We start from the raw sequence: 57,671 nt of genomic DNA on the forward strand, positions 1-57,671 counted from the left end.
TCTCCCGCTACTCCCGCTACTCCCCCTACTCCCGCTACTCCCCCTACTCCCGCTACTCCCCCTACTCCCGCTACTCCCCCTACTCCCCCTGCTCTTCTTGCCATTTTTTCAGCAAATCGGGACGACGGGAAGCAGTGCGCTGAATTTGTTGTTGAAAACGCCAACGAGCTATTGCTGCATGATTACCACTTAGTAGCACATCTGGGACTTTCCAACCACGAAAATTAGCAGGACGAGTATACTGGGGAAAATCTAACAAACCCGCTTCAAAACTTTCATTTTTGAGAGATTCCTCCTTACCCACAGTTCCCGGTAGCAACCGCGTCACACCATTAATCAAAGCCATAGAAGGAATTTCTCCCCCAGTGAGGATAAAATCGCCCAAAGATATCTCACGAGTCACCAAATTTAGCACCCTGTCATCTACCCCTTCATAATGACCACAAATAACAATCAATTGGTCATAATTCGCGGCTAATTCCCGCAGCAAGGGCTGGTTCATCGGTTGTCCTTGGGGACTCATCAAAATCACATCACGACGGGGTAGAATCGGCAAAGACTCCACAGCCGCGAAAATCGGTTCTGGCTTCATCAGCATTCCCACACCACCACCATAGGTTTCATCATCCACCTTGTGGTGTTTGTCCGTGGTAAAGTCTCTGGGATTAACTAGATGCACTTGAGCAATCTGTTTAGCTAAGGCCTTAGCCAGCAAACCAGAATTGAGAATTGACGTGAAACAGTCAGGGAAAAGTGTAACTATATCAAAACGCACAGTAATTCGTATTCGATAGAACTAATATTAAGGGTAGATACCTAGCCAATAGAATAACTGATAACGTAGCACATGAGTCAGGAGTCAGGAGTTCAGGAGTCAGGAGTCAGGAGTCAGGAGTCAGGAGTCAGGAGTCAGGAGTCAGGAGTCAGGAGTTCAGGAGTCAGGAGTCAGGAGTCAGGAGTCAGGAGTCAGGAGTCAGGAGTCAGGAGTTCAGGAGTCAGGAGTCAGGAGAAAGAGAAGAAAGAATAAAGAAGGAAGTTCTCTCCTGTTTCCTGTTCCCTGTTCCCTATTCCCTGTTCCCTGTTCCCTGTTCCCTGTTCCCTGTTTCCTGTTTCCTGTTTCCTGTTTCCTGTTTCCAAGTGAGATCAAAAGTTTTTCTAGTTACTTGATTTATGTTTAAATATTGTCACTACTAAATTTAAATTAATAATCCCACCAAAGTTAACAACTTCCGGGATGCATCTAGCCAAGCTCAGAAGTAAGAGTGTCAAGGCCGACTAAAACCTAAATCCAGAAGGGAATTATAGTTAATTTAGCACTATAATTCCCGGCTGGAAAAGTAGATAGGTAAAAAACAAGATGCTGGCCATGAGAATGACGGACATGAGAAAATTGAGGCATCGTGTGCGTCAAGCAGTGTCCTCTCATTAAAGCAAAAGGCGAAAATTAACAAGTAGCAACCCTTGTTGAATTAACCTGAAGTTGTTGACTCCCTCAAGCAGAAACACAATGCCGCAGTTAGAAGTTAAATCGCTGGAAATGAGGACACCCCAAGCTACTAAAACCGCCGTACTAGTTATCGGAGGCGCAGAAGATAAAGTTCATGGACGAGAAATTCTGAGAACTTTTTTTGTTCGTGCTGGTGGTAACAAGGCGTATATTACAATAATTCCATCAGCCTCCCGTGAGCCTGCCATTATTGCTGGTAGGTACGTTCGCATTTTTGAAGAAATGGGTGCGGAGAAGGTTGAAATTTTAGACATTCGGGAACGGGAACAATGCGAAAATCCGGAGATTAAAGCATCCCTCGAAGCCTGTAGTGGTGTCTTCTTGACAGGAGGAGACCAACTGCGTCTTTGTGGAGTCCTCTCCGACACACCAGCAATGGAAATTATCCGCCAGCGGGTGAGAGCCGGACAACTGACTTTAGCAGGAACAAGTGCTGGAGCAGCCGTCATGGGACATCACATGATCGCAGGTGGTGGCAGTGGTGAAACCCCCAATCGTTCTCTAGTGGATATGGCAACAGGCTTAGGATTCATTCCTGAAGTTGTCGTTGACCAACATTTCCATAACCGGAATCGCATGGGGAGATTAGTTAGTGCGATCGCTGCTCACCCTGATAGACTGGGCATTGGTATTGACGAAGACACCTGTGCTGTGTTTGAACGAGATGGTTGGTTACAAGTTATGGGCAAAGGGAGTGTCACCATTGTTGATCCTACAGAACTTACCCACACCAATGAACCCAATGTTAGTGCTAACGAACCCTTAACTTTACATAATTTAAGACTACATATCCTCAGTTACGGAGATCGCTTCCATCTTTACCAACGTACTGTTTTACCTGCTGTGCATCGCATCTCTAGCTGACGGTATAGAGTATCTCAGATGACAATGATTTGACCGCGCTCTGATTTCTTCCTGTTTTCAGATTTTAGATAAATAATATCTAATCATAAAAAACTGTTTGACATGAACAGTTTAGCGGTCAATTCCAGTAAGAAACTAGAATTTTGGTTCCGAATCTCCATCTACCTATTCCCATGAGAATCCTCAAGATCCAGACCTTACGCGGCCCAAATTACTGGAGCATTCGACGGCACAAGCTGATCGTCATGCGCCTAGATTTAGAAAATCTTGCCGAAACGCCCTCTAATGAAATCCCTGGCTTTTATGAAGGATTAGTAGAGGCTCTCCCCAGCCTAGAGGGTCACTACTGCTCCCCTGGCTGTCGGGGTGGTTTTCTGATGCGGGTGCGAGAAGGCACCATGATGGGTCATATAGTGGAACACGTAGCCTTGGAACTCCAGGAATTAGCGGGAATGCACGTAGGTTTCGGTCGCACCCGTGAAACTGTCACACCTGGAATTTATCAGGTAGTGATTGAGTACCTAAATGAAGAGGCGGGTCGCTATGCAGCACGGGCAGCAGTCAGGCTATGTCAAAGTATTATTGACCGGGGACGTTATCCCAAAGCCGAACTAGAGCAAGATGTTCAAGACCTGAAAGACTTTTGGCGTGATGCTTCGCTAGGACCTTCAACAGAAGCTATTATCAAAGAAGCGGAGAAAAAAGGTATTCCTTGGATGCCTTTACCAGCTAGATTCTTAATTCAATTGGGCTATGGTATCCATCAAAAACGGATTCAGGCCACAATGACCAATAACACAGGCATTCTTGGTGTCGAACTAGCTGGTGATAAAGAAGCTACTAAACGGATTCTCGATGCCAACGGTGTTCCAGTTCCTAGAGGGACAGTTATCAATTTCTTTGATGATTTAGAGGAAGCCGTTGAATATGTTGGTGGTTATCCCATCGTGATTAAACCTTCAGATGGTAATCATGGCCGGGGTATTACCATTGATATCCGTAATTGGGAAGACGCAGAAGCCGCTTATGAAATGGCTAGACAGGTTTCTCGTTCAGTGATTGTGGAAAGATATTATGTAGGACGAGATCATCGGGTATTGGTAGTTAATGGCAAGGTAGTTGCTGTAGCGGAGAGAATCCCCGCCCATGTCGTGGGTAATGGCAAATCTACGATTACAGAGCTAATTGAAGAAACAAACCAAGATCCCAATCGCGGTGAAGGTCATGATAATGTCTTAACTAAGATTGAACTAGACCGTACCAGCTATCAACTCCTAGATAGACAAGGCTACACCATCAATAGTGTGCCACCCCAGGGAGCAATGTGTTATCTGCGGGCTACAGCCAACTTGAGTACAGGTGGTAGTGCTGTAGATCGCACAGACGAAATTCACCCGGAAAATATATGGTTAGCACAACGGGTAGTGAGAATCATCGGTTTAGATGTAGCTGGGATAGATATTGTCACTTCCGATATTAGCCGTCCGCTCCGAGAAGTAGATGCGGTAATTGTCGAAGTCAATGCCGCCCCTGGTTTCCGAATGCACGTCGCCCCCAGCATTGGTATCCCCCGCAATGTCGCTGGTGCGGTCATGGATATGCTGTTCCCCAATGAACAATCTGGACGGATTCCTCTGCTCTCTGTCACAGGCACAAATGGTAAAACCACCACTACCCGCCTGTTAGCACATATCTATAAGCAAACTGGTAAAGTAGTAGGCTACACAACTACAGACGGTACTTATATCGGTGATTTCTTAGTAGAATCAGGAGATAATACAGGTCCTCAAAGCGCCCATGTTATCCTTCAAGATCCAACCGTAGAAGTAGCGGTATTGGAATCGGCTCGCGGTGGGATTCTCCGCTCTGGGTTGGGTTTTGAAAATGCTAATGTAGGTGTGGTATTAAATGTGTCTGCTGACCATCTGGGCATCGGCGATATAGATACTATTGAACAATTAGCCCATCTCAAAAGTGTAGTTGCTGAGGCTGTTTTTCCTGATGGTTATGCGGTACTCAATGCCGATGATCACCGGGTTGCAGCGATGGCAGAAAAGACTAAGGCAAATATTGCCTACTTTACCATGAATCCAGACTCGGATCTGGTACGGAAACATATTCAACAGGGTGGAGTGGCCGCAGTCTATGAACATGGTTATCTGTCTATTGTCAAAGGTGATTGGACGCACCGCATCGAAAGAGCAGAAAATATTCCTTTGACAATGGGTGCAAGAGCGCCATTTATGATTGCTAATGCTTTAGCTGCTAGTTTGGCGGCTTTTGTTCAAGATGTCACCATTGAGCAAATTCGGGCTGGTTTAAGAGGCTTCCGTGCTTCTGTGAGTCAGACCCCAGGACGGATGAATTTGTTTAATTTGGGTAAACACCATGCTTTGGTAGATTATGCCCACAATGCGGCTAGTTATGAGGCTTTGGGGTCATTTGTTCGGAATTGGACAACGGGACAGCGCATTGGTGTGATTGGTGGTCCGGGCGATCGCCGTGATGAAGATTTTGTGACTCTAGGTAAGTTATCAGCAGATATCTTTGACTACATTATTATTAAAGAAGATGATGATACTAGAGGTAGACCTCGTGGTTCAGCTTCAGATTTGATTATTCAAGGCATTACCCAAGTTAAGCCTAATTACCGCTTTGAATCAATTTTGGATGAAACCACAGCTATTAACAAAGCCTTGGACATGGCTCCTGATGGTAGTCTGGTGGTAGTTTTGCCAGAAAGTGTGAACCGGGCTATTAAGTTAATTAAGATGCGAGGTGTACAGGAAGAAACCCAGCCACAGCAATCAACTAACAATGATTCGCAAAATGGTGTAGCTTCTTCTTCGGCGATTAATACACTGATTTAGGAGCATCTCTTGTTGGTAAATTGCCCTCAGACTGATGAATAATTTAAGTCTGGGGGTTAATTAATGGTGGGTAAGTGACAGATTCCGCTACACTGAGATTTGGATTATTTTATTGTAACTAGATCATGGACATCGGACAGAAAGTTAAGGTGATTCGTTTGCGCGATCGCGTATCCTCTACTATCGCTCAAAAACTGGGAAAAGTTGGCACGATCTCTGGCTACAAAGTCACTGACGGGGCGGGAATCGGTGTGGTAGTTAAGTTTGATGACAACTTCTCCACCTGGTTTTTTGAAGATGAAATCAAACCAGCCTAGTCAAAACAACTTACAGTAGAGGCTAAGAAGATTGGTTAAGTGCTAAGTTGTTATTGAAAAGATCGGCAAAATTGGAAATTGAGTAATGGCCTTGATACTGACATTTTTGGGCAAAAACGGCATCGCTCGCAGTAAGATAGCGATCGCCGCAGCCATTAGTTTGGCAACACAAGGCAAAAGGGTACTTCTAGCAGGACTAGCAGATCCAACATTGCCAATTCTACTCAATACTACTCTGACTCCTGACCCCCAGGAAATCTCTCCTAATCTACAAGCAGTACAGTTTCAAGCATCTGTACTGCTAGAACGCAACTGGGACGAAGTGAAAAAATTGGAGGCTCAATACCTCCGCACACCGATTTTGAAAGAGGTTTATGGGCAGGAACTGGTGGTATTACCAGGTATGGACAACGCCCTTGCTCTCAATGCGATTCGTGAATATGATGCCAGTGGCAAATATGACGCGATTATCTATGATGGCACAGGCGATGCTGCCAGCTTGCGAATGTTGGGAATGCCAGAATCTTTAAGTTGGTATATGAGACGATTTAGGCAATTGTTCGTAAATTCCGATTTAGGGAAAACAATTACCGAATCTCCCCTAATTCAACCTTTAATTAGCAGTCTTTTTAATATTAATTGGACTGCTGATAATTTTTCTCAACCCACTAACCAAGTTAATAATTTTCTCGAACAAGGTAAAGCTGCTTTAGCTAATCCCCAGCGAGTTGCCGCTTTTTTGGTGACAACATCAGAACCCATTGATGTGGCAAATTCCCGCTATCTGTGGGGAAGCGCCCAACAAATTGGTTTAACTGTTGGTGGAGCAATCTTAGTTGCTGATGGAGAAAATACTAACTTATCCCAGGAATTTGCACCTCTACCTGTGAGCATAGTTCCTGATGTCTCCCAGGGGGAATGGCAACCTCTGATAGATGCTTTACCCAACTTTGTTGAGCAAGCATTACAAGCTAACCAACCAATTGAAATTGACGTACATAATCGCCAAGTCCGCTTATTTTTACCTGGTTTCGACAAAAAACAGGTAAAACTTACTCAACAGGGACCAGAAGTCACAGTAGAAGCCGGAGATCAAAGACGTAATATCTTCCTCCCCCCGGCTTTAAGTGGTAAACCTGTAACTGGTGCAAAGTTTCAAAATAGTTATTTGATAATTTCTTTTTAGGGATTGGGGACTGGGGATTGGTGACTGGGCAATAATTACCAATTACCCATTACCTATTACCAATCACCTATTACCAATTACCATTACCCCTTATGTCTGAATCAACTCCCATTGACCCAAATTCTCAGCCGAATGAGGCTATAGAATCAACAAATCCAGAAGTCACAATTGCAGAAGACCGTAATGCGAAAACTCGGCAATTGCTGGGAATGAAAGGTGCAAGTGCTGGGGAAACTTCCATTTGGAAAATTCGCTTGCAATTGATGAAACCGATTACCTGGATTCCCCTAATTTGGGGTGTGGTCTGCGGTGCGGCTTCTTCTGGTAACTACACTTGGACTTTAGAAAATGTTTTGAAGTCTGCCCTTTGTATGTTGCTTTCTGGTCCTTTGTTGACAGGTTATACCCAAACCATCAATGATTATTATGACCGAGAAATTGACGCGATTAATGAGCCTTACCGTCCCATACCTTCGGGGAGAATTTCTGAAAAGCAAGTAATTAGCCAATTCGTGCTTTTACTATTATTAGGATGTGGGGTGGCTTATACCTTAGATTTATGGGCAGGTCATCAATTTCCTACTGTTTTAATGTTGTCCGTTTTTGGGACTTTTATCGCCTATATCTATTCTGCACCACCATTGAAATTAAAACAAAATGGTTGGTTAGGAAATTATGCTTTGGGTGCAAGTTACATTGCTTTACCTTGGTGGGCTGGTCATGCTTTATTTGGAGAATTGAATTGGAAAATTGTGATTCTGACTCTATTCTACAGTTTGGCTGGTTTGGGTATTGCCATTGTCAATGATTTTAAGAGTGTGGAAGGCGATCGCCAATTAGGACTACAATCATTACCAGTTATGTTTGGCATCCAAACTGCGGCTTTGATTTGTGTAGTCATGATTGATTTATTTCAAGGTTTGGTGGCAGGTTATTTGGTGAGTATTCACGAGAATTTATATGCAGCAATTCTCGTCTTATTAATCATTCCCCAAATCACTTTCCAAGATATGTATTTTCTCCGTGATCCCATAGCCAATGATGTCAAATATCAAGCCAGTGCCCAACCGTTTTTGGTTTTGGGAATGTTGGTAACAGGTATTGCATTAGGTCACGCTGGCGTTTAATTGAATATATCTTCAGCTAGACGTGAGCAATGAGGAGTTAGGAGTTATATTAATTTCTAACTCCTCACTTATTTTATAAATTGCCATGTTGAATTTTATATCTTTTCTAATTCAGGGAATAAAAGCATTCTTGATTCCGATTTGCTTTATCACATCTTGGACTGTGATGGTTTTGGTATTTTTGAATTTATGGACAGCAACAAAAGAGACTGTTAAAATTGCTCAAGAAATGCACAAAATCCCCTGTCCTAATTGCCAATTTTTTACTAATAATTATCGTCTTAAATGTACAGTAAATCCATACATTGCGAATACAGAAGAAGCAATTGGTTGTCAAGATTATCAATCAAATTAATTGTTATCTCTGGGCTTTCTATTTGTTGTGGATTATTTGTAGGGGTTTAGCAATGCTTACTTGTGTCAACTTAGGCTACAGATACTTCGACCCTTCGACAGGCTCAGGGCATCGCAAGCTCAGTACAAGTGGCTTATTTGTTTGGGTTCCACACCCACCAGGGAATAAATTCCCTGTCTAATAGATCAAGTCCGTTAAAACGGACTAATACATTTTCCTAGTATTCAGTCATCTAAAGATGACTTGCGCTATTAGACTGGGAATATGGCTTACGCCACGCTGCGCTATCATTCCCAGTCGGGCTATGGGTTTTACGTTAAGTTGACACCAATGAGCATTGCTAAACCCTTTCAGCCGATTAATCCAGCTATTTGAAAATGAGTAAAATTCAAGACAACTCATTTTTGGTCAGTTTCTTAGATACCCAACTAATAATGCCACTAAATAGCGCACCACCCATCAATATACCAATAGCAGGATTAAATACTGGCATCCAGAGTTTGTGCCACAAATCTAAACCTAAATTGATTCCCGAAGCATCACCAATCACGGCTATAACAAGCCACGCAAAACCTAAAATCACTAAAAAAACATCAGCGACTAAGATTAAGTTGAGCCAGTTTAATAATTTGTCTTTCATTTTGATTGGTCAGTTGTCAGTTGTCAGTAGGGGCGAAGCATTTGGAAGATAAATTATCGGTCATTGCCAAAAATAGTTCTCCAAATGCTTCGCCCGTACAGTTGTTAGTTGTCAGTAGGGGCGAAGCATTTGGAAGATAAATTATCGGTCATTGCCAAAAATAGTTCTCCAAATGCTTCGCCCGTACAGTTGTTAGTTGTCAGTAGGGGCGAAGCATTTGGAAGATAAATTATCGGTCATTGCCAAAAATAGTTCTCCAAATGCTTCGCCCGTACAGTTGTTAGTTGTTAATTGGAAGTATCTTCTCCCTGTTCCCTGTTCCCTATTTTTCAAATAACCATTTTTTGACTTTGGCTAAGTTTTTCCAATCAGGTTTTCTGGTTAAACCATCTTCAATGCTATTTTTAACTTCTTCCTGCCATTCTTCATTGACAAATATCAATTGTTGTGCAAAATCAATGTGTTCCCGTAAACCTTTTTGACCTGTTTCTAACATAGCTAAAGCCAGATTAATTCTTCCTTGCGGATCTTGGGGATTGAGTTTCACAGCTTTATTAGCAGCGTTGAAAGCCAATTTACCTTTATTATCAAGAAGATATAACCAAGCGAGACAAACCCAGGCTGAACTGGCTTTAGGAGAGCGATCGCATACCTCTTTAAATACAGGAATCAGTGACTCTACAGATTCTCCAGCCTTGTAGCGTTCTAAACCTTTATCAAATAGGGAATCAACGGAATCAATTGTATTAGTCATTTGTTCTTAGTCAGTGGTCAGTTGTCAGTTGTTCTTAGTCAGTGGTCAGTTGTCAGTTGTTAATTGACTTCTGACTTCTGACTCCTAACTTATCAAAAAATATGCTGAAAACCTCGGAATTGATACCTGAAAATTCCAAAAAATTTTAGGTGTCAATGTCTTTAGACCGGGGAGTGTCAAACGCCGAAAGACTTACCGCAACCACAAGTTTGGGCAGCATTGGGGTTAGTAAATTGGAAACCACCACCAATCATGGCATCACTATAATCGAGCATTAAGCCGTAAAGATAAAGTAGACTTTTGCGATCGCTGATAATTTTGAAGCCATCATAATCAAAAACCTCATCATCAGGGTTAATCTTGCTGACATCCTCAAAATCCATCATATAAGACATTCCCGAACAACCACCTTGTCTAACTCCCACCCGTAAGCATAGATCTTGCCCTTGCTTATCTTGAAGAGACTTAACCTGACGCAATGCAGATTCAGATAATAGAATTCCCCGTTGTTGAGTTTGAGTTGCTTGTGTCATAAATTCTTAACTCCTGAACTAGTTTTATCAATACCCCATCAGGCATTCTCGTACCTCTGGGCTGCTATGAATGTTTTTGTATTCATTTTAGCGACATTCCGACGGCAAAAAAGCATAAGAAGATGGGAAGATGGAAAGATAGGAGAAAATTTTAGAATAATCCCTGTTTGTGTCAACTGTTGCTGTGTTTATTAGCAACCTCAGATTTTTATTCTAGAATTGAGGGGTTCGGTGTGTTGAAAGATTAACCATTCCCAAAACTCTAATTTTCAATCGCTTTGTTTTGATTCACTTACTCTATGACAAGTTTTAATCGCTCTACCAGTCGTCGGTTGCAGAAATTACCCCAGATTCCTTCTGTATGGGAGGGCGATCGCCGTCCATTGTCATCACCACACACCCCCTTTACAGACCCAGATGCCAAAGGAGATTGTATTCTTTGGGTAGATGCCTCAGAAGGCATTGTGAGAAGCATGGACATGGTAGATCCCGCCCTGGGACCAGAAGCCATTGTGCGTACCCTCATGCAGGCAATAGAACATCCCCAAAGTCCAGCCAAACCCGGTAGACCGCAAAGAATAGTTGTCCGCGACCGGGAAATTCAATTTTACCTGCGCGGAGTCTTGCAAGACTTAGATATTGCCATTGACTACGTACCAGAATTACCCATAATTGACGAACTATTTCGTTCTTTTGCCGAAGTCATTGATAGCCAAATTCCCGATTTACCACCCAAATACGCCCAACTCCTCCATGATAAAGCCTTAGAAGTTTGGCAATCTGCCCCTTGGAGATTTTTAGAAGAACAGCAAATTTTATCCATAGAGATTAATCAATGGGATGTAGAGAAACTCTATGCCTCAGTCATGGGAATGCTAGGAATTGAATATGGAATTTTGTTTTATCGTTCGGAAGATTCCCTCAAGCGGTTTCGGGCTGCTGTTTTAGCTGATGAAGATGAACTTCAGCAAGATTTAGAAGAAGCCTTCCTCAAACAAGATTGTTTATTTCTCACCTTTGATTCCTTGCACGAAAACGAAGATGATGATCTAGGAAATTTGGCACAAATGCCACTTTCAGAAATTGAACCTACCTTCGGAAATATTCATCCCCTAGAAGGATTACGTTCCGTTTTGTATGAAGAAGAAGCACTACTAACTTTTGTTGCTGTAGAAAGTTTATTGCGGTTTCTGCATGACCACCATCGGCAATTATACGACGAAGATTTTCTTACCCTGAGTCAACGTTATCGAATTTCCCTACCAGAAACCGACAAAAGGCGTAAATCTTTAACTGTCACCGTTTCTACTATGCCAGAATTGACAGCAGAATTAGAAGAAATGGCTGGTTTTGATTTAGATGACGAAGATGATGAAGATGAAGATGATTCCATCTTTGAAGCCCTCAGAGACGACTTAATCCCTGAAGATGCTTTCATGAGTTTGGGAGTATTACCCTGGGAAACATTAAATTACCTGCGTCAAGCGCCTAATTACCAAGCAGCAGGGGAATTTGAACTAAAAGGGGACGGTTTACCTGTAATTGTCATTCAAACCTCTCGCCCTAAAGCTAAAGGAATTATTGAAAATATTCAAGCTGCTGGAGGATTAAACGCCATCTGTTTTCATACGGTAACCGATCCTGTGGATGATGATCTCTATGACTTAGGTTTATTGCAAACACATAATAATGAATTATTTTTGTTTGGGCAATTTTTAGATGATGATCCAGTTCACATAGAAGCTAAGAAAAAATGGCATCAGCGGTGTAAAAATACCAAAGGCCATTGCGGTTTAATTATTGCCAAAGGATTGACCGGGACTGCTCGTGGTAATCCTCAATTACGAGATATGATGGCTCTATTAGAAGCTAATGTACTTTCCTCGGAAGAATTAAACTTAGAAACACTTGACTAAAAAAATAGATATACCTAAAATTTATGAATTAAATTACAGGATATCTAATACCAACTTGATGAGAGGCTGCACAGAATCATAAAATCCATGAATTCATCCGTCTTTATCCGCGGTCAATAATTCTAGAAATCTGATTCAATACAGCTTCATCTTAAATTGGTATAAAATACACTCATGGTGCAAATCTCCAGAAATTTCCCGTATTCAAGCAAAATCATCGCAAAAAAAATTTTGGTAGGTAGTTGACAAACTGAAAATTTTAAATAAGATTAGTGTTTTTGTTACCTTGTTAATTCCGACTAACTTTCATAGTATCATTTTTGTTTTGAGTGACCGAACTTTCTAAATCAAGTTAATATACAGCAAAGTGCATGATAATGACAAATAAAAAATGGGCAGTTAAACGCATAACAGTTAATCTCGCAACACAAGAAGCAGAGAAACTAGAAAAATATTGTCAACAGACAGGTAGACCAGCAACAGATGTAATTCGGGAACTGATTAGAAGTTTACCCCAGGGGGAAGAAGTGGCCGGAGGGTGATAGAGGGCAGGGAAGCAGGGGGCAGGGGGCAGGGGAAGTAGGGGAGTCGGGGGAGCAGGGGAAGTAGGGGAGTAGGGGAAGTAGGGGAGTAGGGGGAGCAGGGGAGGCAGGGGAGGCAGGGGAGGCAGGGGAGAGAAATATTCTTTTGCAACTGACAACTGGCAACTGTACGGGCGAAGCATTTGGAGAACTATTTTTGGCAATGACCGATAATTTATCTTCCAAATGCTTCGCCCCTACTGACAACTAACCAGCCACCAATTCAGTTACAATTTGTAAAGAAACTGAACAAGGAACGAGGGAATGCGCGTTGCAATTGTGGGTGCGGGATTAGCTGGGTTAGCAACTGCTGTAGATTTAGTAGATGCGGGCTGTGAGGTAGAAATTTTCGAGTCTCGTCCGTTTGTGGGTGGTAAAGTCAGCAGTTGGGTAGATGGTGACGGCAATCATATTGAAATGGGGCTGCACGTCTTTTTCGGCTGCTACTACAATCTGTTTGCATTGATGGAGAAAGTGGGGGCTGGGGATAATTTACGCCTCAAAGAACATAGTCATACTTTTATCAATAAAGGTGGACAAACTGGGGCGTTAGATTTTCGCTTTTTTACTGGTGCGCCTTTTAACGGATTAAAGGCGTTTTTTACTACTTCCCAACTTTCATTACGGGATAAATTCCAAAATGCGATCGCTCTGGGTACTAGCCCCATAGTTCAAGGTTTGGTAGACTTTGATGGGGCAATGAAAACTATTCGCAAATTAGATAAAATCAGTTTTTCTGACTGGTTCTATAGTCACGGTGGTAGTAAAGGTAGCATTAAACGTCTCTGGAATCCTATTGCTTACGCCCTGGGATTTATAGATTGTGATCATATTTCCGCCCGGTGTATGTTGACAATTTTCCAGTTTTTTGCAGTCAGAACAGAAGCTTCAATTCTGCGAATGCTGGAAGGTTCACCTCACGAATATTTACACAAACCTATTGTTAAATACTTGGAAGAAAGAGGCACAAAAATATACACCCGTCGTCAAGTCCGAGAAATTCAGTTTGCTGAGTCTGGCGACGAAACTCACGTTACTGGTATATTAGTTGCCCAAGGTGACACAGAAGCAGTAATTACCGCTGACGCTTATCTTTGTGCTTGTGATGTTCCAGGGATTCAGCGAGTTTTACCCCAACCTTGGCGGAAATGGCCAGAATTTGATAACATTTATAAGTTAGATGCTGTTCCAGTCGCTACAGTGCAGCTACGCTTTGATGGTTGGGTGACAGAACTGGGAGATGAGGAAAAACGCAAACAGCTAAATCATGCGACTGGGATAGATAATTTGTTGTATACCGCTGATGCTGATTTTTCCTGTTTTGCGGATTTGGCTTTAACTAGTCCCGCAGATTATTATCGTCCTGGGGAGGGTTCATTGTTGCAACTGGTATTGACACCGGGTGATCCTTTTATTAAGCAAAATAATGAAGAAATTGCTCACCACGTCCTTAAACAAGTGCATGAACTGTTCCCTTCGTCAAGAGATTTAAACATGACTTGGTACAGTGTGGTTAAATTGGCTCAATCTTTGTATAGAGAAGCACCAGGAATGGATGCGTACCGTCCCGATCAAAAAACACCTATTCCTAACTTTTTCCTAGCTGGGAGTTATACTCAACAAGATTATATTGACAGCATGGAAGGGGCAACGGTTTCTGGAAAACGTGCGGCTAAGGTAATTCTCGAAAGTTTGAAGAAGTAGGGACTGGGGACTGGGGACTGGGGACTGGGGACAGGTGACAGGTGACAGGTGACAGGTGACAGGTGACAGGTGACAGGTGACAGGTGACAGGTGACAGGTGACAGGTGACAGGTGACAGGTGACAGGTGACAGGTGACAGGTGACAGTTAAGAGGGAATAAGTAAAAGTTTACCAATTACCAATTACCAATTACCAATCACCCATTACCAATTACCAATTACCAATTACCAATCACCCATTACCAATTACCAATTACCAATCTAAAATCTAAAATCTAAAATCCTATGAGTGAATGGTTAGAACATAGTGTCCAGGTAGAAGTTGAAGTTCCCATAGAATTAGCATGGGGATTGTGGTCTGATTTAGAGCAAATGCCTAAATGGATGAAATGGATTGATTCAGTCAAAATTACTGAAGATAACCCGGAAATTTCTCTATGGAAACTGAGTACAGGAGGGTTAGATTTTACGTGGAAATCTCGAATTACCAAAATAATTCCTTATCAAATTATTCAATGGGAATCGGTTGATGGTTTACCAAATCAAGGAGCAATTCGCTTTTATGATCGTCATGATCTTAGTATTGTGAAAATGACGGTTTCCTATGCTATTCCTGGCTTGATTGGTAAACTTATGGATAATTTGTTTTTAGGAAAGGTGGTGGAGTCCACAATTCAAGCAGATTTAGAACGGTTTAAATTATACGCTTTGAATGTGCAGGATATGAGCTTACCTTAATGTAACCAAGGACGAGTGATTTTCTCTAATTCAGCAATTTCATCTTGAGTCATTTTCCACCCTAAAGCCCCTGCATTTTGTTTAACTTGTTCAGCGGTTTTGACTCCAGCAATGGGAATGACATTACCTTGGGCTATTAACCAATTTAAGGATACTTGGGCAGGAGTGCGATCGTATTTTTCACCAATTTCTCGTAATAGAGATAAAACAGGGGCGATTTGATTTAAACCATCTTGACTAAATCGCGGATCTATGCTTCTTGCACCTTGAGGCTTATAAGAGGGCGTATACTTACCTGTGAGCAACCCTTGGGCTAGGGGACTATAAGCTAAAATAGTTACACCTAAATCACGGGCTGTTTGGGAAATACCTTTACCTTCTATTTGGCGCGTTAGTAGAGAATAACGCACTTGATTTACAGCCAAAGGTATGCCCCTATCGGCTAATATCTGGTGTGCTTCTCGCATTTGGGCTGCTGAATAGTTACTCACACCTACTGCGCCGATTCTCCCCCGTTTCACTTCATCTGCGAGGGTATTCATGAGAGTTTCTTGAGTCAAAAAGAAAGCAAAAGGCCAATGAACTTGGTATAATTCAATTTTCTCAACTTGGAGACGTTGGAGACTAGCCGTTAAAGCGTCAGATACAGATTTACCATCCAAACGCCAAGGTAAAGGGCCAAACTTCGTGGCAATTTGTACCTTTTGGGAGCTTTGTTTCATGAACTTTCCTAAAAACTGTTCCGAAAGTCCTAAACTGTAAACTTCTGCTGTATCAAAGAAGGTGATACCAGCATCTAAAGCTGCATTAAAAGCCGCTTGTAACTGTTCTTCACCATAGCCGTTGCCATAATTCCAAAATACTTTATCACCCCAAGCCCATGTACCGATACAAAGAGGGGGAACAGCTAGACCATTTTTTCCTAATGTGATGGTTTCCATTTTGGTAAAATTGATTATATTTACAAAAAAAAGGGAAGAGGGAACAGAAAAATCAGTTGTATAATTAATTCTGTCCCATTACTGATTTTGACCATGTTTCGGCTAAGATCATTGCCAATTGGATTGAGTATTATGTCTATTTTGATTCTGGGGCTACTCAACTCAAGTCATAATGTGTGTATAGTTTCAGTTCAAGTTCAGCAAGGAAATTATAGATAGTGACTTCCTCTATTCACATAAACAACACATTAGTATTAATTGTAGATGATGACTTAGTTATACAAATGCAATTACGTTATGCGATGGAAAAAGAGGGATATCAAGTGATCGTAGCAGGTAATGGCAAAATTGCCCTAAATATTGTCATGACTTTACAGCCAGATATCGTGCTTCTAGATGCAATAATGCCAGTAATGGATGGTTTTACTTGCTGCGATCAGCTACACACATTTGATCCTAACATTCCTGTATTAATGATTACAGGACTAAATGACCAAGATTCCGTAGATAAAGCATTTTCTGTTGGTGCTGCTGACTATATTACTAAACCGATTCACTGGGCAGTTTTAAGACAAAGAGTCCGCCGCTTGCTCCAAATGCACTGGACTATGAAAGAATTACAGTATAAGATTGAACAAGAGCAGCTAATCGCTAAAATTACCCAAAAAATCCGCACATCTTTAAACTTAGAACTAATTCTGAGTACAACTGCTATCGAAGTCCGTAAATTATTAAAAACTGATCGTGTCATTGTCTATCGGTTTCATCCAGATGGGAGTGGATATGTCATAGTTGAATCTGTAGCCGCTGAATGGGATTCTATGTTAGGAAGAGTATTTCAAGATACTTACTTTTCTGATCAATGTGGTTACGACTATCGGCAAAGTAATATTTATGTGATCGAAGATATTGATAATGCTGGGCTTTCCCAATGTCATATTGATTTACTGAGTCAATTACAAGCGAAAGCCAATTTAGTTGTCCCCATTCAACAGGAAAACAGTATTTGGGGATTATTGGTAGTTTATGAATGTTCTCAACCACGCAGATGGGCTAAATCGGATATTGATTTGCTAACACAACTAACAAATCCATTAGTCATGGCTATTCAGCAAGCAGAACTATATCAACAATTAGAAGCAGCTAACCAGAAATTACAACAACTAGCAAGTATAGATGGTTTGACTCAAATTCCTAATCGTCGCTCCTTTGATGAAGTTTTAGAGCGAGAATGGAAACGCTTAGAAAGAGAAAAAGTGCCTTTATCTTTGATTCTTTGTGATATAGACTTTTTCAAGAATTATAATGATACTTATGGACATCAATCTGGAGATGAATGTTTAAAAGAAGTTGCTCAAATTCTCTATCAAGTAGCCCAACGTCCCGGAGATTTAGCCGCTCGTTATGGTGGTGAAGAATTTGCTTTAGTTTTACCGCATACAGATATAGCTGGGGCAATTTGTATTGCAGAAATAATTCTCTCATCTATCCGCAGTAAGGGTTTGATTCATAAAAGTTCTCAAATTAGTTCATACCTGACCCTGAGTCTGGGGATTGCGACTATTATTCCTCAAGCCAGCGGTTCTGCAAAATTTCTCATTGCTAAGGCAGATGAAGCTCTTTATCGGGCAAAAGAAACAGGACGCAATCGCTACGTTATTTATCATTCAGAGGGAACAGAAAAAACTCATGTTTAATGGCAATTGCCACAATATAAAATCAAAATATTAAAGTTTACAATGTCTTCAATAGATACTCAGGTTTTAGAATCCTTACTGGATATGCTAGAAGGTGATCAGGAAGTTTTGGTGAAAATAATCAACTGTTATCTAGTGGAATCTCCGAAAATTGTCGCTGCGATTCAAATAGCTGTCACCAATGAAGACGCTGATACCCTCGACAAAAAAGCCCACAACTTAAAGTCTAGCAGTGCCTCTTTGGGAGCGATGAATCTCCATCAGCTTTGTTTAGAGTTAGAATCAAAAGGGAAGAGTGGCAATCTAGAAGGGGTTGTAGAATTGGTGTCACAGTTGGTTAATGAGTATGCACAAGTTGAAATTGCTTTCAAGAAAATAGTGAAAGTCCCGTCAGTAACCCAGCCCTAAAGGGACTGGGCTTGCAAGAGTAATCAAGCAAGCCGTGCTGACCAGACCACCCTGAGCATAGTCGAAGGGTAGCCGTTATTTGAGTCACGACACCCCGGAATGCGTAGCCCCTTCGGGGTTCAGCAGTCGCTCATGGGGGAAACCCCCAAGACCGCGCTGCTTCACTAGTTCCCTGCTCTGTCATTTGCAATTAAACAGTTTTAAGGTCACTGAAACAGTGTTGCAAGTCTAAAAAGCTCTTATAACAGGTCTAAGCTAACATTACCCCAGAAATGGGAGGCACATCGCGTGCAAAACATTATGCGTACAGAGTTGGAAAATTTGAATCGGTAATTGTCCCGTTGAAAGTACATCACAAAAGTACCCCGAATTTCTCAACTCCAAGGCGGTAATGAAAAAATATTCAAAGCGGTTAAAACCGCCCGTGTCGCTTTCCTCTCAGGGCTAAAGCCGCGCTCGTTTCCCACTTACCGGGTATTCTTATGAGCAAAAAATTCTCTAACCGCATTCAAGCTGGTCAAATGTTAGCTCAACATTTACAAGCATATAGTAACCTTGAGGATGTCTTGGTACTAGCTTTGCCTCGTGGTGGTGTCCCTGTAGCCTTTGAAGTTGCTAAAATTTTGAATGCGGCCATGGATGTGTGCATAGTCAGAAAACTCGGTGTACCTGGACACAAAGAACTGGCTATGGGGGCAATTGCTTCGGAAAATATTATTGTTTTCAACCGAGATATAATTGATTCCTTGGGAATAGATCAAGAAAAAATTACCCAAGTTGTTAACCAGGAATTGCGAGAATTAAAGCGCCGGAATCAGGTTTATCGCGGTGATAAACCAGCAATTAATCTGAAAAATAAAACGGTTATTGTCATAGATGATGGGATTGCTACTGGTGCAACCATGCGGGTTGCCCTCACTATTATCCACCAACAACAGCCGACAAAAATTATTGTGGCTGTTCCAGTTGCACCCCTAAATACTTGTAAAGAATTGCGTTTAGAAGTGGATGATGTAGTTTGTTTGCAATGTCCAGAAGTAATGTCTGCAATTGGTTTATGGTACGACGATTTTAGCCAAACCACAGATAACGAAGTTCGCGCACTTTTAGGGAATTAACATCTCCCAACCGCTCACTCTCTAAGATTCTGCGCCTCTGCGTGTTAGCGAAGCGATGCGAAGCTTGATAAATTCTTAATTAGGGCTGGCTGAATAAACCGAAAACCTAGATAGATTAAGAGTTTCCCGGTTAAAAAAGTGAATTAGGTGCAAGGAATAAGGATTGAAACCATTAAAAACCTATCACTTTCTGAAATTTGAGACTATTCTTCTCTCCTTCTAATTCTTCCTCCTGACTCCTGACTCCTGACTCCTGACTCCTAGCCCTCACGAAAAGACTTTTTCAGCAAGCCCTAATCAGTTCCTCCCATTTTACTTCTGCCAAACTAGGCAAAACCACATCAGCAGCCCCCACCCTCTCCTGGGGTCCCAAGCCTACAGCCCACATATTTGCTGCTTTGGCGGCGATAATACCGACTGCGGCATCTTCAAATACTACACATTCATTTGGGCGAATTCCTAACTGGTTGGCAGCATGAAGAAATAAGTCTGGTGCTGGTTTGGCGGCTTGGACAGTATCACCATCAGTAATAACATCTAATTTACCACCAATCCCCAATTTTTCAATCACTAGCCGGGCATTTTTACTAGCAGAACCAATGGCGATTTTGATTCCAGCTTGACGCAATTCATCCAATAAGGCCACTGCCCCTGGTAATAAATCTGTGGGTGTAATATTGTGAATTAGTTCTACATAATAATCATTTTTTCGAGACATCATTTCCTGAATTTGCACTTCTGAATATTCTCTATTGCCAATAATCAATATCAGAGAAGCGCGACGAGATACACCCCGCAAGGCTTCATTCATTTCTCGATTAAAAGGTAAACCCTCTTCATTTGCTAACTTTTGCCAAGCTTGATAATGATATTCTGCGGTATTAGTCAATACGCCATCTAAGTCAAAAATCACGCCCTGAATGTTAGGCTTTCTCGTTTTTGGTAATTCCTGACGCAAATCGAATTCGTGCCATTTACCATGCCACTGTAACTTAAATTTCAGTCTTGTCCAAGTTGGGGGTAAGTGAGGATGGGCTACGGGGACATTTTCCCGAAATTGGATACCGCCAAAACCGAATATTACAGCTTGCCAAATGCCTCCAGCACTAGCACCATGTATCCCATCTTGGGTATTTCCGCGTTTATCTTCTAAATCTACCATTGCCGCCTGCATAAAGTATTCGTAAGCCTCCTGTGATTTGCCCAAATCTGCGGCTAAAATGGCGTGAATAGCCGGACCCAAGGAAGAACCATAACTAATATCTGTGCGGGGGGCGTAATAGTCCCAATTTACCTGTAATGTTTGCTGATTATAGGGAAAATCGGCAGATTCCCGCATCAAATATAGAAGCATTAATACATCTGGTTGTTTAATGACTTGTCCTTTGTTGGTTTCTTCCATGCCCAAAATAATTTGGATTGATTTTTCTCGCGGTTCGTATTTGGCTAAGTTAATATCATCTAGTTGGAAAAACCCCTCACATTGCTCAATTAGTCCGGTTTCTGGGTTGTGGATAATGAGCATTTTAGCGATAATTTCTGTCCAATGATTGAGGACTTCGGAGGTAATTTGTAATTTATGTTCAAGTTTTATGGCTACTTCTGGAAAGGTGGAATGCAGCCAGTTATAGATGATTAAGGCTTTTTCTAAATGCCATTGTACCATCCGATTTGTCAAGCAGTTGTTATGAACTAATTCGTGATATTCATCTGCACCAATAACTCCGCGAATTTCATAACATTCTAATTGGGGATTAAATTCAACTCGACTACTCCAAAAAATTGCGGTATCTAAAATAATTTCTGCACCATAATCTCGCATCCATTCATCATCTTCTGTAACTTGCCAATAATACCAAATGGCGTAAGTAATATCCGCACTAATATGAATTTCTCGATCACGACACCATATACGAATATCTTCGGCATAAAAATCACTCCGTAGTGACCAGCGTGGTGTCGCTTCATCCCCTGTCACCGCACTTTCCCAGGCAAACATCGCCCCCTGATAGCCATAATGTGCCGCTTTGCGTCGCGCCCCTGGTAAGGTGTGATAACGGTAACTGAGCAAATTCCGGGCTAAATTTGGTTGGGTAAAGGTAAAAAATGGCAGAATAAAAATTTCCGTATCCCAAAAGATATGTCCGTGATAACCAAAGCCAGATAGGGTTTTCGCCGGGATACTTATGTGATTATTATTTCTAAGTGCAGCAATTAGTAACTGAAACAGATTGTAACGCACTGCAAAAGCTGCTGTGATATCTCCTTCAATGATAATATCACTTTGTTGCCAAACTTGCTCCCAGGCTTGGGCATGGGCATCAATTAAGGTTATATAATCTGGTATATTTACGAGCTTTTCTTTAGCGGCTACAACTGGTTCTGCAATTTCGTTAGATGTAAAAATACTGACAATCTTTACTATGGTGATTGTCTGTTGGATTTGACCGGCAACGGTTGCATTTAAGCTGGGATAACCAGGTGTGGTATTAATTTGTAAGTCTATGTCAGTTCCCGAAATAGTTATTTTTGCCGCTATACCGACATCTATGCGGCTGTTGCGAGTGCGACTATGTAACCAGAATCCTTGTGTAATTTTACCTTGATCTAATCCTTCCCAATGGTTGAATCCTTGATTTTCCGAGTAACTGTTAATACTGGCTTGAATTTCAATTAAACCATCAAAATTTACTGGTGTTAGTTGGCAACGTTGCCCGACTATATGCTGATCTGCTAAACTGGCAAAGCGTTCAAAATGGATATCTATTGCTTTACCATTGGGACTACACCAACGTAAACACCGGCTGAGAATGCCATGATGTAAGTCTAGTTTACGGTTATATTTTAATATTGTACCTTGATCAAGGCGAAAGCGTTCTCCCTCAATAATAACTGTCAATGGTAGCCAATCTGGACAGTTTACAAGTTCGGTATAAACTACGGGAACATCATCATAAACACCGTTAATAAATGTTGCTGATAATGCGCGGGGATAGCCTTCTTCAAATGTTCCTCTTGTCCCTAAATAGCCATTACCAATGGTGAAAATAGTTTCTCGGCTATGCAAGTATTCAGGATTAAACTTGGTTTCATTTAATATCCAGTCTGTATAGATAAGGTTGCGAAAATGGTCTTTTTTATCCATGATAATAGATTAGGTATAAAGAATTTAAATTTATGTTTCGCGCAAAGATACAAAGGAGCAAAGACGCAAAGTTTAAGATGAAGCAGGTTTTAATTATGATTTCTGATTTTGCTTAGATGTTCTGATAAAATATGGTCAGCTATAGGTTTATAAAGAAGATGAAATAAACTTTCCATGTAACGATCTCTGGCTTCGTTATCTTCGGGATAGATGAAGTTCCAAAAGCTAAACATTTTCGTTAATAACAGGAGTTGATTTGTGTGGGAATTCCAGTTATATTTATGGCGAATGCGTTCAATCATCCATTGAGAATTTTCTAGCCAATGTTCTGGATAATTTTCACATTTTTCTAAGAAGTTGATAATTGTTTTGGCTGTTCCTGCTAAGTCTGTGGGGTTGAGGTTAAATCCTTGATCATGGTTTTCAATAATTTCTAATGAACCACCAAATTGAGTTGTAAAAGTTGGTAATCCAGAAATCATTGCTTCTAAAATACTTCTGCTAAAGGATTCATAAAGGGCAAAGTGAATATAAATCCCTTGAAAATCGGCAATTACACGATAGGTTTCAGCAATATCGCGGAGAGGAAGACGCATTCCCAACCAGCGGATTTTATGGTGAAGATGATATTGATCAATAATCGCATGAATTTTTGCTATTTCTTGAATTTCTTCGGAGTTTGTTCCTAAGTCTGGATGAAGTTTACTGGTTAATAAAATTAGGTTACTATGTTTTTGTAATTCTTCACTTTTACCGAAACATTCAACTAAACCTGTGAGGTTTTTAATTGAGGTAATGGGACTAACGGAAAAGATCGGTTTTTTATGAGGATGATCTAATTTACCGAGAATTTCTGGGTGTTCTTGATGGAAAATTAGGTCTTGGATATGTTGACGACGGTGGGATTCTCTATTTGTTGTTTGGTTGTAGGGAAAAAATATATTTTCACTGACTCCTGGTAATACCACATTGAATTTAGGGCTAAATAAATCAATGCCATCAATTACATGATATAAGTTGGGCATGGTGAAACATTTATAAGATTCATATTGTCCCATTGTATCTGGTGTACCTACAATTTCTTGATAGGATGATGTGATAATAAAATCTGCGGCATTCATACTGATTAAATCAGCGGTAAATTGGGCAGAAAAGTGATATTGTGCTTCTAAATCTTGCCAATATAAGTTACTAAATAGATATTTAGGTTTTTCGAGGGAATGGGCAATATTACATTGGGTAACTTTCATTTTTCGGGAGAGAATAAAAGCAACTAAGTTCCCGTCACTGTAGTTACCAATAATTAGATTGGGCTTTCCTTGGAATTGTTTTAAAAGTTCTGCTTCGGCATCAAGAGCAAATTTTTCTAAATAAGGCCAAATTTCAAATTTAGAAATCCAGTTGTTGGTAATTTCCGGTCGAGATTCTGCAAAAGGAACGCGCAAAATCCAAGCATTTTCTGTACCATCAACTTTTTCTAATGGTAAGTTACAAAATGTGCCTTCACAATTGGGAATCAGTCGAGTTAATATAATGATATGGGGTTTAATTCCTAATGTATCTAAACCTGCAAGTTTAATTTCTGCCCGCATTTTATTTTCTAAACTGCGGGCTTGTTCTAAAACATAAATAACTTGTCCTAATGTTTCATCTCTGCCTAAAACATCTTCTTGTGCAACCCAACCATGGATGGAAATAAGGACGACGCGGAAAACTGCACAAATGCGAGAAACAAAGGTTTCTAAAATTGCAGGTTCGGGATTATCCATGAGTCTTTCCAGCAGTTCTAAGGTTTCTCTGACTCTGGCTGCATTATTACCCCAACCTGGTTCTAAACCGAGTTCTTGAAGATGAAATTTAAATTTTATATATGGTGTCTGGGGGGATAAATGACTCACAAATTCTAACGCTAGTTTGATTTGCTTTGTTAGTTGCAAACCTGAATGAATATGATTACTAATTAATAATTTGATGCCGTTATATTCTAATCTTTTTAATGATTGAAATAATGCGTCAATCCAATATTCAGGATCTGTCAATGCTTGATTACAAAAATAATGATTAAGAACGGTTAAACCTTGGCCAATATTTCTGGAATCATCAATTCTTGGTGCTGCTGAATAAAAGGGATGGAGATCAATTTCTAAAATGTGCGGTTGATAACGCTTTACTAAGCGATCGCTCACATCTAATAATGCTTTCGGTGTCATTAACTCAAACTTAGTCAAGTCCGCGCTTAATAACCATACTTCTTGACTCGCAATCTTTGGTCTAACTACAAACCAAGTATTTTCACCATCTAAAATTATTTCATGGGTGTATTGAATGAATGTCCCTAAAGAGGAAGAGTGATAAAAATAAGCGGGTTTTGGGAATTGGTGACAATAATCTGCAAAAGCTTGTAAAATCTCATTTCTTAAAAAGTAACGTTTATGATCCTTGCCTAATTCTAAGATAAAGTCACCTAAAACATTTTTTTCATCACTGTTAACAATAGTTTGCACTAATTTATACATTGTACATTACCAAACTCTAGCTAAAGTTAGGATTATTGAGATACTATTTCAGGTTAATAGTAAATAAGTTACTCAATTATTTACTTCTAGCTAAAGGATGAACCCTTACCTCCTCTTATAGATAGAGAAGTATCTATTAGTTAGATGACAGGGAATAGATAAAATTTTAGCAATCACTAATTTCAACTCAATAACTACCAATTTGGCTTTGTTGCTATTAATTACCATTTTGTAAACTTTACTTGTGCCACTTTTATAAGAGTCCATTGCAGCAAGAATTAAATATTACATCTATAAATATTACTCAATTCGTCAAAACCTGAATACTCATATCCTCAACAACTTTAAGACGTTGAGCATTTCGTGATGAAGTGTAACTAATTTAGCCAGAAAATTGAAAATAGCCAAAAATAAATTTATATCTTTATGCCATTTACAGTTTTGTAAATCTCCCTTGTGACAGTATCTAAATAGTCATACAACATTGAAGTATTTCTTATTTCCAATTTTGTAAATCTCCCTTGTGACAGTATTTAAATAGTCATGCAACATTCGAGTACATTTTATCTAGATTTTTGTAAATCCCCCTTGTGACAGTATTTAAATAGTCATTTAATACGCAATTTAGAACTGACATTTTCTGTACTATTTAGAGTAACAAATTGCCAATTTGGCGTACCAGACAGGGAAAACATAGTATTCTGCATATAATAGTGTCACAAGGAGTATTTACAAAACTGAAGCCAGGAAAAATTTCAATGTTGTATGACTATTTAAATAGTGTCATAATCCAAATATCTGTATTTCCTATTTTTTACCAAACAATCAAGTTGGACAGGAAATGCTAGGAATTTGCCTATATTTTTTACTAACACAAGGGTAATGTGGTTAGTAATTTTCCAGTCTTTACAATCAAAAATTTCAGAACTTAATCTATTTAGATCATCAATTGCCAATGATACACCCCTAATTAAATGGATAACACTGCTCACTAAACCTCACAGAAAATTCATAAAGTTCTCTGATAACCACAAATAATGTTGATATTTAATCGGTAAGTTATCGCTATACTCGGACTTAGATATCGAAGTTATTTACCAAGAGAATTAAATCCTTTACATATCACGGGCAGATAATCCTGTTACCTCAAATATCCCATTGGTTTTTTTCTATAATTCAGAATTTAGGAGTTCAGTAATCAGGAGTTAAAAGGCTTGACTAAAAAGATTTTCTGTTCTGAATTCTGACAACTTATCAACTTTCAATCCTACAAGATTAGATCAGGGTTAGTTATGAATTATCAAGCTTCTTCTTCTCAGAACGATTTTCATAGTGCCATCGCTCCCGAACAGTTCAATCGTATCATTGAAGCTATTGCTGATGGACGGTATTCTTGGGCTTGTGTGCTGATTTTACGTTGTATTGATTACAATCCAATTCACTATATTCCCCAGCGGACTTACAGCCGATTGATTAAAGAAAACCGTCAAGATCCTGGAACAGCTAGTAAACCAAAAACAGATATTTAAGTCTTTTGTGAATAGTCTTAACTACAGAGATTTATCTCAATTACTACGCCAAAAGTTAGAGGAACTTAGCAGAAAATTATTCCTTAAAACCAATAATTTGGGATTTTGTTCTCATCTAGCCCCCATACTAAATTTAGTACGGGGGGATTTTCTATGAACTATCCTATAATTATGATTTTAGTAGATGGAAATTTCTGCTGATTTTTCAGTTGAATGTAAAAACTAGGGAATTTGGGGCTAGGAAAACACCAATTACCCGAAATTTAGTAGTTCTTCAAGGTAAAGGAAGGTCAGTAACCCAGCCCTAAAGGGACTGGGCTTGCAAGAGTAATCAAGCAAGCCGTACTGACCAGACCACCCTGAGTTTACTCTCATGGTAGCCGTTATTTGAGTCACGACACCCTGGAATGCGTAGCTAGTTCCCTGCTCTGTCGCTGGCAATTAAACAGTTTTAAGGTCACTGAAACAGTGTTGCCAGCCTAACAAGCTCTTATAACAGGTCGAAGCTAACATTACCCCGCAAGGGAGTTGGTTTCCAGGTTCCAATCAAAAATCTGGTTTCAATTTTAAGATTCACAGCGGTTAAAACCGCTCGTGCCGTTTCCCTCTCAGGGCTAAAGCCACTGAGTTTCCCACTTACCGGGTATTCTTATGAAGATGAGAACCTTTGCAACTATAGATGGTAATGAAGCTGTGGCTAAAGTCGTTTACCAACTAAACGAAGTTATTGCCATTTACCCAATTACCCCATCTTCACCGATGGCGGAATGGTCTGATACTTGGATGAGTGAGGGAAAACCGAACATCTGGGGAACAGTTCCTGCGGTGGTACAGTTGCAGAGTGAAGGGGGGGTTGCGGGTGCTGTACATGGGGCTTTACAAACGGGTTCACTGACAACCACATTTACAGCATCTCAGGGGTTAATGTTGATGCTACCAAATATGTACAAAATTGCCGGTGAACTTACACCTACAGTATTTCATATTGCGGCGCGATCGCTTGCAGCCCAAGCCCTTTCCATTTTCGGAGATCATAGTGATGTCATGGCCTCAAGAACTACAGGTTTTGCCATGTTATGCGCTGCTTCTGTGCAAGAAGCCCATGATTTTGCCCTAATTTCCACAAAAGCAACTTTATCATCTCGCATACCTTACTTACACTTTTTTGATGGTTTTCGCACTTCCCACGAAGTCAATAAAGTAGAAATATTAACAACTCCAGACTTACAAAAATTTATTCCTTTAGACTTAGTAATTGCCCATCGTTTACGGGCTTTAACACCTGATAACCCGGTATTACGAGGAACGGCGCAAAACCCTGATGTTTATTTTCAAGCTAGAGAAACAGTAAACTCTTTTTATCTCGCTTGTCCAGATATTACTCAACAGGTAATGGATGAATTTGCCGCAATGACGGGGAGACAATATCAACTATTTGATTATCATGGACATTTAGAAGCAGAAAAAATAATTATTCTCATGGGTTCTGGTTGCGAAACAGTTCATGAAACCGTAGATTATCTCAATCAACAAGGTGAAAAAGTGGGAATTATCAAAGTTAGATTATATCGTCCCTTTGATACCCAAAGATTTATTAATTCTCTCCCCCAAACTACCTCCAAAATTGCCGTTTTAGATAGAACGAAAGAACCAGGGGCAATTGGTGAACCTTTATATATAGATGTAGTTACAGCTTTGGCAGAAAACCAACTTCACAAAATTAAAGTTGTGGGAGGTAGATATGGTTTATCATCTAAAGAATTTACACCAGCAATGGTAAAAGCGGTATTTGATAATTTAGATGTGGAGAAACCAAAAAATCATTTTACTGTGGGGATTAATGATGATGTTACTCATAACAGTTTAACATATAATCCCGAATTTAATATAGAAGCTGACAATATAGTTAGGGCAATTTTCTACGGTTTGGGTGCAGATGGTACAGTAGGGGCAAATAAAAATTCTATCAAAATCATTGGAGAAGAAACAGATAATTTTGCCCAAGGTTATTTTGTTTATGATTCTAAAAAATCTGGTTCAGTTACCGTCTCTCATTTGCGTTTTGGTTCTCAACCAATTCATTCTACTTATTTAATCACTAAAGCTAATTTTGTCGCTTGTCATCAATGGGACTTTGTAGAAAAATTTCCCATATTGAAAGATATTATTCCTGGTGGCACTTTTTTACTAAATTCACATTATCATAAAGATGAAATTTGGAATAAATTACCTGCTGCAATGCAAACAGAGATAATTAACAAAAATATCAAATTCTATGTCATTAATGCCTACAAAGTCGCCCGTGAAGCGGGAATGGGTGGACATATTAACACCGTTATGCAGGTTTGTTTCTTTGCCATTTCCGGTGTTTTACCAAGAGAAGAAGCTATAGATCAAATTAAAAAGTCTATTCGTCAAGCCTACGGTAAAAAAGGCGAAGAAATCGTGCAAATGAATATCCAAGCAGTTGATAAAACCTTGGAAAATCTCTATGAAATTAGGGAACGGGGAACGGGGAACACTTCGACAAGCTCAGTGCATCGCAGGGAACAAGAAAATATAAGAATGTCCTCAATCCCCGATACTGCACCTGCATTTGTCCGCAATGTATTAGGGAAAATGATAGTCCGTGAAGGTGATGATTTACCTGTGAGTGCATTACCTGTAGATGGTACATATCCCACAGGAACATCTAAATGGGAAAAACGCAATATTGCTGAAGAAATTCCGGTTTGGGATGCTGACGTTTGTATTCAATGTGGTAAATGTGTGATGGTGTGTCCTCATAGTGTCATTCGCGCTAAAGTATATGCACCAGAAGAATTAGAAAATGCCCCCGCAACTTTTAAAAGTGCAAATGCCAAAGAACATGATTGGCATGATTTAAAGTTTACCATTCAAGTAGCAGCAGAAGATTGTACAGGTTGCGGTATTTGTGTTGATGTTTGTCCCGCAAAAAATAAAGCCGAACCGCGCAAAAAAGCCATTAATATGGCAGCACAAAAACCATTGCGAGAACAAGAACGAGAAAATTGGGATTTCTTCTTAAATCTCCCTAACCCAGATAGACGGAATTTAAAGTTAAATCATATTAATCAACAACAAATGCAAGAACCGTTGTTTGAGTTTTCTGGTGCTTGTGCTGGATGTGGAGAAACACCTTATATTAAATTAGTAACACAATTATTTGGCGATCGCATGATCGTCGCCAACGCCACCGGTTGTTCATCTATCTATGGTGGTAACTTACCCACCACACCTTGGGCAAAAAACGCCGCAGGTAGGGGGCCAGCATGGTCTAACAGTCTATTTGAAGATAACGCCGAATTTGGCTTAGGTTTCCGCGTTTCCATAGATAAACAAGCGGAATTTGCAGCTTATTTACTCCAACAACTTGCACCCCAAATAGGTGAAACTCTAGTTACAGATATTCTCACCGCAGAACAAAAAGACGAATCGGATATTTACTCTCAACGAGAACGAATTGCTATTCTCAAAGGAAAATTAAAAGAAATTATCACCGCAGATGAACACAGATTAACGCAGATGAAAGAGGATTCTATCAGCGTTTATCTGCGTTTATCTGCGTTCAAAAATCTTCAATCCCTCGTTGATTATTTAGTGAAAAAAAGTGTTTGGATCATTGGTGGTGACGGTTGGGCTTATGATATTGGTTATGGTGGATTAGATCATGTAATTGCTAGTGGACGCAACGTTAATATTCTCGTATTAGACACAGAAGTTTATTCTAATACTGGTGGTCAAATGTCCAAATCTACCCCTAAAGGTGCAGTGGCAAAATTTGCCGCAGGTGGTAAACCTACAACTAAGAAAGATTTGGGTTTAATTGCCATGACCTACGGTAATGTTTATGTTGCTAGTGTAGCAATGGGCGCAAAAGATGAACAAACCCTGAAAACTTTCTTAGAAGCCGAAGCTTACGACGGTCCATCATTAATTATTGCCTACAGTCATTGTATTGCTCACGGTATCAACATGAGTACAGCCATGCAAAATCAAAAAGCTGCTGTAGACTCTGGACGCTGGTTATTATATCGCTATCACCCCGACCGCATTAAACAGGGAGAAAACCCCTTACAACTCGATTCTCGCACCCCTCACATACCAATAGAAAATTCCATGTACATGGAGAACCGTTTCAAAATGTTAACTAAAATTAACTCAGAAACAGCAAAAGAACTCCTCAAAGAATCCCAAGCAGATGTTAATACCCGTTGGCAAATGTATCAATATTTAGCTGCAAGAAAATTAAAATAGCTTTGAGTCAGTTGTTAGTAGGGGCGAAGCATTTGGAAGATAAATTATCGGTCATTGCCAAAAATAGTTCTCCAAATGCTTCGCCCGTACAGTTGTTAGTTTTTAATTACCAAATTTATGAACTTAACTACCACATATTTAGGTTTAGAATTAAAATCTCCCTTAGTTCCCTCCGCTTCTCCACTTTCAGAAGACATTGATAATATTAAATTAATGGAAGATGCAGGTGCGGGTGCTGTTGTTATGCACTCGCTATTTGAAGAACAATTAACTTTAGAAGAATCCGCACTTGATCATCATTTAAGCCATGGTACAGAAAGTTTTGCAGAAGCTTTAACCTATTTCCCAAATATTGCTAAATTCCGAGTCGGACCAGAAGAATATCTAGACCATATTCGCAAAGCTAAGGAAAAAGTTGATATTCCCATTATTGCCAGTTTGAATGGTTGTTCCGTCGGTGGTTGGACTAAATATGGTAAACTCATCCAAGAAGCAGGAGCATCAGCACTAGAATTAAATATTTACTATGTTCCTACTAACCCAGATTTAAGTAGTCACGATATCGAGCAAAATTATCTTGATATTCTCACATCTGTTAAAGCCGCCGTCACTATTCCTGTAGCCGTAAAACTCAGTCCTTACTTTACTAATACTGCAAATATCGCCAAACGTTTAGATCATGCCGGGGCTGATGGATTAGTATTATTTAATCGGTTTTATCAACCAGATATTAATTTAGAAAATTTAGAAGTCGAACCTCATGTACTTTTAAGTACCCCCCAAGCCATGCGTTTACCCCTGCGCTGGATAGCCATTCTCTATGGTCATATTCAGGGTAGTTTGGCTGCAACTAGCGGTATTCATAATGCCTATGATGTGATTAAAATGTTGATGGTGGGAGCAAATATAACTATGTTGTGTTCTGTATTATTAAGAGAGGGAATTGCTCATATTCAGTGTTTAGAAAAAGACCTACGGGAATGGATGAAAATACATGAATATGAATCTGTCAAGCAAATGCAAGGTACCATGAGCCAGTTAAAATGTCCTAATCCTAGTGCTTTTGAACGCGCTCAATATATGAAGGCTTTGCAAACCTATAATCCAGATTCGGGTAGAGTTTATACAAAAAGTTAGGTAATAGGTAATAACTAACAACTAACAACTGTACGGGCGAAGCATTTGGAGAACTATTTTTGGCAATGACCGATAATTTATCTTGCAAATGCTTCGCCCCTACTGACAACTAACAACTGTACGGGCGAAGCATTTGGAGAACTATTTTTGGCAATGACCGATAATTTATCTTCCAAATGCTTCGCCCCTACCGACAACTAACAACTGTACGGGCGAAGCATTTGGAGAACTATTTTTGGCAATGACCGATAATTTATCTTCCAAATGCTTCGCCCCTACCGACAACTAACAACTGTACGGGCGAAGCATTTGGAGAACTATTTTTGGCAATGACCGATAATTTATCTTCCAAATGCTTCGCCCCTACCGACAACTAACAACTGACAAACAATGAAAAAACGTATTGGTATTCTTACCAGTGGTGGTGACTGTCCGGGTCTAAATTGTGTGATTCGCGCTGTTGTGAGTCATGCCACACGGACTTTTGATTGGGAAGTAGTGGGGATTCCTTACGCTACCCAAGGGTTGCTAGAACGGAAAACTGTGCCGTTAAGTATACATGGTTGGGATTTACGCGGGATTGACCCTTTACTAAATATGGGGGGAACAATTTTAGGTAGTATTAATAAAGGAGATACTTTAGCCCATGCTGATGAAATATTAGCCGGTTATAAAGCGATCGCTCTAAATGCTTTAATTATTGTCGGTGGAGATGGTAGTTTAAATATTATTCATCAATTAGCCGTTTTAGGTAATTGGAATTTAATTGCTATCCCCAAAACTATTGATCATGATGTCGCTTTTACAGAACGTTCAATCGGCTTTGATACGGCAATTAATACAATTGTTGATGCTATTAATCGTCTGATCTTTACTGCTGCTAGTCATGACCGAGTGATGATTATCGAAGTTATGGGACGCAGCTCCGGACATTTAGCTTTACACTCAGGAATTGCCGGCGGTGCTGATGTGATTTTAATTCCCGAAGTCCCCTATACTATTCAAGGAATATGTCATCATCTGACCGAATTACGCGATTGTTGGCAAAAAAAATTTGCTATTATTGTGGTTGCTGAAGGGATATCTGTTTGTGCAGAAGATGCCGATAATCCTTCTATTTGTACTACTGCTATTGATAGTGAGCGAAGCCGAACTAAATGTGGTCAAGGTCAATATATTGCCGAAAAAATTGCTAATTGTAGTAATCACCTGATTGATACCAGAGTTTCTGTATTAGGACATATTCAGCGTGGTGGTATCCCCTCAGCTTTAGACCGTCTCACAGCTACTATGTTTGGTAAAGTTGCAGTTGATTTAATTGCCCAAAATCAATATGATCAAATGTTAGCTTGGCAAAATGGCAAAGTTGTCACTTTCCCCATTCAAGATGTGATAGATAATAATCCCTCTCTTGTTAATCCTCAAGGTGATTTAGTCCAAACCGCTCGGTCTTTAGGTATATATATTGGTGAATAAAGTAAGAGGCAATAGGTAATAGGTAATAGGTAATGGGTAATAGGTAATAGGTAATAGGTAATAGAAAGATAAATAATCTCCCCTACTCCCCCTACTCCCCCTACTCCCCCTACTCCCCCTACTCCCCCTACTCCCCCTACTCCCCCTACTCCCCCTACTCCCCCTACTCCCCCTACTCCCCCTACTCCCCCTACTCCCCCTACTCCCCCTACTCCCCCTACTCCCCCTACTCCCCCTACTCCCTACCTCCTGCCCCCCTTACGTATTACTCAGCTTCAGCGAGCGCTTCTAGATGAAAAGCTACATTTTTAAGCGCCATTTCAATTTCGTTACTATAAGAAAGACTTCTCCATCTTGGGGCTGTGGCATGATCCAAGGCAGTTGTATCCAAGTATTCTGCAAAAACTATCAGTTTTTCGGGGTCTGTTGCGGCTGTTGCCAACTTTTCTAAAAACTCTTGAGGTGTCATAAAATTTGCCAAAAAAAAGTAAAAGTCTCATCAATCGGTCAATTCTATGAGCATAAGTGCTGTAATCCCCAAAAATCTGTTCAAAATATTCAAAAATGAATAATTGACAACCGACGTACGGGCGAAGCATTTGGAGAACTATTTTTGGCAATGACTGATAATTTATCTTCCAAATGCTTCGCCCCTACTGACAACTGTACGGGCGAAGCATTTGGAGAACTATTTTTGGCAATGACTGATAATTTATCTTCCAAATGCTTCGCCCCTACTGACAACTGTACGGGCGAAGCATCTGGAGAACTATTTTTGGCAATGACCGATAATTTATCTTCCAAATGCTGACAACTGTACGGGCGAAGCATTTGGAGAACTATTTTTGGCAATGACCGATAATTTATCTTCCAAATGCTTCGCCCCTACTGACAACTTACTTGAGGACAAAATTTAATTTTGCCAATAACTCTTCATTAGTATAGGGTTTTGATAAAATTGCTGTAACTTGAGATTCATTATTTGGCTCTAACATATTCTCTATATTGCATCCACTACAAGCAATTATTAGCACCTGGGGGTTGATTTCTTTTAACTTGCAAATGGCGGAATTTCCATTCATTCCTGGCATCATTATATCCATCAATACTACTCTGATTTGATCCCGGTATTGGTTGTAAGTATTGATTGCTTCCACGCCGTTTTTAGCGGTAAGAACTTGATAATTGTAGGCTTCTAAAATGGTTGTTGTAACTTCCCGGATATGGGCTTCATCATCTACTACTAAAATTAGTTCTCCCTGTCCTTGAGATATTTCTTGATGATCGGATTCTAAAGGGGAAACTTCTTGGTTAACTGATGGTAAAAATATCTGAAATACGCTACCAAGTCCAATTTGACTTTCAACATTAATAAACCCCTTATGACTTTTAATAATTCCTAACACTGTTGATAGTCCTAATCCTGTGCCTTTACCAAAATCCTTAGTGGTAAAAAATGGCTCAAATATTCTTTCTAATATTTCCGGTGACATTCCCGTCCCCGTATCTCTAACCGTAATCACAATATAATTCCCAACTGTAGCATGATGATTTATCTGGATCATCTCTTCATCAAGATACAAATTTTCTGTAGAAACAGAGAGACATCCACCGTCAGGCATAGCATCAGCAGCATTAACCACTAAGTTTATTAATACTTGATGCAGTTGGGTTTTATCCGCAAGCACTGTCCATAATTTAGGGTGAATATGCTTAGAAAATGTGATGGATTTGGAAAATGTTTGACTGACCAAGTAGATAATATCGCTGATCAAATCATTAATCTGCACAATCGTCTGTTTGCCTTCAACACCTTTGGCAAAGGATAACAATTGTTTGACTAGTTCTGCACCATGTTTCGCATTATTTTCAATAATTGTCAGCATTTGCTGACGACGATCTTTATGTTTTTCTTCAGATAATCTACTACTTTTGAGTAATTGAGCAGATGCTAAAATTGGTGTTAAGATATTATTGATATCGTGGGCAATGCCTCCAGCTAAAGTTCCAATACTTTCCATTCTTTGAGCGCGTAAAGATTGCTCTTCTCGTTGTTTATTTTTTGTAATATCAGTATCTACTGTGAGAATAGATTTAGGTTGTCCATCAGTATCTAACATCAATGTCCAGCGACTTTGAACAATAATTAGTTGGTTTGATTGTGTGCGTTTGCGTAACTCACCCTCCCAACTTCCCGATGTAACTACAGTTTTTAGGGCGATTATCTCTTGTTCATGGGAAGTTGAATCGTAAAAAATATCCTTGGGATTCTTACCTAAAACTTCCTGACGTTCCCAACCATATATCCTCTCTGCCCCCTGATTCCAAAAGACGATTTGGGCTTGAAAATCTCGGACAAAAATTGCATCAGTCGCAATATCTAATAGGGCCGCTTGTTCATATATTTGCCGTTGCGTTTGTTTACGTTCAGAAATGTCTCTAGTTGTGCCAATCATGCGGATTGGCCGATCATTTTCGTTACAGTAAACTTTTCCTCTAGAACTCAACCAATGTAGGATACCATCACAATCCACTATCCGATGTTCACAGACAAAATCAACTTTTTTCGCCAGGGAATGACTGACACAGTTTTGAAAATGCTGACGGTCTTCAGGATAGATTAAATTGAGAAAGTCTTCAATACTAGGACAGGAACTATTGAGAGGTAAACCATACATTAAACCCATGGTAGGAGACCAGAGAGTTTCATTGGTTTGGATATGCCAATCCCAGATCCCAATATTACCTGCTTCTAGTGCTAAGGTGAGTCGGGCTTCACTTTCTTGTAAGGACGCTTGAATATGTTGCCGTTCAATGATTTCTTCTTGCAATCGCTTATTGGCAATCACTAATTCTGCCGTGCGTTCTTTTACCCGAACTTCCAAGACATCGCTATCTTGACGGAGTGCTGCTTCTAATTTTCTCCTGTCGCTAATATCAGATATTGACCATAAACAACCAGTCCGTTTACCCTCATTATCAACCATAGAATTTACTCTCACACTAGCAGAAAAGAGTAAACCTTTACGGGACTGGAAATTCATTTCCCATTCCTGTAATTCATGCAATTTTTTTAACCGGGATACAAATTGAGAACGATCTTCTTCAGCAATAAAAACTACTAATGGTTTGCCAACAAGATGATCTTGACGGACAGATAGTAAGGATGCTGCCCCATGATTAGCTTGCTGAATTATCCCTAAAGCATCAGTTACTAAATAACCATTAGGTGCAAATTCAAATAAATTTTGATAACGCAGTCGTTCTGCTTCAGTAATTTGCCGAGAATAGATTAGTTGTTCATTTTGTTGACGTAGTTCTTCTTCGGCAATTTGCAGTTCTTCTAAAGTTTCTTGCAGTTCTCGATTAATTTGTAAATTCTCGTCAACTTGTTTTTTTGCCCATTCTTGTAAATGATTATGAGTTTGCTTACGGATTACTTCCAGTTGTTCATTAATTGGTATGTGTTCTGTCTTCAAATCTAGCAAATTTTCCTGCAATGCCTCAACCACACCAATCATTTTTTCTATATTTAAGGCTTGCAGCAAGTTTGCTTCAGTGACAATACCGATTAAGTTGTCTTTATCATCTACTATTGGTAAATAGTGAATAGAATGCTGCTGTAAAAGTGCAAACACTGTCAAAATATGCTCAGATGCTGAATATTTGAGAGTAATTAGCGGCTGAGTCATCACGTCTGCCATTTTTACCGCTGATAGGTCGGTATTTAAGGTAATTACTCTCAATACATCTTTAATAGTAAATATTCCTTGTAATTGCTTTCCCTCTACTACTAAAACATAGTCGGTTACTTGATGGATCGGGTTATTAACTGTAACTTTATGATCTTGTTGTTGATTCATCAAGTTAATAGCATCCATCACACAACTATCAGGACTAATAGTTAAGGGAGAATAATGAATAATTTGATGTAAATTAGGTAAATTAATCAATTTTCGGTGAAATCTGTTAGTGAATGCGTCCATTGGTTAATCTGATTAGTAGATGATACTGTAACTAATGTCATACCGATTAAAATCTACAAATCATTAGTTAATAAATTTGATAGATATGGATAGCAAGGGTTTGGAGTGAGAAAATTTATTTCAAAAAATTACGTACAATTTAACCAAATGATTGTTGTTGGTAATATAAATATCATTTAATTGATTTTTGAGCAATTAATTAGATTGTACCCTGAATATTCTATATATGAAACTTTAATTTTGTAAACATTTCAAATAGTAAGTATTCACAATTTAAATATATAGTTTTGTAACCACATTGACAGGAGAGAACTTTGGATATATTAGAGGGTGTTTGAAAAGTTTTGAATGTATAGACTGACCCCTCTCCAAACCTCTCCCCTGCAAGGGGAGAGGCTTTGAAACCCCCCTTCCCTCGTAGGGAAGGGGGGCTGGGGGGTTAGGTTTTTGGAGATTATCGGTTTCATCTAATACTTTTCAAACAACCTCTTAGACATCTCCACAAAAGAACGTAGAGACGTTCCATGGAACATCTCTACAAGGGTTGTAAGTCACGCATATTTAATTTTCACCAGATGTCTATTTTCTATTACCAATTACCAAGAATGTAAAGCCCGTAGTTGGGGTGTTTTTTTAACTTGGTGGGCTTGCATTCTGGTGAGAACATCATCTAAAATAGCCACAGCTTCAATAATATAATCACCCTTATTGAGCATGACACACTCTGCCCGTTCTGACATGGCAGCATCAGTGATTTCTGCCCGTGAAGGCATTCCATGTTTGACGAGATTTTCTAAGACTTGAGTTGCCCAAATTACGGGGATATGGGCAGCCTCACATAACCATAATATCTCCTCTTGAATTTCCGCCAGTCGTTGATAACCAATTTCCAGCGCCAAATCTCCTCTGGCAATCATAATTCCAAAGGGTTGTTTTCCAGCGGCTTGAATAATTAATTCTGGCAAATTGCTAACGGCTAAGGGTGTTTCGATTTTCGCCACTATGGCAGGTGTGGGAGAATTTTCTGGTAATCTTACCGCTAATTCCTGTTGTAAAAGCTGAATATCTGCGGGTGTTTGCACATAGGAATAGCCGATAATATTAACTTGATTAGCATGAGTGGTAATAAAATCTAAATCTTGTTGATCTTTTTCTGTTAAAGAACTCAAATGTAATTCAGTGTCAGGAAAATTAATGCCTTTTTCTGGTAATAGTTTTTCACCTTTAAGACGGGCATGGGTAATTTTTAACCATACTCCCTCAGATGTAATTGACTCAACACAAGCACCAATCCGGCCATCATCAATCCAGACTATTGTACCAATTTTCAGTTGTTTTAATACTTCTGGAATTGTGCAACTGGCTTGAAAAAATTCAGAATCAATAGTAGTGGGTAACTCATGGGTAAGGAGGAGAGATTCACCTTTAAATATTCGTTGTTTGGGACTGGGGGTAAGAACAAATTTAATTCTGGTTTTGGGACCACTCAAATCCATGAGAATTTTACAAGAAGATTCTAATTCTAATTCTGCTTGTTTGACATTGTTAATCATGGCTAACCATTCACCGGGGGTATCATGGGCGCAATTAATTCTCACACAATTGGTTCCTTGCCGAATGATATCCCGCAGAAATTCGTAATTGGTAGCGGCTTCATTTGGCAACGTTACCATGATTCTAACTCGACGGTTATCGAGGGTGTTACCAAATAAATCTTCGGTATTTTGTTGGAGAAGGCGATCGCCCTCAAAAAATGCGTCCAAAGGTGGATGTATAATGATAGAATCATTATCTGTGTGACAAACTGCCTGTAAGGTGGCAATCACCGCATCTAAGGTAGGTAAAACCTTAGCTTCTATCCTCCCCAATGAGGACAAACCCCAAGGCATTAAAGCCGCTTGCAGTTCTCGTAAATCGTGTCTTCTCAGTGCCAAATAATAGGCAAGATTGAGACTACTTTTAATAAAAGATTGTCGGTGAATTTGCTTTTTCCAGCGTTCAAATATTTCCCTGCCTTCCTGATCAACAGATTGACGAAGTTCTTGTAATGTGGTAAGTAAAAAACAAGGATCTGAGAGATCCAACTCTACATTTTTTGTTTGCATATTGGTCAGTTGTTAGTTGTCAGTTGTCAGGTAGGGGCGAAGCATTTGGAAGATAAATTATCGGTCATTGCCAAAAATAGTTCTCCAAATGCTTCGCCCGTACAGTTGTTATTTGTTAGTAGGGGCGAAGCATTTGGAAGATAAATTATCGGTCATTGCCAAAAATAGTTCTCCAAATGCTTCGCCCGTACAGTTGTCAGTTGTTAGTAGGGGCGAAGCATTTGGAAGATAAATTATCGGTCATTGCCAAAAATAGTTCCCCAAATGCTTCGCCCGTACAGTTGTTATTTGTTAGTAGGGGCGAAGCATTTGCAAGATAAATTATCGGTCATTGCCAAAAATAGTTCCCCAAATGCTTCGCCCGTACAGTTGTCAGTTGTTAGTAGGGGCGAAGCATTTGCAAGATAAATTATCGGTCATTGCCAAAAATAGTTCCCCAAATGCTTCGCCCGTACAGTTGTCAGTTGTCAGTAGGGGCGAAGCATTTGGAAGATAAATTATCGGTCATTGCCAAAAATAGTTCTCCAAATGCTTCGCCCGTACAGTTGTCAGTTGTTAGTAGGGGCGAAGCATTTGGAAGATAAATTATCGGTCATTGCCAAAAATAGTTCTCCAAATGCTTCGCCCGTACAGTTGTCAGTTGTTAGTTGTAAAACTGTTACCAATTACCTATTACCAATCACCAATTACCAATTACCTATTCCCCTATTCCCCTGTTTCTGCTTTCGCAATTTCTAACATTGTCTTAATCACAGAATCAGGGTTGAGACTAATAGAATCTATACCTTGTTCAACTAAAAAACGAGCAAATTCTGGATAATCACTGGGTGCTTGTCCACAAATACCAATTTTGCGATTATTTTGTTTAACAGTAGTTATGGCTTTTGCTATTATTCTTTTAACAGCTTCATTGCGTTCATCAAATAAATGTGCCACTAATTCAGAATCTCGATCTAATCCTAATGTTAATTGGGTTAAATCATTAGAACCAATGGAGAAACCATCAAAAACCTGACTAAATTCATCAGCTAATAAAACGTTACTTGGTAACTCGCACATGACGTAAACTTCTAAGCCATTTTCACCTTTGACTAAGCCATTTTTTGCCATTTCTGCTAATACCTGTTTTCCTTCTTGAGGAGTACGACAAAAGGGAACCATGAGAATCATATTGGTTAAACCCATTTCTTCTCTTACCCGTTTCATTGCCTGACATTCTAAAGCAAAACCTTCACGATAACGAGGATCATAATAACGAGAAGCACCACGCCAACCAATCATCGGATTTTCTTCTTTGGGTTCAAATTGTCTACCTCCTAAAAGGTTGGCATATTCATTACTTTTGAAGTCAGATAAACGGACAATTACAGGTTTGGGATAAAATGCTGCGGCAATTGTGCCGATACCTTGCGCTAATTTGGCAATAAAGAATTCGGCTTTATCTTCATATTGTGCCGTTAATTCGCTAATTTTATATTTGGCAAGTTCGTCTTCTAATTCGTCAAAATGTAATAATGCTAAAGGATGGGCTTTAATATGATTAGCAATGATAAATTCCATTCTCGCTAAACCAACACCATCATTAGGAATTGCTGTCAAACCTAAAGCTTCTTCTGGATTACCCACATTCATCATAATTTTAGTGCGGGTTCGAGGTAAATTATCTAATGGTAATTCTTGAATTTCAAAGTTTAATAAACCTGCATAAACTTGACCTGTTTCCCCTTCCGCACAACTAACAGTAATTTCTTGTCCAGTTTCTAAAACTGTAGTCGCATTCCCACAACCAACTATAGCAGGAATACCCATTTCTCTGGCAATAATTGATGCATGACAGGTTCTCCCCCCAGAGTTAGTGACAATAGCGCTGGCTTTTTTCATAATCGGTTCCCAGTCTGGGTCTGTGCGGTTAGTAACTAACACCTCTCCGGCTTGAAATAGGTTAATATCTGGCACATCTAGAATAACTCTAGCTTTACCTTGACCTATCATTTCGCCTACGCTACGACCAGTTAATAAAACTTGACTTTTTTCCTGGAGTTGATAAGTTCTGAGGACGGTTTTTGATTTTTGAGATTGAACGGTTTCTGGTCTAGCTTGGACAATAAATAATTCTCCTGTTATCCCATCTTTTGCCCATTCAATATCCATTGGTGTGGCTATTCCCCGAACTTGGGAATAATGATCTTCAATGATACAAGTCCATTTTGCTAGTTGGAGGATTTCTTGATCATTGAGGGCAAATTGATGACGTTCAAGTTGAGGGACAGAAATATTTTTAGTTAATTTTGACCCACCTAGATCATAAACCATTTTAATTTCTTTTGTTCCCAACCGTTTTTGGAGAATGGGTTTATATCCTTGTTTTAAAGTTGGTTTAAATACCAAATATTCATCGGGATTAACTGCACCTTGAACAATGTTTTCACCTAAACCATAAGCAGCGGTAATTAAAGCAGCATTTTGAAAACCTGTTTCGGTGTCTATGGAAAACATCACCCCAGAAGATGCTAAATCTGAACGTACCATTTTTTGGACACCCACTGATAGCGCTACTTCAAAATGATCAAAACCTCTCATTTGTCGGTAGGAAATAGCCCTGTCTGTGAAGATAGAAGCAAAGCATTTATGGCAAGATTCTAATACGCTTTTAATGCCATGAACATTCAGGTAAGTTTCCTGTTGTCCCGCAAAACTAGCATCTGGTAAGTCTTCGGCTGTGGCACTAGAACGAACAGCCACATCAGTATCTATACTATATTCTTGACATAAACTTTGATAGGATCTAGCGATCGCTTCTTGCAATTCTAGCGGAAATGGGGTTTCTAACATTAATGATCTGGCTTGTTTGCCACATTCTTGCAAATTAGCCATATCCTCCACATCTAAATCTGCAAAAATCTTTCTCAGTTTTACTTCTAAACCAGCCCCAGTAATAAAGTATCTATAAGCATAAGCCGTAGTCGCAAATCCCGTGGGAACTTTCACACCTTGGGAACTTAGTTGTTGAATCATTTCCCCTAAGGAAGCGTTTTTACCACCTACTAGGGGAATATCTGCAATTCCCACAGCATTAAAGGGTAATACTAAAGCTTCTTGATGAATTTGGCTATTTTCTTGATTGCGTTTAATTTCCAACATATTCTGAGATTCCTTAAATAGCTACTGTTATTTAATTCAGAACCCATTCTGTTTATGCACGGAGAGTTTGAGGATGTTGCGAGGATATATAGCAGGGAACGGGATTGACTACCAGATGTCTAAATGGCATCCTCCATTTAAGATTACTCTAGTTTAGAGTATAAATAAATGTATAGCTAATATAGCGAAATATTACGTAATATATTGTTCTTGTAAGTATTCTCATAATTCCCCCCTGCTTGAGAGTTAAAATTAAGGAATATACATAACAAGTTTTAATTTATCTCAATTTATTACATGACTGGATTTAGCCGAACACTTTTAACAAAGGACTTGAAACTATTATGCCCCAATGCCCTTGCTGTTCCGACTTTCTTTTACACCATATCCGTGGTGCTGAAAATTACTGGTTTTGCCGGAGTTGTTGGCAAGAAATGCCAGTATTAACCCAACGTCATACCGCTGAAGTCCCAAAACCCATTTTAGCAAAGTTAACTAAAAAAATCGCCCCACAAGAACATCGTCTTGGTTCTTACTGCTTAATTCAGCCAAATTCTTTCCAAGCAAGATTAGAGGAAAAATTCTCTCGCTAAAGCTGGAATACAATTTATTTATTACCAAATAAGATTTCAAGAATGATTGTAGCTTGCTTCCCGAAGGGTACGCAGATGAACGCAGATGAACGCAGATAAAGACGGATAAATTAATAGATTTATTAGTTTTTACAATATCTAGGTTCTACTGTTATTTATTACCAAATCTGACTTAAATCTAAAACAAATCCGGGTAATAAATTCTCACCAGTTAATGTTTGGGGATTGTCTAATTCTTCTACAGCTTGACTAGGACGATAAATAAATACTTTCCGTTGTTTTCTATCAATTAACCAAGCTAATTGTGTACCATTATCTATATATTCTTGCATCTTTTCTTGCAGAATCTTTAAATTATCAGTTTCTGAACGCAATTCAATAATAAACTCAGGACAAATAGGAGCAAATTTTTTCCTTTGTTCTGCTGGTATTGCTTCCCATTTTGTGCGGTTTATCCAAGCTGCGTCAGGAGAACGGACTGCACCATTGGGTAAGGTAAAACCACCACTAGAACCAAATCCTACTCCTGTACCATTTTGCTTTGTCCAAACACCTAATTCACCGATTAAATTAAAATTACGTCCACCTGTTTCTGAATCTGTAGGAGACATAAGAGACTTCCAAATAAAAAAATGTCCCAAAACTAACGCAAAAACCCTCCCTATTTCTTCTCTCTCTGTGTTCTCTGTGCCTCTGTGGTTCGTTTGTTCATTTATTTATTGGGATAATTTATTTCCTGGAAGTCCCTAATTAATAAATCTCCAAGATGGTTACGTTCAATTCTCAAATCACGGTTTAACTGACAGAAATTAAAAAATTGATCATCATTCATGATGATATTGGGTTGCATTTTTAAAACCATTGGTAAGAAAAACATTGTTGCGTATCGTATAAGGGTTTAGCAATGCTAAACCCCTACATGATTTTAAAATTCTCCAGCTAATGCGGGAATACAGCGTTCACACAATAATGGATGTTCTGCCGATTCACCAACATGGGGCGAATAATTCCAACAGCGATCGCATTTGTGATAAGATTTCCCTTCATGTTCATAGTCTGCGGCATTAACTACCCCAATATCCCAATTATCTTCACCTTGAACTCGCAGGGTTTTCAATCCTTTTAATGTCTCAGGAGTATCTAATAATTGGACTTCAGAAGTGAGGAACAAATATCTTAATTCATCAATTCCATTCCCGCTAACATTCAAAGGTTCGATAGCAGTGCGTAATTTTTCATCACTAAGATAAATCAATGCAATAGCTTCTAAAGAAGAACCAATTAACTTTTCTGTCCGTGCTTGTTCTAAAACCTTATTAACATCACCACGAATCCGTCGCAGTGTTTTCCAAAATTCTGCTAATTCGGGATTATCCCACTTATCATCAACCTGCACCCAACCAGCTTGAAAAACTGATTTATATTGGGTTTCGTAGGGGATAAATTGCCAGATATCTTCCGCAGTATGACATAGAACGGGAGCAATGGCGATCGCTAAATTCTCCAAAGCAATTTGCAAAACCGTTTGACAACTCCGACGACGGAAAGCATCAGCAGAACTGATATATAATCTATCCTTGGCAACATCTAAATAGAAATTCGACAAATCCACAACGCAGAAATTCTGCACAGTTTGGAAAAAGCGGAAAAACTGGAAACTATCAAAAGCGTCCGTCACCTCATTAAACACCTCACGAATGCGGTGCAGCATATATTTATCCAAATCTGGTAAATCATCAAAAGCTACAACATCCTTCTGAGGATCAAAATCATGCAAACTCCCCAATAAAAACCGCGCCGTGTTGCGAATCTTATTTCTCACATCAGCTAATTGCTTGATGATGTTACCACCCAGACGCACATCACCAGAATAATCAACCGAAGAAACCCACAACCGCAAAACATCTGCACCATAAGCAGGTTGTTGTTTTTGATTAGTCCCACCTTGAATCATCAATTGAGGGTCTACCACATTTCCCACCGATTTGCTCATTTTCCGGCCATTTTCATCCAAGACGAAACCATGAGTTAACACAGTTTTATAAGGTGCAATGCCATTAACCGCGACACTAGTTAACAAAGAAGATTGAAACCAACCGCGATGTTGGTCAGAACCTTCCAAATACATATCAGCGGGATAGCGTAACTCCGGTCTTTGCTTCGCCACAGCCGCCCAAGAAGAACCAGAATCAAACCAAACATCCATTGTATCTGTACCCCGGCGGTAAGTCTTGCCATTATTGCGGTATGCTTCCGGTAACAACTCCTCTACCGACAACTCCCACCAAGCATCAGAACCCTTTTCGGCAATAATAGCTTGAACGTGGTTAATCGTGTCCGCATTCAGCAAAATTTCCCCAGTCGCTTCATCATAGAACACGGGAATCGGCACACCCCAGGAACGTTGACGAGAAATACACCAATCGGATCTTTCTGCTATCATTGGCGTGATGCGGTTTTCACCTTGTGCGGGAATCCAACGCACAGATGAAATAGCCTTTAAAGCCTCATCCCGAAAACCAGCCACAGAAGCAAACCATTGTTCAGTAGCGCGGAAAATCGTCGGTTTCTTCGTTCTCCAATCATAAGGATACTTGTGAGGATAAGCCTCCTCCTTCAACAGATAACCAGCCTCGCTTAAAGCATCAATAATCGCTTGATTCCCCTCACCCAAAACATTCAAGCCAGAAAACTTACCAGCCTCATCCGTAAAATTCCCACTATCATCAACAGGGGCAAGAATCGGCAAACCGTAACGTTGACCAACAATGTAATCCTCTTGACCATGACCAGGAGCAGTATGAACCAACCCAGTCCCCGACTCAGTAGTGATATAATCACCACCAACCACCACCGGACTTTCACGGTCAAAAAGCGGATGACGATAAGTAGTACCTTCCAAATCCTTCCCCGCGAACTTGGCTTTCACCGTTAACTCACAATCCAAAACCTCTCCCAACCGTTCCACCAACTCAGCCGCAACAATTAGATATCTGCATTCCCTTTGCGCCTTTGCTCCTTGTGCGTCTTTGCGCGAAACCTCCACAACCGCATACTCCAACGCACCATTTACAGCCACAGCCAAATTACCGGGAATAGTCCAGGGGGTAGTAGTCCACACAGCCACACCCAAATCAGGCAAGAAGCCATCCAAACTAGCTTTTAGCCCTTCGGCAACCTTCACTACCGGGAAAGCGGCGTAAATACTGCGAGAAACGTGACCTTCAGGATATTCTAACTCAGCTTCTGCTAAGGCGGTTTTAGAACTAGGACTCCAATGCACAGGCTTTAAACCGCGATAAATATAACCTTTGAGGAACATTTCCCCAAAAACGCCAATTTGCGCGGCTTCGTATTCTGGTTTTAAGGTTAAATAAGGATTTTCCCAATCACCCCAAATCCCATAGCGTTTAAAGCTTTCTCGTTGTTCGTCTACGGTCTTCAGTGCGAACTCTTTCGCTTTTTGACGCAATTGCAAAGGAGTGAGATTTTGCCGTTCTGCCTGTTTCATATTTTGCAGAACTTTCAACTCAATCGGCAATCCGTGACAATCCCAGCCAGGAACGTAGCGAATTTTACGACCTTGGAGCAAATGGTAGCGGTTAATAATATCTTTGAGAATCTTATTTAAAGCATGACCAATATGCAACTGGCCGTTAGCATAGGGAGGACCATCGTGCAGTATAAATAATTCGCCTGGGTTGTTTTCAGCCAGTTGAGAATAAATGTGGTTTTCTTCCCAGAATTTTTGGATTTCGGGTTCGCGCTTGATTGCGTTTGCCCGCATATCGAAGTTAGTCTTGGGTAAGTTGACGGTATCTTTGTATTTTCCAGTTTCGGTCACAGGTTCATGCCTAAATGTAGGTGTGCAGGTTATCCGATCAATTATAAGAGATGGTATGATTGTAGGGTGCGGTGAGCGATCGCTTTGCACACCGAAGGCATCGCTATCTTAATCAGTTATTTGATAGTCATATTTTATTAGATCATATTTATTCATAGATGGAGGGAATATCAATGGTAATTGTAGACAAGCTAGATATTATTAAAGATGCCAGAGTTAATTGTTACTCGGTAATTATTCAATTCACGGTAGAAGAGTATTTGAATATGGTACAACGAGCCTTTCAAAACAGAGGAGGCTTAGAAAAACAAAGGGATACATTAAAAACAACAACAGCAATTCGTATTCGTAAAAGAATGGTGCAAGATATAAAATCTGGAGCAGTATTACCTCCAATTGTAATTGGGGCGATTATTCCCTTAGAACAATTAACAACAATAGAAAAAATAGAAAATAATAACGAATTTTTGCGGTTTGTTAACCAAATACCACCAGATAATATATCTATCATTGATGGTATGCAAAGAACCTCAGCTTTAAATGAGGCATTGAATGAAGTATTAGACGATAATCATGAACTTGAAAATCGTAAAATTCGGATAGAATTCTGGATTGCTTCACAAATTAATAGTTTAACTTATAGAATGTTGGTATTAAATACCGGTCAAGTTCCTTGGAATCTCAGAAGACAAATTGAAACAGTTTTTAAATTGATAATTAAGGAAATACAGCAAAAGTATCCAGATATAGAAATAATGGAAATCAATGAAGAGAGAAGGCGCAAGCGTTCTGGACAGTTTCAAGCTGATAATGTCATTGAATTATTTCTCGTATTTGGAGCTAAAAAAGAAAAAATTGATGTTCAGGAAAGATTAGCAGACGAGTTTACAAAATTAGATTTTATTGAATCAACATCAAATGAAAACTTTACAAATATTTTTTATGAAGTAATTTATTTTTTGTCTAAATTTGACAATGCCATTGCATCCTATCAAGGTGAAAATATAGAAGGATATTTTAAAGAAGGAAAAGATTTATTTAGTAGTCAACCAGCCTGTGTTGGTTTTGTAACTGCTATTGCTTTAGCAACATTAGGTAGACCAGGAAATAAAAAATATACACCAGAAAAGCAAAATCAAAAATGGCAGGAAATCAAAATAAATGCTGAACAATTGCTACAAAGATTACAAAGATTTAATAGTGAGGAAATTGGAGAGTTTTTAGATTTTGTCACTTTGAATGAATTGATTAGTAGAAAACCAGCAAAATCTAATGAAAGAGAATTTTTTCTCAAAACTTTTGAAGTGCTTATAGAAGAAAATTTTGATGTTGAAAATATGAATCCATGCTGGAGGGCATACTAATATTATTATGTCCAGAAGTATTAAAAAAGCTAATGAATACATATTTGGGTTATTAGCTGAATTTGTTCAGTCTAAAAATGTTAATATTTCTATATCTACTGATGATGAACGACGTATTCAACTAAACACTCAGGATGAGCAAAAATGGTTGGAGAAATTAAAAATTAAAGATGAAGATGAAGAAATAATTTTGCCAACATTCAGAACAGCATGGTTTGAATTTAAACATGAAAATCAACCTAATGAATCTCAGGTTATCAAATACTTTGTTACTATTGGTGCAACAACCCAACTATCAACGCAGCCGGAAATAATACAGGTAGAAGAATTAAATGGAGGAATGATTACTGCTTTAATTTTTGAACTGAAAATTCCTGTCAAACAAAGTGCTGACCCACTTCAAATCATTAATCAAATTTTTTACACACCTGAAGCAAAAACAACTAAATATGAATTATATGAATATAGTGTAGTTAGCAGGTTCTTTGAGACTATCTTTGTTTATAAAATTCAAGATGACTGTTCATTTATTGAAAGTGATAGTGATATAAATGACAAAACTACTGTTAATCTTCTAAAATTATCAGGGTTTTATATTACTAAAACTCCTCAAATAAGGTCTTTACAATTTGAAGAAGACACCATTTTTGTTTTTGAAAAGTTATTTCTTGAAGGTGCAAAAAATATACCTTATGATAATCTAGTTTTTAGTTTAGTATCTGTTTACTGGAGATATTCTTTTCTGGATGTGTACAGATGTATAGAAAGATTATTCTCAATATCATTTTTAGAAGATTTTCATAAAAAGTTAGGTATAAAAGATTCATTACTCAATTTTTCATCTCAAATTGAAGACGATATTAGTTGGAAACCAAAAGAAAATGAAGCTATTAATAAATTGATAGCTAACTCACCGAAGGATTCTCTTAAGGATGCTATTGAGCTTTTACAAGACGTGAAAAATTTCATTGAAGGTAAGAACTCACAAGTTAATAAACTACCAATGAAGTTTTTATTTTGGGTCTTGCTGGATATCAATCGTTTAATTGATATTCTATTTTTATGGGAATATCGCAATACAGAAAGTAAACTTGGTGAGGTGATTTATAAGATTCGTAATTCTATAGTTCATTTTAGACCTGCAACTGAACAAATATCAATGGATGACAAACATTGGAATAAACTTATCAGAGCATCTTTATTAATTATTGAATACTGGTATCATAAATATGATGGACAGTTAAATACATAACTTAACAACGATTACTTTAGTCTTCACAAATTAAAAATATATAAAGTCAATCAACAGAAACTTATGACACTAACGCTTAACTTACCACCAGAATTAGAACAGTATTTAATACAGGAAGCACAACAGCAAGGACTTTCTGTGGAAACTTATACATTGGATCTGATCCAAAAATCTATTCTACAAAAAGAAAAACAATTGAGAAGAGTTAATGTGCTTCAGTCTTGGATAGATGAAAGTGATGAACAAGAACAGCAAGAAACAGGAGAATATTTGATTAATGCTTTAGATGAAAACCGTTTATCTAATCGTCAATTATTTCCGCAAGAATTAAAAGGTGTAAATTAATGTTGGGTTTCATTTCATTCAACCCAACCTACTCGTTGCCAATATCATCATCAAAAATAATTTCCTCACCCGCACCCCACATCATGTCATACATATCTTGACGCACTGCACGGTGAAAACTGGAATATTCCCAATCCTTTGGTGCTGTTACCAAACCATGTTTCACAGAATTATAATGAATATATTCAACATGATGAAAGAAAATCAATTTCATCTTTAATTAAATGTTCCCAAAAACGATATTGCCATATAGCCCGTTGTTTTTTCTTTTTTCTAGATATAGATATATTTTCTGGTGAAATAGTTTCACATTTACGACTAAAATAACTTTTAATTAACCGCCAACGGGTAGAAAAATCCTGATCATTTTCTGGTAAAGTCCAAATACAGTGGAGATGATCCGGTAAAATAACAACAGCATCTATAATAAATGGATGTTTCCGCATTACATAACCAAAAGCATCTCTTAATAAAGAAACATTTTTGGGTAAACATAATATTTTTTATCTTTTCTGGGTCACGACTGTAAAAAAGTATGTTCCTCCTGCCACTTTGGCGCGGCGATATTCCATACTATAAATATCCTGTGATTAAAGTTGTGTTTTATAATCTTGATTTTACCCCGTAGTTTGGGTTGACGCAAGGAAACCCAACATTAATTATAATATTCTGGTGGATGGTGTTGGGTTTCGTTCCATTGCTCCGCAACGCTGACGCGAACAACCCAACCTACGAAGGTTGCAGAGTCAGTATATCTTACTTTAAAATAGAAACTACTTACAATTGCCACAAATTATGATCAACCCCCAAATTTTAGAAGCTATTAAACAAATGCCTAATGTCGAAAGACTAGAGATAATAGAATTTGCCTTAAAACTCATGCGTGAAGAAATGCAAAATCCTCAAAAACTGAGCTTAACTGCTGCTGCGGAAATGATGCGTTCTTATTATGAAACAGAAAGCAGTTTAACAGAATTTGTTGATACTTGTAATGAAGATTTTTATGAGTACCAAGATTATGCGTAGAGGTGAAATCTGGCTGTATAATGCTGATCCCACAGTAGGGGATGAAATTAGCAAAACCCGACCTTGTATCATTGTTAATAATGATGATATAGGTACTTTACGCTTAAAGGTTATTGTACCTATTACCGGATAGAACGAAGTTTTTGCACAAGTACCTTGGATGATACGTATTGAAACAACAGCAGAGAATAATTTAAGCAAATTATCCACAGCAGATACTTTTCAAATTCGTTCAGTTTCTCAACAACGACTAATTAAAAAAGTGGGAATAGTTGCGGAAGAAATTATGCAGGAAATTAGTAATGCTTTAGCTATTGTTTTGAATATTAAATGACTAAAAATACACCCAATTTACTAGACGTAGTAGCACTCACAATTAAACCCGCCACCTCACACTAATTGAATTCAGTGTTGAAAGAATGGCGGATTTTCCCATAAATTTTAATGCCGTGGTACTACAAACCACAAATTCTAGAGTTTGGCTGGTTGCTTCTTTTCTGTAGTCTGGGAATGACTGCTATTATTAACAGTTTCTGTTGCCAAAAAAGCCTCTTTCCCTGTAATTAATCGAGAGCGACGATTGCGAGTAATATAATTCCAAGCCCATTGAATTACTATCACTAATTTAGTGTCAAACTCAATTAAGAAGTAGATGTGAATTACTAGCCAAAATATCCAAGCAATGAAACCTGTGAGTTTAATGAAACCTAAATCTACAACGGCTAAATTTTGCCCAATCATTGCCAAACTACCCACATCATTGTATTTAAATTCTGGCAAAGTATGACCTTGAAGCCGGCGTTTAATGAGTTTACCTACATACTCTCCTTCTTGTTTGGCTACGGGGGCAACACCAGGTAAGGGTTTACCATTTTGATGGGAGAAATTAGCTAAGTCTCCAATTACGAAAATGTTTTTATAATCCTTGATAGTCAAGTCAGGTTCGACAATTACTCTGGCAGAGAAATCGCACTCTACATCTGTGCGTTCAGCGAGGATTGTCCCCAAAGCTGAACCTTGCACACCGGCTGCCCACAAGATAGTTCTTGAGGGAATTTCTGTCAATTCACCGTTTTGCTTGAAAGTAACAATGTCATTTTCAATATTTGTGACTCTGGTTTGAGTGTGAATAACCACACCCAACTTTTGTAAAGATTCTATTGCTACTTTTGATAATTCTGGGGCAATGTGTGGGAGAATGCGATCGCCCCCTTGCAATAGTAAAATTTTCGTTTCTGAAGTGTCAATGTTGCGGAAATCTTCTTTGAGGGTTTGGTATGCTAATTCAGCGATCGCACCGGACAATTCTACACCAGTTGGACCTCCTCCCACAATCACAAAAGTTAACAAAGCCCGACGTTTTACCGGATCACTTTCTTTTTCTGCGGCTTCAAAGGCTGAAAATATCCGCCGACGCATTTCTATGGCATCTTCCACAGTTTTCAAACCAGGAGCAAATTCTTTCCAATTATCCTTACCAAAATAGGAATGGTTGGCACCAGTGGCCAGAATTAATGTATCATAAGGGACTATTTCATCACCCAAAATAACTTGTTGCGCTTTGGGATTAATATCACTTACTTCTCCCAACAACACTTTTGTATTTTTGCTTTTGCTGAATACAGATCGCAATGGTGCGGAAATATCAGAAGGTGATAGTGTACCTGTGGCAACTTGATATAAAAGCGGCTGAAATAAATGAAAATTCCGTTTATCAATGAGAGTAACATTTACTTTTGCCTTAGCAAGAGCCTTTGCTGCATACAATCCACCAAAGCCACCACCAACGATAACAACTTCATGTGGTGCATTCTTCTCACGGGGAACAACCATAAACCATATTTCCTTTTGTTAAGAGTCGTGTAACCTTTCTTAACAAATATGTAACAATATTATAATATATTTTGCCGTCTATTTGGAACTCTTGAAAAAATACTAAACGTAGTCAAAGTTACTATTAAAAAGGAATCGGGAAAATATCTATTAATTAAAATTATCTAAAATTCCAGCAATGAAAATATAGTTCTCACCCATGACTTGAGAAAAATTACACATCGCGCTAGGTGTCAATGGTGCTATAATACTCAATATCTGGTAATCACAAAACTAAAGCTAAATGGTATGACATTTTAGCTTTTAAGTTTCTTACAGGATGCAGGACGGGTGAGGCTATTGGGATGATGTGGTGTGATGTTTCATTTGACAGAGAAAGAATTTTGATTAGGAGGACTTACAATAATCTTACCAAGTCATTTTACCCATTAAAGAATCATAAAAATGGTTCATTAATTAGAATGTTCCCTATGCCTAAGAATGGTGAGTTATGGGAATTGTTAAAGTCAATACCACAAGGAAAAGATAATGATATAGTATTCAAGGTTGACGGGAAAATAGTCAAAGATGGTACACTTAGAGCTAACTGGAGAGGCACTACTGGCACTTCTACTTCTAAGATTATAGGCATAATTCCTACTCTTATAGAGCAGGGTAAATTAAGAAAATACCTGCCTTGTTATAATACCCGTCATACATTCATCACTCATCAAGTTTTTGATTTAGGGCGTGATGAAAAAATAGTATCAGCGTGGTGTGGACATAACGAAAAAGTATCAGAGAAGCATTACCAAGATATCTCTGATAGAGCTAACCAAATTAATCCAGAATTACCCGCTAATCAATCACAAGCAGATGATCAGAAAACAGAATTAGAAATGCTTAAAGAACAGTTAAAGCAGCAACAGGAGATGATTAATAAATTACTTAGTGATAAAATGTAAGTAAGGTATTTTACACACAAAAATAACCAGCTAAGTTAGTTCCTAGCTGGTTTTTTATTGACTATTTATTTTACCTAATATCCTTTGCTGACAACTATGGTTTTTAGTGTCTTGCAAAAAATCATTTAATAAATCATTAAATGAATCATTAAATGATTTTCTACACGACTTACGAACCTAGCTATCGTCTGATTTTAAATGGTTAGTAAGTTGATCAAGCTTGTAATGAATTATTGCATTATTTCCTGATTTTCTGTTATCTTTCGCTAGTCTTCCTTAGCGTCAACCTTGAAACTCAAACCATGACAAACCACCCACAAATTCCCCCCTGCACCTGGAAACGTCCCATTGGCTTAGGCTGGGAGAACCCCTACACCGTCCGTTATCCCAGTAATATTGATGATGGTCCCTGGCACGGAATGCCCCTTGGTGGCTTTGGTGCAGGGTGTATAGGACGTTCTTCACGGGGAGACTTTAACCTGTGGCACATTGACGGGGGAGAACATACTTTTAAAACTGTTCCCGCTTGTCAATTTAGTATTTTTGAATCTGGACAAGCTTACGCATTATCTACCCAACCTCCAGAAGATCATACACTGCAATCTTGGCAATGGTATCCACAGTCTCAGGAACAGAATTCAGGTACATATCACGCACTTTATCCCCGCAGTTGGTTTGTTTATGAAAATGTCTTAAAAACTCAATTAACCTGTGAGCAATTTTCGCCAATTTGGGCAGATAATTATCAAGAATCAAGTTATCCGGTTGCGGTTTTCTTGTGGAAAGCACACAACCCCACAAATGCACCAATTACCATTAGCATTATGCTAACTTGGGAAAATATGGTCGGTTGGTTTACTAATACTTTAAAATCTCCCGAAGTTAGAGTTAGAGATGATGGAAGTCCTGTTTATGAATATCTACCACGCTGGGGAGAAAGTCAAGGAAATTATAATTGTTTAGCAGAAGATCATCAATATTTTGGTTGTGTTTTAGGTCAAGTTTCTGATCATCAAACTGTCCAAGAAGGAGACGGAACTTGGTGTATTGCGACTGCTAAAAATCCCCAAGTGGAAATATTCTATCATTCCCGATTTAATCCTGTGGGTAATGGTGAAGATGTTTGGCAAAGTTTCTCTGCAAATGGTTCTTTACCTAATTATATAGATGAAACTCCCGCAGATGAAAATACCAGATTAGGTGCAGCAATTGCGGTGCGTTTCACTTTGCAACCTGGGGAAAATTTAGAAGTTCCCTTGGTGCTAAGTTGGGATTTTCCCGTTACAGAATTTGCAGCAGGAGTGAACTATTACCGCAGATATACAGACTTTTTTGGTTGTAATGGTGAGAATGCTTGGCAGATTGCCACTACTGCTCTTAAAGAATATCAGAATTGGCGATCGCTCATTCAAGATTGGCAAAATCCCATTTTGGCAAAATCAGATTTACCTGACTGGTTCAAAATGGCTTTATTTAACGAACTCTACGATTTAACCAGTGGAGGAACTCTCTGGAGTGCGGCCTCAGAAATTGATCCCGTTGGTCAATTTGCCGTGTTAGAATGTTTAGATTATCGTTGGTATGAAAGTTTAGATGTGCGGTTATACGGTTCTTTTGGGTTATTGATGTTATTCCCTGAATTGGAAAAATCGGTAATTCGGGCTTTTGCTAGGGCAATTCCCCAAAGTGATGATAGAACTAGAATAATCGGTTATTATTTAACTATCAAATCTGAAAGTCCCAACGCAGTTCGGAAAATTGCCGGTGCGACACCCCACGATTTAGGCGCACCCAATGAACACGTTTGGGAAAAAACCAATTATACTAGTTATCAAGATTGCAACCTGTGGAAAGATTTAGGTTGTGATTTCGTTTTGCAGGTATATCGAGATTTTCTGTTTACCGGTGCAAATGATCTTCAATTTTTAGCAGATTGTTGGGATGCTATTGTCCAAACTCTCGATTATGTGAAAACTTTTGATCTCGATGGTGACAGTATACCAGAAAATTCTGGCGCTCCTGACCAAACTTTTGATGATTGGCGTTTACAAGGTGTGAGTGCTTATTGTGGTGGTTTGTGGTTAGCTGCTTTGGAAGCTGCTATTGCTATTTCTAAGATTTTAACGAACCGCAGAGGCGCAGAGGACGCAGAGGTGGAGGTGCAAGGGTCTATTTATCAAGGTTGGTTAAGTCAATCGAAGCCAATTTATCAGGAGAAGCTTTGGAATGGTGAGTATTACCGTTTGGATAGTGACAGTGGTTCTGATGTAGTTATGGCTGACCAATTGTGTGGGCAATTCTACGCTCGTTTATTGAGTTTACCAGATATTGTTCCGAGCGATCGCGCTTTGTCTGCCTTAACAAAAGTATATGATTCCTGTTTTCTCAAGTTTCAAAATGGTGAATTTGGCGCTGCTAATGGTGTTCTTCCCAATGGTTTACCCGAAAATCCCAATTCTACTCATCCTTTGGAAGTTTGGACGGGAATCAATTTTGGTCTAGCAGCTTTCCTGGTGCAAATGAACATGAAAAATGAGGCAATGCGGTTAACTGAGGCTGTGGTGAGGCAAATTTACGACAATGGTTTGCAATTTCGCACCCCGGAAGCAATCACCGCTAATGGCACTTTCCGCGCTAGTACCTATCTCCGCGCTATGGCTATTTGGGGAATCTATTTGCTAGTTCGTTAAATTTGATACTTTTCACATCCCCGACTTCTTTGAGAAGTCGGGGATCTTTATTTTCCGGTTATTTCCGGAATTGGGCGAAAAAATCAGTAATGGTTAAGAGTTGAGGAATTTAAATCTGAAAACCAATGCTTTAAGATATGCCTCTTTTTCCTGATTTAACAACAAAGATAACTTCTAAACTCCCACTCAAGATAAAATTAGTCGGTCCGGGAAACATGGATAAATTTTTTGCTCAAGTATCATTGGGTTGACTTTCGCTCGCAAAGCCACTGAAAAATGAGAAGTCAGCAATTAGCAATAAATCACATCAGTAATTGCGTTTGCCGAGGCTGTGAAAATGATGGCACGTTTAAAGACACAAAAAACAATTACCAATTCCCTACTTTATTTAGGGTTATGGAAATTGAAAAGATTAAAATCAACAACCTAAAAATATTCTCTACTCTGGTTGGAAACAGATGAGAATTTATCAGTAGACCTTAAATTTAGTAATATGAGTAGATGCAGGCTAGTTGAATAAAGCAAGGACAGCAGGAGCTTTATCAATCTATGATGTCAGGTTAGTCAGGTTCAAATGCACTTAGTTTTTACGACTCCTAATTTAGCTGATAAGTTCCCAGCTAGTTGTAATAGAGTCAAAATTTCGATCTAGCGAACTGCTTGTGAAAATTGCCCAACTTGTTTAAAAACTTAAACAGCTTGGGAGTTACACTATAACCTCCTCATTCTGATCTGTCAAGCAACTACCGGATAAATTTCTGGGCAAGTTATTGAGAAAATCTCAGTTAAAAGAATGCAGAATTTAGAATTTAGAATTTAGAATTACGTTTTGCAACGGGGATTTTACCCCGACGCAAAACCCGCTGCTTGTAGAAGCAGGGGACTTTAACCCCCAAAGGTAAGTTAATAATTCGCTCTCAAAGCTGAATAGTAGCGTTTGAGACCCGGAAATTTGAGCAGATTTGATTTGTTAAGAATTACTTAGCCATACGGACTTGATCTTTATTTTCTACCTAAGTATCGGCTTTGACAAGAATAATCTGCGGCAATTGACCATAAATAATGATGGTTCTTCTTACCGAATCAGTTTAATGAATATTACTGTAATCTTACTTATATTAATAAATTGCATACATATAATTACCAACCTAGTTATTTAATTAAATGCCAATTTTCCCTAATAAACAAATAGCTTTTACTAAACAAATAAGA

The 57,671-nt window shown here is 39.0% G+C and carries 51 protein-coding genes and 2 pseudogenes; 34 read left to right on the top strand and 19 right to left on the bottom strand.

Going from position 1 to position 57,671, the window contains the following annotated elements:
- Nucleotides 1–79 precede the first annotated feature (79 nt).
- On the bottom strand, nucleotides 80–775 hold the full coding sequence (gene trmD / locus ANA_RS09430; RefSeq protein ID WP_015079844.1) for a tRNA (guanosine(37)-N1)-methyltransferase TrmD: 696 nt from the start codon (nucleotides 773–775) through the stop codon (nucleotides 80–82).
- 72 nt (nucleotides 776–847) lie between these two features.
- Between trmD and ANA_RS09435 the strand changes: the two genes are divergently transcribed.
- The 7 genes from ANA_RS09435 to ANA_RS09465 all read left to right on the top strand — a co-directional run bounded on the left by ANA_RS09435 (nucleotide 848) and on the right by ANA_RS09465 (nucleotide 8,226).
- Nucleotides 848–1,027, top strand: a complete 180-nt coding sequence (locus ANA_RS09435) for a hypothetical protein (RefSeq protein ID WP_041457881.1) — start codon at nucleotides 848–850, stop codon at nucleotides 1,025–1,027.
- 480 nt (nucleotides 1,028–1,507) lie between these two features.
- Nucleotides 1,508–2,371, top strand: coding sequence for a cyanophycinase (locus ANA_RS09440; protein ID WP_015079845.1), 864 nt, complete (start codon nucleotides 1,508–1,510; stop codon nucleotides 2,369–2,371).
- A gap of 173 nt (nucleotides 2,372–2,544) precedes the next feature.
- The gene (gene cphA, locus ANA_RS09445) at nucleotides 2,545–5,241 is read left to right on the top strand and encodes a cyanophycin synthetase (protein WP_015079846.1); all 2,697 of its coding nucleotides are present in this window, start codon (nucleotides 2,545–2,547) and stop codon (nucleotides 5,239–5,241) included.
- A 125-nt stretch (nucleotides 5,242–5,366) separates the two neighbouring features.
- Nucleotides 5,367–5,558, top strand: a complete 192-nt coding sequence (locus ANA_RS09450) for a cytochrome b6f subunit PetP (RefSeq protein WP_041457884.1) — start codon at nucleotides 5,367–5,369, stop codon at nucleotides 5,556–5,558.
- A gap of 85 nt (nucleotides 5,559–5,643) precedes the next feature.
- Nucleotides 5,644–6,744, top strand: coding sequence for a Get3/ArsA fold putative tail anchor-mediating ATPase NosAFP (locus ANA_RS09455; RefSeq protein ID WP_015079847.1), 1,101 nt, complete (start codon nucleotides 5,644–5,646; stop codon nucleotides 6,742–6,744).
- Nucleotides 6,745–6,836: 92 nt separating this feature from the next.
- Entirely contained in the window at nucleotides 6,837–7,871 is a 1,035-nt protein-coding gene (gene chlG, locus ANA_RS09460) for a chlorophyll synthase ChlG (RefSeq protein WP_015079848.1), read from the top strand.
- An 85-nt stretch (nucleotides 7,872–7,956) separates the two neighbouring features.
- The gene (locus tag ANA_RS09465) at nucleotides 7,957–8,226 is read left to right on the top strand and encodes a hypothetical protein (RefSeq protein WP_015079849.1); all 270 of its coding nucleotides are present in this window, start codon (nucleotides 7,957–7,959) and stop codon (nucleotides 8,224–8,226) included.
- Between the two features lie 388 nt (nucleotides 8,227–8,614).
- Here ANA_RS09465 and ANA_RS09470 read toward each other — a convergent pair whose 3' ends face one another.
- Nucleotides 8,615–8,866, bottom strand: coding sequence for a hypothetical protein (locus ANA_RS09470; RefSeq protein WP_015079850.1), 252 nt, complete (start codon nucleotides 8,864–8,866; stop codon nucleotides 8,615–8,617).
- Nucleotides 8,867–9,062: 196 nt separating this feature from the next.
- On the opposite strand from ANA_RS09470, the gene ANA_RS27535 reads away from it, so the two are divergent.
- Nucleotides 9,063–9,203 carry a hypothetical protein gene (locus ANA_RS27535; protein ID WP_213719139.1) on the top strand — a complete coding sequence of 47 codons (141 nt, stop codon included), beginning with the start codon at nucleotides 9,063–9,065 and terminating at the stop codon, nucleotides 9,201–9,203.
- Here the strand turns inward: ANA_RS27535 and ANA_RS09475 are convergent.
- Entirely contained in the window at nucleotides 9,189–9,620 is a 432-nt protein-coding gene (locus ANA_RS09475) for a tetratricopeptide repeat protein (RefSeq protein ID WP_015079851.1), read from the bottom strand. The genes ANA_RS27535 and ANA_RS09475 overlap by 15 nt on opposite strands.
- 176 nt (nucleotides 9,621–9,796) lie before the next feature.
- On the bottom strand, nucleotides 9,797–10,153 hold the full coding sequence (locus ANA_RS09480) for an iron-sulfur cluster assembly accessory protein (RefSeq protein ID WP_015079852.1): 357 nt from the start codon (nucleotides 10,151–10,153) through the stop codon (nucleotides 9,797–9,799).
- 299 nt (nucleotides 10,154–10,452) lie between these two features.
- On the opposite strand from ANA_RS09480, the gene ANA_RS09485 reads away from it, so the two are divergent.
- Together ANA_RS09485 and ANA_RS09490 are read left to right on the top strand one after the other, a co-directional pair.
- A complete protein-coding gene (locus tag ANA_RS09485) occupies nucleotides 10,453–12,069 on the top strand; it encodes a DUF6930 domain-containing protein (RefSeq protein ID WP_015079853.1) in 1,617 nt (538 codons plus the stop codon).
- A gap of 371 nt (nucleotides 12,070–12,440) precedes the next feature.
- Nucleotides 12,441–12,611, top strand: a complete 171-nt coding sequence (locus tag ANA_RS09490; protein ID WP_015079854.1) for a ribbon-helix-helix-containing protein — start codon at nucleotides 12,441–12,443, stop codon at nucleotides 12,609–12,611.
- On the opposite strand, the gene ANA_RS26515 is transcribed toward ANA_RS09490, so the two are convergent.
- A complete protein-coding gene (locus tag ANA_RS26515) occupies nucleotides 12,579–12,857 on the bottom strand; it encodes a hypothetical protein (protein WP_083881450.1) in 279 nt (92 codons plus the stop codon). The two genes, ANA_RS09490 and ANA_RS26515, sit on opposite strands and share 33 nt — an antisense overlap.
- 57 nt (nucleotides 12,858–12,914) lie before the next feature.
- On the opposite strand from ANA_RS26515, the gene zds reads away from it, so the two are divergent.
- On the top strand, nucleotides 12,915–14,354 hold the full coding sequence (gene zds, locus ANA_RS09495) for a 9,9'-di-cis-zeta-carotene desaturase (RefSeq protein WP_015079855.1): 1,440 nt from the start codon (nucleotides 12,915–12,917) through the stop codon (nucleotides 14,352–14,354).
- 284 nt (nucleotides 14,355–14,638) lie between these two features.
- On the top strand, nucleotides 14,639–15,091 hold the full coding sequence (locus ANA_RS09500; protein WP_015079856.1) for an SRPBCC family protein: 453 nt from the start codon (nucleotides 14,639–14,641) through the stop codon (nucleotides 15,089–15,091).
- Here the strand turns inward: ANA_RS09500 and ANA_RS09505 are convergent.
- Nucleotides 15,088–16,032, bottom strand: a complete 945-nt coding sequence (locus tag ANA_RS09505) for an aldo/keto reductase (protein ID WP_015079857.1) — start codon at nucleotides 16,030–16,032, stop codon at nucleotides 15,088–15,090. The two genes, ANA_RS09500 and ANA_RS09505, sit on opposite strands and share 4 nt — an antisense overlap.
- A gap of 218 nt (nucleotides 16,033–16,250) precedes the next feature.
- Here ANA_RS09505 and ANA_RS27540 point away from each other — a divergent pair, with 218 nt between their 5' ends.
- The 3 genes from ANA_RS27540 (at nucleotide 16,251) to ANA_RS09520 (ending at nucleotide 19,255) form a co-directional block, all read left to right on the top strand.
- Nucleotides 16,251–17,729 carry a diguanylate cyclase domain-containing protein gene (locus tag ANA_RS27540; protein WP_015079858.1) on the top strand — a complete coding sequence of 493 codons (1,479 nt, stop codon included), beginning with the start codon at nucleotides 16,251–16,253 and terminating at the stop codon, nucleotides 17,727–17,729.
- Between the two features lie 42 nt (nucleotides 17,730–17,771).
- Nucleotides 17,772–18,137 (top strand): Hpt domain-containing protein, encoded by a 366-nt coding sequence (locus tag ANA_RS09515; RefSeq protein ID WP_041457890.1) that lies wholly within the window; start codon nucleotides 17,772–17,774, stop codon nucleotides 18,135–18,137.
- Between the two features lie 482 nt (nucleotides 18,138–18,619).
- Entirely contained in the window at nucleotides 18,620–19,255 is a 636-nt protein-coding gene (locus ANA_RS09520) for a phosphoribosyltransferase (RefSeq protein ID WP_015079860.1), read from the top strand.
- 283 nt (nucleotides 19,256–19,538) lie between these two features.
- Here the strand turns inward: ANA_RS09520 and pgmB are convergent, their stop codons facing one another.
- Both pgmB and ANA_RS09530 read right to left on the bottom strand, forming a co-directional pair.
- Nucleotides 19,539–22,400, bottom strand: a complete 2,862-nt coding sequence (pgmB, locus tag ANA_RS09525) for a beta-phosphoglucomutase (RefSeq protein ID WP_015079861.1) — start codon at nucleotides 22,398–22,400, stop codon at nucleotides 19,539–19,541.
- A gap of 89 nt (nucleotides 22,401–22,489) precedes the next feature.
- Nucleotides 22,490–24,916: a sucrose synthase gene (locus ANA_RS09530; RefSeq protein ID WP_015079862.1), complete on the bottom strand. Its 2,427-nt coding sequence runs from the start codon at nucleotides 24,914–24,916 to the stop codon at nucleotides 22,490–22,492.
- A gap of 1,292 nt (nucleotides 24,917–26,208) precedes the next feature.
- Between ANA_RS09530 and ANA_RS09535 the strand changes: the two genes are divergently transcribed.
- The 4 genes from ANA_RS09535 (at nucleotide 26,209) to ANA_RS09545 (ending at nucleotide 31,860) form a co-directional block, all read left to right on the top strand.
- A complete protein-coding gene (locus ANA_RS09535; RefSeq protein WP_015079864.1) occupies nucleotides 26,209–26,445 on the top strand; it encodes a HetP family heterocyst commitment protein in 237 nt (78 codons plus the stop codon).
- 651 nt (nucleotides 26,446–27,096) lie between these two features.
- Nucleotides 27,097–30,723, top strand: coding sequence for a pyruvate:ferredoxin (flavodoxin) oxidoreductase (nifJ, locus tag ANA_RS09540; RefSeq protein WP_015079865.1), 3,627 nt, complete (start codon nucleotides 27,097–27,099; stop codon nucleotides 30,721–30,723).
- Nucleotides 30,724–30,734: 11 nt separating this feature from the next.
- On the top strand, nucleotides 30,735–30,923 hold the full coding sequence (locus ANA_RS24415; RefSeq protein ID WP_162471196.1) for a hypothetical protein: 189 nt from the start codon (nucleotides 30,735–30,737) through the stop codon (nucleotides 30,921–30,923).
- Nucleotides 30,841–31,860, top strand: coding sequence for a dihydroorotate dehydrogenase-like protein (locus ANA_RS09545; protein ID WP_015079866.1), 1,020 nt, complete (start codon nucleotides 30,841–30,843; stop codon nucleotides 31,858–31,860). The genes ANA_RS24415 and ANA_RS09545 overlap by 83 nt, the downstream gene beginning before the upstream one ends.
- On the opposite strand, the gene ANA_RS27545 is transcribed toward ANA_RS09545, so the two are convergent.
- Complete coding sequence (locus ANA_RS27545) at nucleotides 31,778–31,969, bottom strand: hypothetical protein (protein ID WP_235082004.1); 192 nt, start codon at nucleotides 31,967–31,969, stop codon at nucleotides 31,778–31,780. The genes ANA_RS09545 and ANA_RS27545 overlap by 83 nt on opposite strands.
- Before the next feature lie 281 nt (nucleotides 31,970–32,250).
- Between ANA_RS27545 and ANA_RS09550 the strand changes: the two genes are divergently transcribed.
- Nucleotides 32,251–33,336, top strand: coding sequence for an ATP-dependent 6-phosphofructokinase (locus ANA_RS09550; protein WP_015079867.1), 1,086 nt, complete (start codon nucleotides 32,251–32,253; stop codon nucleotides 33,334–33,336).
- Between the two features lie 265 nt (nucleotides 33,337–33,601).
- Here the strand turns inward: ANA_RS09550 and ANA_RS09555 are convergent, their stop codons facing one another.
- From ANA_RS09555 to ANA_RS09570, 4 genes are all read right to left on the bottom strand, one after another.
- A complete protein-coding gene (locus tag ANA_RS09555) occupies nucleotides 33,602–33,805 on the bottom strand; it encodes a hypothetical protein (RefSeq protein ID WP_015079868.1) in 204 nt (67 codons plus the stop codon).
- A gap of 89 nt (nucleotides 33,806–33,894) precedes the next feature.
- On the bottom strand, nucleotides 33,895–34,167 hold the full coding sequence (locus tag ANA_RS09560) for a hypothetical protein (RefSeq protein ID WP_015079869.1): 273 nt from the start codon (nucleotides 34,165–34,167) through the stop codon (nucleotides 33,895–33,897).
- Between the two features lie 65 nt (nucleotides 34,168–34,232).
- Nucleotides 34,233–37,322 (bottom strand): PAS domain S-box protein, encoded by a 3,090-nt coding sequence (locus tag ANA_RS09565; protein ID WP_015079870.1) that lies wholly within the window; start codon nucleotides 37,320–37,322, stop codon nucleotides 34,233–34,235.
- A 596-nt stretch (nucleotides 37,323–37,918) separates the two neighbouring features.
- A complete protein-coding gene (locus tag ANA_RS09570) occupies nucleotides 37,919–39,427 on the bottom strand; it encodes a pyruvate kinase (protein ID WP_015079871.1) in 1,509 nt (502 codons plus the stop codon).
- A gap of 9 nt (nucleotides 39,428–39,436) precedes the next feature.
- Here ANA_RS09570 and ANA_RS28170 point away from each other — a divergent pair, with 9 nt between their 5' ends.
- Genes ANA_RS28170 through ANA_RS27570 form a run of 6 tightly spaced genes read left to right on the top strand, consistent with a single transcriptional unit; the run spans nucleotide 39,437 to nucleotide 40,165 of the window.
- Nucleotides 39,437–39,571, top strand: a complete 135-nt coding sequence (locus ANA_RS28170) for a hypothetical protein (RefSeq protein WP_256380201.1) — start codon at nucleotides 39,437–39,439, stop codon at nucleotides 39,569–39,571.
- Nucleotides 39,516–39,659 (top strand): hypothetical protein, encoded by a 144-nt coding sequence (locus ANA_RS27550; protein ID WP_235082005.1) that lies wholly within the window; start codon nucleotides 39,516–39,518, stop codon nucleotides 39,657–39,659. The genes ANA_RS28170 and ANA_RS27550 overlap by 56 nt, the downstream gene beginning before the upstream one ends.
- Nucleotides 39,604–39,747 carry a hypothetical protein gene (locus ANA_RS27555; RefSeq protein ID WP_235082006.1) on the top strand — a complete coding sequence of 48 codons (144 nt, stop codon included), beginning with the start codon at nucleotides 39,604–39,606 and terminating at the stop codon, nucleotides 39,745–39,747. Before ANA_RS27550 ends, ANA_RS27555 begins: the two co-directional genes overlap by 56 nt.
- Nucleotides 39,748–39,779: 32 nt before the next feature.
- Nucleotides 39,780–39,923, top strand: coding sequence for a hypothetical protein (locus tag ANA_RS27560; RefSeq protein ID WP_235081773.1), 144 nt, complete (start codon nucleotides 39,780–39,782; stop codon nucleotides 39,921–39,923).
- The gene (locus tag ANA_RS27565; RefSeq protein ID WP_168694533.1) at nucleotides 39,868–40,011 is read left to right on the top strand and encodes a hypothetical protein; all 144 of its coding nucleotides are present in this window, start codon (nucleotides 39,868–39,870) and stop codon (nucleotides 40,009–40,011) included. Before ANA_RS27560 ends, ANA_RS27565 begins: the two co-directional genes overlap by 56 nt.
- Nucleotides 39,956–40,165 (top strand): hypothetical protein, encoded by a 210-nt coding sequence (locus tag ANA_RS27570; RefSeq protein ID WP_235081774.1) that lies wholly within the window; start codon nucleotides 39,956–39,958, stop codon nucleotides 40,163–40,165. The genes ANA_RS27565 and ANA_RS27570 overlap by 56 nt, the downstream gene beginning before the upstream one ends.
- On the opposite strand, the gene ppsA is transcribed toward ANA_RS27570, so the two are convergent.
- Entirely contained in the window at nucleotides 40,133–42,568 is a 2,436-nt protein-coding gene (ppsA, locus tag ANA_RS09575) for a phosphoenolpyruvate synthase (protein ID WP_015079872.1), read from the bottom strand. The genes ANA_RS27570 and ppsA overlap by 33 nt on opposite strands.
- A gap of 344 nt (nucleotides 42,569–42,912) precedes the next feature.
- Between ppsA and ANA_RS24440 the strand changes: the two genes are divergently transcribed.
- The gene (locus tag ANA_RS24440; RefSeq protein ID WP_015079873.1) at nucleotides 42,913–43,161 is read left to right on the top strand and encodes a hypothetical protein; all 249 of its coding nucleotides are present in this window, start codon (nucleotides 42,913–42,915) and stop codon (nucleotides 43,159–43,161) included.
- 158 nt (nucleotides 43,162–43,319) lie between these two features.
- Here ANA_RS24440 and ANA_RS28495 read toward each other — a convergent pair.
- Nucleotides 43,320–44,038 (bottom strand): annotated as a pseudogene (locus tag ANA_RS28495) (Uma2 family endonuclease).
- Between the two features lie 48 nt (nucleotides 44,039–44,086).
- The gene (ileS, locus tag ANA_RS09585; RefSeq protein ID WP_015079874.1) at nucleotides 44,087–47,005 is read right to left on the bottom strand and encodes an isoleucine--tRNA ligase; all 2,919 of its coding nucleotides are present in this window, start codon (nucleotides 47,003–47,005) and stop codon (nucleotides 44,087–44,089) included.
- A gap of 173 nt (nucleotides 47,006–47,178) precedes the next feature.
- On the opposite strand from ileS, the gene ANA_RS09590 reads away from it, so the two are divergent.
- From ANA_RS09590 to ANA_RS09600, 3 genes are all read left to right on the top strand, one after another.
- Nucleotides 47,179–48,369: a hypothetical protein gene (locus ANA_RS09590; protein ID WP_015079875.1), complete on the top strand. Its 1,191-nt coding sequence runs from the start codon at nucleotides 47,179–47,181 to the stop codon at nucleotides 48,367–48,369.
- Between the two features lie 7 nt (nucleotides 48,370–48,376).
- Complete coding sequence (locus tag ANA_RS09595; protein WP_015079876.1) at nucleotides 48,377–49,621, top strand: hypothetical protein; 1,245 nt, start codon at nucleotides 48,377–48,379, stop codon at nucleotides 49,619–49,621.
- Nucleotides 49,622–49,684: 63 nt separating this feature from the next.
- A complete protein-coding gene (locus ANA_RS09600) occupies nucleotides 49,685–49,966 on the top strand; it encodes a hypothetical protein (protein ID WP_015079877.1) in 282 nt (93 codons plus the stop codon).
- A gap of 28 nt (nucleotides 49,967–49,994) precedes the next feature.
- Here ANA_RS09600 and ANA_RS28500 read toward each other — a convergent pair whose 3' ends face one another.
- Nucleotides 49,995–50,180 (bottom strand): hypothetical protein, encoded by a 186-nt coding sequence (locus ANA_RS28500; RefSeq protein ID WP_371260327.1) that lies wholly within the window; start codon nucleotides 50,178–50,180, stop codon nucleotides 49,995–49,997.
- Nucleotides 50,152–50,412, bottom strand: coding sequence for an REP-associated tyrosine transposase (locus ANA_RS28505; RefSeq protein ID WP_371260328.1), 261 nt, complete (start codon nucleotides 50,410–50,412; stop codon nucleotides 50,152–50,154). Before ANA_RS28505 ends, ANA_RS28500 begins: the two co-directional genes overlap by 29 nt.
- A gap of 349 nt (nucleotides 50,413–50,761) precedes the next feature.
- Between ANA_RS28505 and ANA_RS09610 the strand changes: the two genes are divergently transcribed.
- Nucleotides 50,762–50,992, top strand: coding sequence for a hypothetical protein (locus ANA_RS09610; RefSeq protein ID WP_015079878.1), 231 nt, complete (start codon nucleotides 50,762–50,764; stop codon nucleotides 50,990–50,992).
- A pseudogene (locus ANA_RS09615) lies at nucleotides 50,985–51,326 on the top strand (type II toxin-antitoxin system PemK/MazF family toxin). Before ANA_RS09610 ends, ANA_RS09615 begins: the two are co-directional and overlap by 8 nt.
- A gap of 137 nt (nucleotides 51,327–51,463) precedes the next feature.
- Here the strand turns inward: ANA_RS09615 and ANA_RS09620 are convergent.
- Nucleotides 51,464–52,825, bottom strand: a complete 1,362-nt coding sequence (locus ANA_RS09620) for an NAD(P)/FAD-dependent oxidoreductase (protein WP_015079879.1) — start codon at nucleotides 52,823–52,825, stop codon at nucleotides 51,464–51,466.
- Nucleotides 52,826–53,295: 470 nt separating this feature from the next.
- Between ANA_RS09620 and ANA_RS09625 the strand changes: the two genes are divergently transcribed.
- Complete coding sequence (locus ANA_RS09625) at nucleotides 53,296–53,769, top strand: DUF5320 domain-containing protein (RefSeq protein ID WP_158310519.1); 474 nt, start codon at nucleotides 53,296–53,298, stop codon at nucleotides 53,767–53,769.
- Nucleotides 53,770–54,071: 302 nt separating this feature from the next.
- Nucleotides 54,072–56,459 (top strand): GH116 family glycosyl hydrolase, encoded by a 2,388-nt coding sequence (locus ANA_RS09630; RefSeq protein WP_015079881.1) that lies wholly within the window; start codon nucleotides 54,072–54,074, stop codon nucleotides 56,457–56,459.
- Nucleotides 56,460–57,671: the final 1,212 nt, after the last annotated feature.

This window comes from Anabaena sp. 90 (assembly GCF_000312705.1).
Lineage (GTDB): Bacteria > Cyanobacteriota > Cyanobacteriia > Cyanobacteriales > Nostocaceae > Dolichospermum > Dolichospermum lemmermannii.

Coding starts and splice junctions, on each gene's coding strand:
- ANA_RS09435 (WP_041457881.1), top strand. CDS start 848: ATGAGTCAGGAGTCAGGAGTTCAGGAGTCAGGAGTCAGGAGTCAGGAG.
- ANA_RS09440 (WP_015079845.1), top strand. CDS start 1,508: ATGCCGCAGTTAGAAGTTAAATCGCTGGAAATGAGGACACCCCAAGCT.
- cphA (WP_015079846.1), top strand. CDS start 2,545: ATGAGAATCCTCAAGATCCAGACCTTACGCGGCCCAAATTACTGGAGC.
- ANA_RS09450 (WP_041457884.1), top strand. CDS start 5,367: ATGGACATCGGACAGAAAGTTAAGGTGATTCGTTTGCGCGATCGCGTA.
- ANA_RS09455 (WP_015079847.1), top strand. CDS start 5,644: ATGGCCTTGATACTGACATTTTTGGGCAAAAACGGCATCGCTCGCAGT.
- chlG (WP_015079848.1), top strand. CDS start 6,837: ATGTCTGAATCAACTCCCATTGACCCAAATTCTCAGCCGAATGAGGCT.
- ANA_RS09465 (WP_015079849.1), top strand. CDS start 7,957: ATGTTGAATTTTATATCTTTTCTAATTCAGGGAATAAAAGCATTCTTG.
- ANA_RS09470 (WP_015079850.1), bottom strand. CDS start 8,866: ATGAAAGACAAATTATTAAACTGGCTCAACTTAATCTTAGTCGCTGAT.
- ANA_RS09475 (WP_015079851.1), bottom strand. CDS start 9,620: ATGACTAATACAATTGATTCCGTTGATTCCCTATTTGATAAAGGTTTA.
- ANA_RS09480 (WP_015079852.1), bottom strand. CDS start 10,153: ATGACACAAGCAACTCAAACTCAACAACGGGGAATTCTATTATCTGAA.
- ANA_RS09485 (WP_015079853.1), top strand. CDS start 10,453: ATGACAAGTTTTAATCGCTCTACCAGTCGTCGGTTGCAGAAATTACCC.
- ANA_RS09490 (WP_015079854.1), top strand. CDS start 12,441: ATGATAATGACAAATAAAAAATGGGCAGTTAAACGCATAACAGTTAAT.
- zds (WP_015079855.1), top strand. CDS start 12,915: ATGCGCGTTGCAATTGTGGGTGCGGGATTAGCTGGGTTAGCAACTGCT.
- ANA_RS09500 (WP_015079856.1), top strand. CDS start 14,639: ATGAGTGAATGGTTAGAACATAGTGTCCAGGTAGAAGTTGAAGTTCCC.
- ANA_RS09505 (WP_015079857.1), bottom strand. CDS start 16,032: ATGGAAACCATCACATTAGGAAAAAATGGTCTAGCTGTTCCCCCTCTT.
- ANA_RS09515 (WP_041457890.1), top strand. CDS start 17,772: ATGTCTTCAATAGATACTCAGGTTTTAGAATCCTTACTGGATATGCTA.
- ANA_RS09520 (WP_015079860.1), top strand. CDS start 18,620: ATGAGCAAAAAATTCTCTAACCGCATTCAAGCTGGTCAAATGTTAGCT.
- pgmB (WP_015079861.1), bottom strand. CDS start 22,400: ATGGATAAAAAAGACCATTTTCGCAACCTTATCTATACAGACTGGATA.
- ANA_RS09530 (WP_015079862.1), bottom strand. CDS start 24,916: ATGTATAAATTAGTGCAAACTATTGTTAACAGTGATGAAAAAAATGTT.
- ANA_RS09535 (WP_015079864.1), top strand. CDS start 26,209: ATGAATTATCAAGCTTCTTCTTCTCAGAACGATTTTCATAGTGCCATC.
- nifJ (WP_015079865.1), top strand. CDS start 27,097: ATGAAGATGAGAACCTTTGCAACTATAGATGGTAATGAAGCTGTGGCT.
- ANA_RS09545 (WP_015079866.1), top strand. CDS start 30,841: ATGAACTTAACTACCACATATTTAGGTTTAGAATTAAAATCTCCCTTA.
- ANA_RS09550 (WP_015079867.1), top strand. CDS start 32,251: ATGAAAAAACGTATTGGTATTCTTACCAGTGGTGGTGACTGTCCGGGT.
- ANA_RS09555 (WP_015079868.1), bottom strand. CDS start 33,805: ATGACACCTCAAGAGTTTTTAGAAAAGTTGGCAACAGCCGCAACAGAC.
- ANA_RS09560 (WP_015079869.1), bottom strand. CDS start 34,167: ATGCTTCGCCCGTACAGTTGTCAGCATTTGGAAGATAAATTATCGGTC.
- ANA_RS09565 (WP_015079870.1), bottom strand. CDS start 37,322: ATGGACGCATTCACTAACAGATTTCACCGAAAATTGATTAATTTACCT.
- ANA_RS09570 (WP_015079871.1), bottom strand. CDS start 39,427: ATGCAAACAAAAAATGTAGAGTTGGATCTCTCAGATCCTTGTTTTTTA.
- ANA_RS27550 (WP_235082005.1), top strand. CDS start 39,516: ATGCTTCGCCCGTACAGTTGTTATTTGTTAGTAGGGGCGAAGCATTTG.
- ANA_RS27555 (WP_235082006.1), top strand. CDS start 39,604: ATGCTTCGCCCGTACAGTTGTCAGTTGTTAGTAGGGGCGAAGCATTTG.
- ANA_RS27560 (WP_235081773.1), top strand. CDS start 39,780: ATGCTTCGCCCGTACAGTTGTCAGTTGTTAGTAGGGGCGAAGCATTTG.
- ANA_RS27565 (WP_168694533.1), top strand. CDS start 39,868: ATGCTTCGCCCGTACAGTTGTCAGTTGTCAGTAGGGGCGAAGCATTTG.
- ANA_RS27570 (WP_235081774.1), top strand. CDS start 39,956: ATGCTTCGCCCGTACAGTTGTCAGTTGTTAGTAGGGGCGAAGCATTTG.
- ppsA (WP_015079872.1), bottom strand. CDS start 42,568: ATGTTGGAAATTAAACGCAATCAAGAAAATAGCCAAATTCATCAAGAA.
- ANA_RS24440 (WP_015079873.1), top strand. CDS start 42,913: ATGCCCCAATGCCCTTGCTGTTCCGACTTTCTTTTACACCATATCCGT.
- ANA_RS09590 (WP_015079875.1), top strand. CDS start 47,179: ATGGTAATTGTAGACAAGCTAGATATTATTAAAGATGCCAGAGTTAAT.
- ANA_RS09595 (WP_015079876.1), top strand. CDS start 48,377: ATGTCCAGAAGTATTAAAAAAGCTAATGAATACATATTTGGGTTATTA.
- ANA_RS09600 (WP_015079877.1), top strand. CDS start 49,685: ATGACACTAACGCTTAACTTACCACCAGAATTAGAACAGTATTTAATA.
- ANA_RS28500 (WP_371260327.1), bottom strand. CDS start 50,180: ATGAAATTGATTTTCTTTCATCATGTTGAATATATTCATTATAATTCT.
- ANA_RS28505 (WP_371260328.1), bottom strand. CDS start 50,412: ATGCGGAAACATCCATTTATTATAGATGCTGTTGTTATTTTACCGGAT.
- ANA_RS09610 (WP_015079878.1), top strand. CDS start 50,762: ATGATCAACCCCCAAATTTTAGAAGCTATTAAACAAATGCCTAATGTC.
- ANA_RS09620 (WP_015079879.1), bottom strand. CDS start 52,825: ATGGTTGTTCCCCGTGAGAAGAATGCACCACATGAAGTTGTTATCGTT.
- ANA_RS09625 (WP_158310519.1), top strand. CDS start 53,296: ATGCCTAAGAATGGTGAGTTATGGGAATTGTTAAAGTCAATACCACAA.
- ANA_RS09630 (WP_015079881.1), top strand. CDS start 54,072: ATGACAAACCACCCACAAATTCCCCCCTGCACCTGGAAACGTCCCATT.